At 70.9% G+C, this 57,671-nt stretch carries 35 protein-coding genes; 11 read left to right on the forward strand and 24 right to left on the reverse strand.

Annotation, left to right across the window (positions count from 1 at the left end):
• Positions 1 to 231: 231 nt before the first annotated feature.
• The 14 genes from ACFYWY_RS27850 to ACFYWY_RS27915 all read right to left on the reverse strand — a co-directional run bounded on the left by ACFYWY_RS27850 (position 232) and on the right by ACFYWY_RS27915 (position 18,306).
• Positions 232 to 1,650 carry a DUF6177 family protein gene (locus tag ACFYWY_RS27850; RefSeq protein ID WP_389190773.1) on the reverse strand — a complete coding sequence of 473 codons (1,419 nt, stop codon included), beginning with the start codon at positions 1,648 to 1,650 and terminating at the stop codon, positions 232 to 234.
• A 136-nt stretch (positions 1,651 to 1,786) separates the two neighbouring features.
• Entirely contained in the window at positions 1,787 to 5,761 is a 3,975-nt protein-coding gene (gene eccCa / locus ACFYWY_RS27855; protein ID WP_389190774.1) for a type VII secretion protein EccCa, read from the reverse strand.
• A 37-nt stretch (positions 5,762 to 5,798) separates the two neighbouring features.
• The gene (locus tag ACFYWY_RS27860; RefSeq protein WP_389190775.1) at positions 5,799 to 7,085 is read right to left on the reverse strand and encodes a MinD/ParA family protein; all 1,287 of its coding nucleotides are present in this window, start codon (positions 7,083 to 7,085) and stop codon (positions 5,799 to 5,801) included.
• 55 nt (positions 7,086 to 7,140) lie between these two features.
• Positions 7,141 to 8,496 carry a type VII secretion integral membrane protein EccD gene (gene eccD / locus ACFYWY_RS27865; RefSeq protein ID WP_389190776.1) on the reverse strand — a complete coding sequence of 452 codons (1,356 nt, stop codon included), beginning with the start codon at positions 8,494 to 8,496 and terminating at the stop codon, positions 7,141 to 7,143.
• Between the two features lie 163 nt (positions 8,497 to 8,659).
• Positions 8,660 to 8,941 (reverse strand): hypothetical protein, encoded by a 282-nt coding sequence (locus ACFYWY_RS27870; RefSeq protein WP_389190777.1) that lies wholly within the window; start codon positions 8,939 to 8,941, stop codon positions 8,660 to 8,662.
• A 171-nt stretch (positions 8,942 to 9,112) separates the two neighbouring features.
• A complete protein-coding gene (locus ACFYWY_RS27875) occupies positions 9,113 to 9,778 on the reverse strand; it encodes a GPP34 family phosphoprotein (RefSeq protein ID WP_389190778.1) in 666 nt (221 codons plus the stop codon).
• Between the two features lie 177 nt (positions 9,779 to 9,955).
• Positions 9,956 to 10,453 carry a phospholipase gene (locus ACFYWY_RS27880; protein WP_389190779.1) on the reverse strand — a complete coding sequence of 166 codons (498 nt, stop codon included), beginning with the start codon at positions 10,451 to 10,453 and terminating at the stop codon, positions 9,956 to 9,958.
• A gap of 229 nt (positions 10,454 to 10,682) precedes the next feature.
• Positions 10,683 to 10,817, reverse strand: a complete 135-nt coding sequence (locus tag ACFYWY_RS27885) for a ferredoxin (protein WP_389190780.1) — start codon at positions 10,815 to 10,817, stop codon at positions 10,683 to 10,685.
• 31 nt (positions 10,818 to 10,848) lie between these two features.
• The gene (locus ACFYWY_RS27890) at positions 10,849 to 12,357 is read right to left on the reverse strand and encodes an AMP-binding protein (protein ID WP_389190781.1); all 1,509 of its coding nucleotides are present in this window, start codon (positions 12,355 to 12,357) and stop codon (positions 10,849 to 10,851) included.
• Positions 12,354 to 12,653 (reverse strand): acyl carrier protein, encoded by a 300-nt coding sequence (locus ACFYWY_RS27895; RefSeq protein WP_389190782.1) that lies wholly within the window; start codon positions 12,651 to 12,653, stop codon positions 12,354 to 12,356. Before ACFYWY_RS27895 ends, ACFYWY_RS27890 begins: the two co-directional genes overlap by 4 nt.
• 53 nt (positions 12,654 to 12,706) lie before the next feature.
• Positions 12,707 to 13,735 (reverse strand): 3-oxoacyl-[acyl-carrier-protein] synthase III C-terminal domain-containing protein, encoded by a 1,029-nt coding sequence (locus ACFYWY_RS27900; protein ID WP_389190783.1) that lies wholly within the window; start codon positions 13,733 to 13,735, stop codon positions 12,707 to 12,709.
• Between the two features lie 33 nt (positions 13,736 to 13,768).
• Positions 13,769 to 15,073, reverse strand: coding sequence for an amidase (locus ACFYWY_RS27905; protein WP_389190784.1), 1,305 nt, complete (start codon positions 15,071 to 15,073; stop codon positions 13,769 to 13,771).
• A gap of 44 nt (positions 15,074 to 15,117) precedes the next feature.
• Positions 15,118 to 17,148 (reverse strand): MFS transporter, encoded by a 2,031-nt coding sequence (locus tag ACFYWY_RS27910; protein WP_389190785.1) that lies wholly within the window; start codon positions 17,146 to 17,148, stop codon positions 15,118 to 15,120.
• Between the two features lie 228 nt (positions 17,149 to 17,376).
• Positions 17,377 to 18,306 (reverse strand): helix-turn-helix transcriptional regulator, encoded by a 930-nt coding sequence (locus ACFYWY_RS27915; protein WP_389190786.1) that lies wholly within the window; start codon positions 18,304 to 18,306, stop codon positions 17,377 to 17,379.
• A gap of 272 nt (positions 18,307 to 18,578) precedes the next feature.
• Here ACFYWY_RS27915 and ACFYWY_RS27920 point away from each other — a divergent pair, with 272 nt between their 5' ends.
• Both ACFYWY_RS27920 and ACFYWY_RS27925 read left to right on the forward strand, forming a co-directional pair.
• Positions 18,579 to 19,307, forward strand: a complete 729-nt coding sequence (locus ACFYWY_RS27920) for a 4'-phosphopantetheinyl transferase (RefSeq protein ID WP_389190787.1) — start codon at positions 18,579 to 18,581, stop codon at positions 19,305 to 19,307.
• A 374-nt stretch (positions 19,308 to 19,681) separates the two neighbouring features.
• Positions 19,682 to 21,121, forward strand: coding sequence for a helix-turn-helix domain-containing protein (locus tag ACFYWY_RS27925; protein WP_389190788.1), 1,440 nt, complete (start codon positions 19,682 to 19,684; stop codon positions 21,119 to 21,121).
• Between the two features lie 21 nt (positions 21,122 to 21,142).
• On the opposite strand, the gene ACFYWY_RS27930 is transcribed toward ACFYWY_RS27925, so the two are convergent.
• Complete coding sequence (locus ACFYWY_RS27930; protein ID WP_389190789.1) at positions 21,143 to 22,891, reverse strand: acyl-CoA dehydrogenase family protein; 1,749 nt, start codon at positions 22,889 to 22,891, stop codon at positions 21,143 to 21,145.
• Entirely contained in the window at positions 22,888 to 23,232 is a 345-nt protein-coding gene (locus tag ACFYWY_RS27935; RefSeq protein ID WP_389190790.1) for an acyl carrier protein, read from the reverse strand. Before ACFYWY_RS27935 ends, ACFYWY_RS27930 begins: the two co-directional genes overlap by 4 nt.
• Before the next feature lie 148 nt (positions 23,233 to 23,380).
• Here ACFYWY_RS27935 and ACFYWY_RS27940 point away from each other — a divergent pair, with 148 nt between their 5' ends.
• Entirely contained in the window at positions 23,381 to 24,157 is a 777-nt protein-coding gene (locus ACFYWY_RS27940) for a thioesterase II family protein (RefSeq protein WP_389190791.1), read from the forward strand.
• Here ACFYWY_RS27940 and ACFYWY_RS27945 read toward each other — a convergent pair.
• From ACFYWY_RS27945 to ACFYWY_RS27965, 5 genes are all read right to left on the reverse strand, one after another.
• Positions 24,113 to 25,384 carry a cytochrome P450 gene (locus ACFYWY_RS27945; RefSeq protein WP_389190792.1) on the reverse strand — a complete coding sequence of 424 codons (1,272 nt, stop codon included), beginning with the start codon at positions 25,382 to 25,384 and terminating at the stop codon, positions 24,113 to 24,115. The genes ACFYWY_RS27940 and ACFYWY_RS27945 overlap by 45 nt on opposite strands.
• Positions 25,385 to 25,442: 58 nt before the next feature.
• Positions 25,443 to 26,213 carry an SDR family NAD(P)-dependent oxidoreductase gene (locus ACFYWY_RS27950; protein ID WP_389190793.1) on the reverse strand — a complete coding sequence of 257 codons (771 nt, stop codon included), beginning with the start codon at positions 26,211 to 26,213 and terminating at the stop codon, positions 25,443 to 25,445.
• A gap of 93 nt (positions 26,214 to 26,306) precedes the next feature.
• Complete coding sequence (gene gntD, locus ACFYWY_RS27955) at positions 26,307 to 27,416, reverse strand: guanitoxin biosynthesis L-enduracididine beta-hydroxylase GntD (RefSeq protein ID WP_389190794.1); 1,110 nt, start codon at positions 27,414 to 27,416, stop codon at positions 26,307 to 26,309.
• Positions 27,417 to 27,645: 229 nt separating this feature from the next.
• Positions 27,646 to 34,164 (reverse strand): amino acid adenylation domain-containing protein, encoded by a 6,519-nt coding sequence (locus ACFYWY_RS27960; protein WP_389190795.1) that lies wholly within the window; start codon positions 34,162 to 34,164, stop codon positions 27,646 to 27,648.
• Positions 34,161 to 40,655 carry an amino acid adenylation domain-containing protein gene (locus ACFYWY_RS27965; protein WP_389190796.1) on the reverse strand — a complete coding sequence of 2,165 codons (6,495 nt, stop codon included), beginning with the start codon at positions 40,653 to 40,655 and terminating at the stop codon, positions 34,161 to 34,163. The genes ACFYWY_RS27960 and ACFYWY_RS27965 overlap by 4 nt, the downstream gene beginning before the upstream one ends.
• 264 nt (positions 40,656 to 40,919) lie before the next feature.
• Here ACFYWY_RS27965 and ACFYWY_RS27970 point away from each other — a divergent pair, with 264 nt between their 5' ends.
• Entirely contained in the window at positions 40,920 to 42,572 is a 1,653-nt protein-coding gene (locus tag ACFYWY_RS27970) for an AMP-binding protein (RefSeq protein WP_389190797.1), read from the forward strand.
• Between the two features lie 105 nt (positions 42,573 to 42,677).
• On the opposite strand, the gene ACFYWY_RS27975 is transcribed toward ACFYWY_RS27970, so the two are convergent.
• Complete coding sequence (locus ACFYWY_RS27975; RefSeq protein WP_389190798.1) at positions 42,678 to 43,724, reverse strand: diiron oxygenase; 1,047 nt, start codon at positions 43,722 to 43,724, stop codon at positions 42,678 to 42,680.
• A 207-nt stretch (positions 43,725 to 43,931) separates the two neighbouring features.
• Here ACFYWY_RS27975 and ACFYWY_RS27980 point away from each other — a divergent pair, with 207 nt between their 5' ends.
• From ACFYWY_RS27980 to ACFYWY_RS28010, 7 genes are all read left to right on the forward strand, one after another.
• Positions 43,932 to 44,723 (forward strand): thioesterase II family protein, encoded by a 792-nt coding sequence (locus ACFYWY_RS27980; RefSeq protein ID WP_389190799.1) that lies wholly within the window; start codon positions 43,932 to 43,934, stop codon positions 44,721 to 44,723.
• A gap of 67 nt (positions 44,724 to 44,790) precedes the next feature.
• Positions 44,791 to 45,723, forward strand: coding sequence for a TauD/TfdA family dioxygenase (locus ACFYWY_RS27985; protein ID WP_389190800.1), 933 nt, complete (start codon positions 44,791 to 44,793; stop codon positions 45,721 to 45,723).
• 256 nt (positions 45,724 to 45,979) lie between these two features.
• Complete coding sequence (locus ACFYWY_RS27990; RefSeq protein ID WP_389190801.1) at positions 45,980 to 52,618, forward strand: amino acid adenylation domain-containing protein; 6,639 nt, start codon at positions 45,980 to 45,982, stop codon at positions 52,616 to 52,618.
• Positions 52,619 to 52,695: 77 nt separating this feature from the next.
• A complete protein-coding gene (locus ACFYWY_RS27995; RefSeq protein WP_389190802.1) occupies positions 52,696 to 52,908 on the forward strand; it encodes an MbtH family protein in 213 nt (70 codons plus the stop codon).
• Between the two features lie 30 nt (positions 52,909 to 52,938).
• Positions 52,939 to 53,310, forward strand: a complete 372-nt coding sequence (gene panD / locus ACFYWY_RS28000) for an aspartate 1-decarboxylase (protein ID WP_389190803.1) — start codon at positions 52,939 to 52,941, stop codon at positions 53,308 to 53,310.
• Positions 53,311 to 53,466: 156 nt separating this feature from the next.
• Complete coding sequence (locus ACFYWY_RS28005; protein ID WP_389190804.1) at positions 53,467 to 54,606, forward strand: glycine amidinotransferase; 1,140 nt, start codon at positions 53,467 to 53,469, stop codon at positions 54,604 to 54,606.
• 602 nt (positions 54,607 to 55,208) lie between these two features.
• The gene (locus ACFYWY_RS28010) at positions 55,209 to 55,925 is read left to right on the forward strand and encodes a CAP domain-containing protein (protein WP_389190805.1); all 717 of its coding nucleotides are present in this window, start codon (positions 55,209 to 55,211) and stop codon (positions 55,923 to 55,925) included.
• Here ACFYWY_RS28010 and ACFYWY_RS28015 read toward each other — a convergent pair.
• Both ACFYWY_RS28015 and ACFYWY_RS28020 read right to left on the reverse strand, forming a co-directional pair.
• A complete protein-coding gene (locus ACFYWY_RS28015; RefSeq protein ID WP_389190903.1) occupies positions 55,892 to 56,719 on the reverse strand; it encodes a serine hydrolase domain-containing protein in 828 nt (275 codons plus the stop codon). The genes ACFYWY_RS28010 and ACFYWY_RS28015 overlap by 34 nt on opposite strands.
• Positions 56,670 to 57,161 carry a serine hydrolase gene (locus ACFYWY_RS28020; protein ID WP_389190806.1) on the reverse strand — a complete coding sequence of 164 codons (492 nt, stop codon included), beginning with the start codon at positions 57,159 to 57,161 and terminating at the stop codon, positions 56,670 to 56,672. The genes ACFYWY_RS28015 and ACFYWY_RS28020 overlap by 50 nt, the downstream gene beginning before the upstream one ends.
• Positions 57,162 to 57,671 lie beyond the last annotated feature (510 nt).

A 57,671-nucleotide genomic window follows, 5' to 3' on the forward strand; every position in this document is an offset into this window, starting at 1 on the left:
GGGTCGACAGAACCTGCGCCCCCATGTCGAACTTCATCAGACTCCCCCCGCGGGCTGGATGACGACCGTATGCACTGACATCCCTATCAACTCCCGGGTCACAAGTGCAATCAGCAATCTCACCACCGTGACCAACTCACGACAATCTCACATCACGAGTAGTCAACAATGGGCAGCACGCGGGTACTTGACGCGGCACTCCAAGAGCGGCCGCACCCGCCCGCAGGAGCCCTACGCGCCCTTCAGATGCCGCACCAGACGCTCGAAGTCCCGCCAGCCCGACAGGTCCGAGGGGTCTCCCGGCAGCGGGTAGTACAGCGCCGGACGGGCTTTGGGACCGAGCTGGACGGGCGGCTCCGACAGCGGCGTGCGCCGGGCGCGGTCGCCGGGCATCTGCCGGACCTCCTCGGCGCCGAGCACGAAGGCCAGCGGGACGCCGGGCCCCTCGAAGCGAGGCGGCACGGCCAAATCACGTCGGGCTTTGCGCACTTGTACGAGCATCGACTGGAGACGGTGGCGGGTGGCGAGCACCTCCGCAACCCTGGGTACGGCGTCCAGCGGCGGCTCCTCGTCGGCCCCGTAGCCGAACGCCAGCGTGACATCCTCCTCCACGCCCGCCTTCGTACGGCTGACGCGGACCGTCGCCAGGCCGGGCCGGTCCGGGCTGCCGACCACCACGGCCCACGTCGGCTCAGGCGCCCTCTCGTAGGCGACGTCGGTCAGTTGGCGCAGCGACCAGGGGAGGTTGGCGGGCTCCGCGGTGCCCCACCCGGCCGGGGGCTCGCCGGTCAGCTCGCGCCATACCGACTCCAGTGCGCCGCCGAGCACCAGACGGTCGTCCGCGGGGTGGACCGTGCGGAAGGTGAGAGCCAGCTGGCGCTCACCGGTGTCGGTGACTTCCTGGTAGGAGGCGGCAACCGGCGTGCGCGGGTCGTCGGGGGTCGCGTCGGCCGCCTCGACCGTTGCGAACATCCCTTGCTGCCAGGCCAGTACGGCGCCGGTCAGGCCGTCGTAGTAGCCCTCCCGCTCGTCCTGGACGACCCAGCGCGACGGCCAGCCGCTCAGGCTGTCGCGTACGGCCGGGGAGAGCGTCGTGCCCGCCGGGCTGACGATCTGGAGGCCCAACTCCGCCTCGGCCGCGGCCCGGAACGCGTCGGAGAGCCAGGCCGTCATGGCGACCACCGGACGGTCCTGGATCACGACGGCGACCTTGTCGGTCAGGACGTCGACGGCGGGCTGCGCGGCAGCGGGCGTCGGTGCGACGCTCACGCCCTCACTCTTCACCACGGCGAGAGAAAGGGCCGCCTCCCGAGGCCAGGCGGAGCCGCCGGCCAGAGAGGTCAGCCTGGCCGCGAAGGTACCGGCGATCCGCTCGGCCTCCTCGACGCCGGTGGTGGCGCGGGCCTCCGTCCACCAGTACGGAACCGGCGGCGCCGTGGCGCCGAGCAGCCGCTCTGCCTCGCCCGCGACCTGTACGAGCAGCGGCGCCTCGACGGAGACGAGAGGCCGGCCCTCCTGGTCGCAGAGCTGTACGACGGCGCCGTCGCCCTCCGTGCCCACCAGTTTGTCGGGGCCTCCCGAGAGGAGGCCGGCGAGCACGATCCGATGGTCGGGCATGCGCGGGGTGAGGGCTATGACGTCCTTGGTCATGTGGCTCGTCCGGTCCTTCGTCGTTCATCGTCAGTCGTTCATCGTGCGCCGTGCGACTTGCGTCGTGCGTCGTGCGTCTCGCGTCTCGCGTCTCGCGTCTCGCGTGCTGCGTCCTGCCTGGCATGGATGCCGTGCGTCACTCGGAGGTGAGCACGGTCTGGATCAGGCGGTTCGACTGGCCGCGGCGGATGAGCACGCCGCGGCCCGCCGGCTGCTGGGAGGCGTACACGCCGGGGAACAGCTGGCCCTCGCTGCGGTCGCCCGCCATGAGGATCGCGGAGGCTCCCGACTCGCGCAGGCCCTGCACCAGCGGCTCGTACATCCCGCGCGACGCGCCCGCGACGCGGCGCGTCAGCACGAAGTGGAGACCGATGTCGACCGCGGAGGGGATGTACGGCAGGAACGGGGCGAGCGGCGACTGCCCCGCGGTGGTCAGCACGTCGTAGTCGTCGACGAGGACCACGATCCGCGGGCCGCTGCCCCAGCTGCCGGGCTCCAGGTCCTCGATGCGTGCGCTGTCGTCGGGCAGCCGCTTCTCCAGTTCGGTGGCGATACCCGCGGCGAGGCCCCCGCACATCTTGGCGTTGTACGCATAGCCGCCGTTGAACTCCTCGGGGATCACGCCGCGCAGACTCCGCCGCGGGTCCATGATCGCGAAGACCAGCTCGTCCTCGCCGTAGCGCTCGATGAGGCCGCCGGCGACGGTCTTCAGCAGATTCGTCTTGCCGCACTCGCTGTCACCCATGACCAGCAGGTGCTGGTCGTGCCGGAACAGGTCGAGCAGAACAGGCGCGAGCGCCGTCTGGTCCAGGCCGATCGGCACCTGCTGGGGCTCGGCGACCGGGCCCGGCAGCAGGTGGGGCTCCAGGATGTGCGGCAGCACCCGTACCGACTGGGCGACTTCGCCGCTCCAGGTGGCGCGCACCGTACGGGCCGTGCGCTCCAGGACCGCGCCCATTTCCGAGGTGTCGGCGACTGTGTCCGTACGGGGCAGCGCCACCTGTGCGAAGAGCTTGCCGTCGGTGAGGACGCGGCCCGGCTCGTCGGGCGACAGGGTCTCGGCGAGCTTGCGCTCGATGCTGGACTCGGTCGGGTCGTTCAGTCGCAGCTCGACGCGGGTACCGAAGTTCGACTGGGTGGCAATGCGGACGTCGTTCCAGCGGAGCATGCCTGCGACGACATGGATGCCGTAGCCACCGCCGCGCTTGAGAATGTCGACGACGGCGTCGTCCAGCTCCTCGAAGTCGTCGCGCAGCGCGCCGAAGCCGTCGATGACGAGCACGATCTCGGCAGAGGTCAACTGGGGCAGCCGACCCGCCGCGTGCAGGGCGCGCAGCTGGTCGACGGAGTCGATGCCGTGCTCGCGGAAGAGGTCCTCGCGGGTCGCGAGCATGTTCCGTACTTCTTCGACGGTGCGGCCCGCGCGCTCTCGGTCGGCGCGGCCCGCGATGCCGCCGACGTGCGGCAGGCCCGACAGGGCCTGCAGACCGCCGCCGACCAGGTCGAGGCCGTAGACGCCGACCTCCTGGGGAGTGTGGGTCAGCGCGAGCGAGAGGACGAGCGTGCGCAGGAGCGTCGTCTTGCCGGACTGCGGGCCGCCGATTACGGCGGCGTGGCCGCCCGCCACCGTGAGGTCCAGATACCACTCGCCCTGCCACTGCTTGGTCGGGTCGTCGAGCAGGCCGAGCGGCACCACGAGCGGGCCGCTCCGCTTGGTCAGCTGCATGCCGCGGGGGCCGACGTCCAGTGGGCCTGCGACCTGGTCCAGGGTGATCGCGTCGGGCAGCGGGGGCAGCCAGATGCGGCGCACCGGGGCGGCGGCGTTCTCCAGCTGGCCGACCATGACGCCCATCTCGGTCGGCCCGGTCTCGCGGCGCCGCACCGTCTGCTCCTGCGGGCCCGAACTGTCCGGCTCACCCAGCGTGTTGAAAGCCTCGTACTCCAGGGCGAGGGGTCCGGTGTCCTCATCTTCCGCACGCTGCACGGGACCGCGGTAGGCCCCCGAGACGTAGCTCGCCTTGAAGCGCTCGTAGTGGCTGGTGTCGACCTTGAGGTAGCCGAAGCCGGGCAGCGGCGGCAGATGGAAGGCGTCCGGGGTGTCCAGGACGGTCCGGGACTCGTCGGCGGAGAAGGTACGCAGGCCCAGCCGGTACGAGAGGTAGGTGTCCAGGCCCTTGAGCCGGCCGCCCTCGATGCGCTGGCTGGACAGCAGCAGGTGCACACCGATGGAGCGGCCGATACGGCCGATGGACAGGAACAGGTCGATGAAGTCGGGTTTGGCGGTGAGGAGTTCACCGAACTCGTCGATGACGACGAACAGGTGCGGCAGCGGCTCCAGGTCGGGCCGCTTGTCGGCGCGCAGCGCCGCGTAGTCACCGATGTCGGCGATGTTGCCCGCATCCTTGAGGACCTGTTGGCGGCGCTTGACCTCGCCGGCGAGTGAGGCGTGGACGCGCTCGACGAGGCCCGCCTGATTCTCCAGGTTGGTGATGACACCGGCGACGTGCGGCAGGTCCGCGAACGGCGCGAAGGTCGCGCCGCCCTTGTAGTCGACGAGGACCAGCGCGAGGTCCTCCGGCGGGTGCGTGGCCACCAGCGCGAGAACGAGGGTGCGCAGGAGTTCCGACTTTCCGGAACCGGTGGCGCCGACGCACAGGCCGTGCGGGCCCATGCCGAGCTCGGAGGACTCCTTCAGGTCCAGGAGCACCGGCTCGTGGGAGTCGCTGATGCCGATCGGTACGCGCAGGAAGGCGCGTTCGCCGCGCGGCGCCCACAGGCGCGACAGGTCCAGGCGCGCCACGTCGTCGATGCCGAGCAGGTCGGCGAAGTCGACGGGCCCGGACAGGGGGGCGTCGACCAGCGACTCTGCGGACAGGCGCAGCGGCGCCAGCATCCGGGCCAGGCCCTCTGCGAAGGGGATGGTGGCCTCGTCCACGGTGCCGTGAGCGGTGATCGGCTCCTGCTCGCGCAGGTCCTCGATGATCACCTGGCCGCCGTCGACGGTGATCCGGACGCCGACGTGTCCCGGCTCCTGGACCCGTTGTTCGAGCAGGTGGAGGACCGTGACGCCCATCTCGCGAAGGCCGACCGCGTCGTCGGGGCGCGGCAGGTCGACGGCGTCCTCGCCGTGTCCGTCGGTGACGACGAGCAGCCGGGACGACATGGACAGGGCGTCCTTGCCGGACAGGCCTCGGCGCACCTCGGCGGCATAGGAGGCGCGGCGGCGCAGTTCGGGGCCGATCTGCCGGGCGAGCTGGGGCGCGGAGGGGGCGATACGCCGGGCGGCGACGGGGCCGTCGAACTGCTCGGTGTCGAGCAGATGCGGCATCCACTTGGCCCACTCCCAGTCGGCGAGCCGGTCGCCGGGCACGGCGAGTGCCATCGCCACGTCGTCGGGGGCGTGCATGGCGGCGGCCTGGACGAGCAGGGCGCGCGCCACGCGCAGACAGTCCTCGCGGGGGCCGACGACGCTGATGTTGCCGACGCGGTCGAGCGGGACGGTGAGCGGGAGTTCGGTGCCGGTGCGGAAGCGGTCCATCAGCGCCGACGCCTCGTTGAGCATGAAGCGGTCGGGCGGAGTGAGGACCGAAGAGCCCTGCTCGGCGATCTTCAGATCGCGTACGGGCATCTCGCCGGTGCCGACGCGCACGCGCAGGAAATCGGCGTCGACGCGGCGGCGCTCCCAAAGGCGGGCGGGGTCGCGCACTATGTCGTACAGGGCGTGCGGTGGCGGGTTGAGGATGTCGGCGCGCTCGCGTCGCTCGCGCTCCTCGGCGGAGAGCTCCTCGCGCAGGTCCTCCAGATAGGCGAGGAATGCCTCGCGCTGGGTGCGGCGGGTGCGCTGGGCCTTGCCCCGCTGCGAGAAGACGAGCGCGACGGAGCCGATGATGGTGACGACGAGGATGAGCGCGCCGAGCGCGGCGAACTGACTGTTGCGTACGACAGTCATCATCACGACGGACGACATCACACCCGCGACGGGCAGCAACGACATCGCGATGTTGCCCGCCTTCCCCTCCGGGAGGTTGGGCGGGGCCTCGATGGTGCGCGCCCCGGAGGCGGCCGGGGGCCGGGTGGTCCTGGCCGGGCGGTGGATCAGTCGGGTACTCATCGTCGTCCGTCATTCACGGTCGGGCTCGGCATCCGGGTCAGTGGCGCTTCTGGGAGAGTTGGAAGACGTCTGCGGCGAGACGGGTGGCGGCTTTCCTGGTCGAGTGAGCGAGCAGTTCGGTACGGATCGTGCCGCCGGCTGCCAAGTGCCGGTCGTACGGCAGGATCTGGACGCTCGCGCCGGTGGACTTGAGTCTCTGGGCGGCCTCGTCGAGATCGAGTCCCGAGTGCGCCACCAGTTCGGTGAGCACGACGACCGTGCCGGCGATCACATGCCGGGGCAGCCCCTGCATCCACTGGAGCACCGAGTACGTGCTGGTGATGCCTTCCAGCGTGGCGGGGGCCGTCAGGACGCGGGCCTGGGCGGCGGAGATGGCGACCCGGGCGACCTCGGCGGGCAGCGTCTCGCAGTCGACGACCGTCACTCCGAAGTAGCGGCGCAGCGCGACCATGACCCGCTCGTACGCTCTGGTGTCCAGCATCGCGCCGATCTGGCCCTGACTGCCGGGCAGCAGCCAGGCGTTGTCGGGGAGCTGCACGAGATAGCCGGTGACGTCGAGCAGCGACATCTGCGGCTCGACGATGCCTGCGACATCGCCGGTGGTCCAGCGCAGCGTCTCGGCGCCGAGACGCAGCGGCAGCGAGCCGAGCGCCGGGTCGGCCTCGACCAGGAGGACGGGATCCTGCCGGTAGTGCGCGTACGTGGTGCCGAGCAGCGCGGCGACGGTCGACTTGCCGGAGCCGCCCCGGATGGAGGTGACGGCGATCTGCCGGCCGGTCGTCACGGGCTGCTGGAGCGCCTCTGCGGTGCGTGTGGTCTCTGCGACCTCGCGTGCGGCCGACGACGAAACGGTACTGCGCAGGACGCGCGCGGCCCGCGAGGCGAAGGACTCGCCGCGCCGCGGCTTGCGTCCGGCGCGGGCCAGGTCCTGGTCGATCACGGGCCGGGAGTCGGGGGTGCGGTGGTGGGGGTCCCTCCCGCGCCCGCCAGGGCTTGGGGTGAGGGTGCCCGGGCCCGGGGGGTATGCGGCGGCGGCCGGGGCGGGGGCCTGCTGCACATGGCCCTGGGAGCCGGTCTGTTGCGGCCGGTCACCCTGGTGGCCCGCCTGCTGTTCGTACTGCCCGTGGTGCTGGTATCCGGCCTGCGCGGGCACACCGTCCCCGGGGGCGGGCGCGCCGGGCGCCGGTGCGCCGGGGCCCGGAGTGCCCTGCTGTCCGCCGGGTCCCGGAGTGCCCTGCTGTCCGCCAGGGCCCTGAGCGCCCTGCTGGGCGCCACCCCTCAGGTCGCGCAGCACATCGCCCTGCCAGTTGTCTGCGTTCGGCATGTCTGCCCTTCTTTATTCCGTCCTGCTGCCCCGCCCGGAGCGCCTGCGCGTTGACTCAGAACTTGTTGAGCAGCTGTCCGTACACGCCGAACATCCCGATGGCGAGCGGGAAGAGCCCCACCATGCCGATGGATTCGACCAGATCGGCCGTGCGCCGCAGCCGGACCTGCACATGCTCGGGCGGCTGCACCGCCAGAACGACGAGCGGCAGGACCGCGGCCGCGCACAGCACGGCGAGTGGCCCGGCGCCCCCGTCATGCTGCATCCACAGCATGACGAGGCGTACGACGAGAAACGCCGCGGCGGCGAAGAGCGCCACGACCTCGGCGACCAGCGGGAAGGCCCGCGCCCTCGACAGGAGCACCACGGCGACGAGTGACGCCAGCGCCACGGTCCATACGGTCGGCTTCTCGGCCAGGGTGAGCAGCCAGCCGGCGAAGGCCGCCGAGAACGCGGTGACCATCGTCGCGAGGGCGAGGCCGCGGTGCGTGGCCGCGAGCGCGTTGCCCACCTGGTGACGGCTGACGGAGACACCGCCCGAGCGGCGGTCGTCGAGTGCGGTGAGCCCCGACGCCATCAGGGCGAGCCTCGGCAGCAGGCCGAGCAGCACCACGGAAAAGACGGCCATGACGGCGCCGACCCGGGCCGGATTCTCCTGGAAGGCGGCGACGGCCTCCCACACGGCGGTGATCGCGGCGGTGGCCACGGCGCCGATGAGCCCGCCGCGGCCGAGCGGCGAGAAGTAGCCGAGCAGCACCATCGTCAGGATCGACGCGCCCGCGACTGCGGCGAGGCGCACGGTCCCCGGCCAGTCGTACGCGTCGGCGGCGGTCCACGCGGTGAGGATGCCCAGCCCGCCGGAGGCGAACAAGAGGGCGGTCGCCAGACCCCGGTTGCCCTCCCCGATCTTGGCGATGAGCGCACCGGCCGCCAGGAGGACGAGCGTGACGGCCGCGAGGGCGCCGGCCAGAGCGTCGAGCGCGAACTCACGACGGGCGAGCAGCGCGGAGATCACTGCGAAGGCGACGGTCGCCACGCCCGCGCTGGCCCGGCGCGCGGCGGGACGCCAGCGCCAGGCCTGCAGGTCGAGGTCGTCGGCCACTTGGTCGGTGACGTCGTGCACCACGGGGGCGGGCGGCGCGGAGTGGGTCCGCACGAGCCGGAGCACAGCGCCGTCGGCTATCTCGGCCGACGCCAGTGTGCTGTCGTGCGGCAGCGCGGAGCCGTCGGACGTGATCAACTGCCGTGTCATCGGACGCGATGCGGCCCGGTCGTCCAGCAACTGCAGGATGTCCGGAAGCAATTGCCCGATCGGAGTGTCGGAGGGCAGGACGATGTCGGCCCGGCGTCGCTCGCCGACCAGGGTCACCCGGCTCAGTTGCGCCCGGGAAGTCGTTGCTGTGCTCACCACTTACGGGAACCTATCATCGCGGCGTTGAGAACCTCCGAGCCAGAATTGGACATGCCTGCGCTGTCGGCTTCACCCCATTCCCTTACGGGAGACTCTTCCTGCTCCGGGGAACTCTTCGAGGATCTACCGGAGTTGATGTGAACTCTCCCGGATCGGCGGATTTCTACGGTTTCGCCGACTTCGCCGGCTGCTCGTACTGCTGCTCCTGGCGCTGCTGCTGTTTCTGCTGCTCGGCCTTCTGCTTGTCCAGCGTGTGCTGAAGGAAAGACCACCCGACGCACCCCGCACACAGGACGGCCGCGATGGCGATCCCCGCGAACACCTTCCCGAGCCGCTCGTCCGCCGTGCGCCGCGCCCGCTGCGCGCCGAACAGCAGCGCGTCCCTCATCCTGCGCCGGCGTACCGCCACCGACTCCAGCAGTTGGCTGTCGTAATCCCGTGCCATTCGTCGTCCGTCGCCTCAGTCATGGTCAGTGGAACCGCCGGTGACCGGCCGTCATACGCCGGCCAAGTCGGTCGGTCAACCATGCTCAACGTGGCTTCGAGCATGCGCAAGCTGTGGCCCTGGTGTGCTCTGCGCCCGGCCCCGCGATTCCCGACGGGCCCGGCAGTCCGGTCAGCTCGTCACAGCCACTGCGGTTGCAACGGTGACCGCCACCATCGCCGCCTGCATGTTGCGGATCGCGGTCCGGACGCTCTCGCCCGCCCATTGGCCGTCCGCGATCTCCTCCATCCGCGGCGAAACCTCCTTGCGCGACCGGTCAGGGAAGGCGAGGCGGTGCAGCTTCGCGGCGTGGATCAGGGCGATCAGGCCGGCCGAGCGGTCGTCCGGGTCGGCATTGTGCAGGACCAGTGCGGCAAGCCGGGCGCGTAGCTCGCGCTCGGTCGTCCCGTCCGCCTCGGGAAAGCGGCGCACCGGGAACACGCCCAGCACCTTGCGCTCCTCCTCGCCCACCAGGCCACGTTCGCGCAGGCTGTCGATCGTGGCGCTCACGGCCTTGCCGTGGTCCTTCGTCAGCCAGTCCGTGACCTTGGGCGGCCTGCTCTTCTTCGATGCCCAGGCGTCGATCAGCTTGAGCCGGTCGTCCAGCAGCCCGACGCCGGTGGGCGTCGTGTCAGTCACTGTCACCCGCCCGCCGTCCACCGAGACGCGACCGGCCATGACGAGTTCGAGCACGATCGCACCCGCAACGGCCCAGCCGGCAGACTGCCGCTCTTTCGCAACTCCGGACTCGTCGTCCAGCGAGAGCAACATGATCTCCTCGCCCAGCGTGACCGTCATGCGCCGGTTCCCCCTTCACTCGTTGCCCGTGACCTTTCGGACGTCTGAAACGTGTCGTCAGTTCCCAAGCGCTCTACCCGAGCGTCGACCAGGGGGCCGACAACACCGAGTCCGGGCGCACCCGCGCCCGGACTCGGTGGCTCGCAGTCAGCTGTCAGAAGTCGGAGAGGGAGCGCATCAGGCGGCCGGCTCCAGCTTGTTGGCGGCTGCCTCCGCCGCCGAGAAGCCGAAGATGTCGACCGCGTGGTAGTACGTCCAGGCCGTGCCGTTGCAAGCCGTTCTGGTGGCGCCCGAGTAGTTGGCGCAGACGCGCTTGAGGTCCTCGTAGAACGCCGAGTCGATGCGGCTCTTGTTGGCGGAGAAGGTGCCGGCCGCCTTGTAGTTGCGGTAGCCGAAGTCGTGGCGGGCGCAGGCGGTTGCGAAGGGGAAGCCGAACGGGTTGTCGGGCGAGGAGCTGCAGTAGTCCGTCGACCAGTCGAAGCCGTACGCGGCCCAGGCGCCCTGGTTGTGACGGGCGGCGTTCCAGGCGTTGTAGCTGGAGGCGCTTGTCTGAGTCCAGGAGCTGAGGACCTGGGGCTTGTCCGCGGGGGCCGCCGATGCGGACGCTGCGGGGATCAGGGCGATGGGCAGGGACAGAACGGCGGCGGCGAGGGGTAAGGCGAAACGACGACGCATGCGTGACCTCCGTTGGTGGGGGCCGTGCACCCCGTGGGATCTCACGGGGCGGCTCAAGCCTGCCGTCGTGTCCCTGTCATGCAAAGACCTCAACAGGGTTGACATAGGCGGATTCCTAAAGGTTCCGGGCCGCCATGCCTTCGATTTCCCGGGAGAGCCATAGAAGTTCAAAGAAAAGGAAGTTTCAAGGAACGTCAGACCAATCCGGGGACTGCCGGTCGAGGGGGCGTCAGGAGAGCGCGGTGATGGCCCCGGAGGGGCAGATGTCCGCGGCCTGGCGGGCCGCGGCGTACTGCCCTGGGGGCGGCTCGGCGTCCGGCAGCAGGACTCGGCCGTCCGCAGCGCCTCGCCGGCGGCGGCCCACACGTACGGCGTCGTACAGGGGACCGCGCCCGTCACGCAGTCGGCTTCTCCGCGGCGGCCAGTACGGAGTTCTTGATCCGGTTTCGATCGACCTTGCCGGTGGAGGTCTTGGGCAGCGGGTCGGCCACTATCTCGATCACGCCCGGGACGGCCGCGCGTACCGTGCGCTCCGCGCAGTGCCGGCGCAGGGACAGACTGTCCGTGGAACCGGCCTCGGCAAGCCGTAGCCGAGCGTGCAGGCGGTGCCCTGCGACCGGGTCCGGGATCGCGATGACGGCGGCCTCTGCGACGGCCGGGTGGTCCAGCAGGATTTGCTCGATGCTCTGCGTGCTGATCTGGAAGCCGCGTACCTTCACCATGAAATCGGTGCGCCCGATCACGCTCAGGGCGCCGTCCTCGTGCCGGGTGACCACATCGCCGCTGCGGTAGTAGACGAGGCCGGGGACACCGTCCGGGTGCGGGCCGAACTTCCTCTCGTTCGGCGCGTTCACGTATCCCGTGGTCTGGTAGGGGGTGTTGACGAGGAGTTCGCCCTGCCCCGGGCCGGACACCTCCCGCCCGTCCGGACCGGCGAGCAGCCAGCTCACACCGGGCAGCGGTTCGCCGATCGGCAGCGGGGTGCGAATGGGCCCGTCGCGGTCCACCTCGTAAAGGAAGCTGTTGTTCGTCTCGGTACAGCCGTAGTTGTTGTACCAGCGTGCCTTGGGAAACGTCGTGGACAGTGCGGCCAGCGCACGCGCGGGCATGCTCTCGCCGGCGAAAATGATGCGCTCGGTCATCTCCAGCGGCTTTCTCTCTGCCGACGCCTCTGCAAGCAGCCGGAAGAGCATGGGCACACCTTGGACCACGGACACGGAATGGTCCACGACCAGGTCACGCAGATAGCCCGGCGAAGCACCTCGGTCCGGGTCGGCCAGGACGACGGTGCCGCCGTGCGCCAGCGTGGTCCAGACATCCAGTAGGCACAGATCGAAGTTGAGGGGTGCGTAGTTGAGGACGGAGATGCCCGGCGTGATCCCGAAGACCTCGGCCGCCCACTCCGCGAACCGGGCGACCGCTCCGTACGCCAGCGGAACGATCTTCGGGAGGCCGGTCGAGCCCGAAGTGGTGAGCATGAAGCCGACCGCATCGTCGTCGACGGCTGTCGGCGGCCGGTTCTGTCCGGCGCTCTCGGGGGCCGCGGCCGGATCCACCACCCGGTCGACGAGCGGACCGCCTTCCAGGCCGAGGACGACGCCACACCCCGCCTGCTGATACAGGGTCTTCAGCGGTGCGTCCGGCAGCTCACGAGAGGGCAGCAGGAAGCTGCGGCCGGCCATCAGACAGCCCAGCACCAGAGCCACTGCCTCCGGCGACTTTCCAACCAGCAGTCCCACCGGGCGTTCGGTGTCCGGGGCAGCCGACTCCACCTGGGCGCGCGCCCGGCCGGCCATGGCATACAGCTCGCCGTAACTGACCGCGCGATCCTCCCAGATGAGCGCGGGTGCCGCGGGCCGGGTGGCCGCGCGAGCCGCGAAGGACGCCACCAGCGAGCTGCTCACGCTTCTCCACCCCCGGCTGCGGCACGCTCGGCAGTCAGCCGGATGGTGCGCACCGAACGGAAGTTTCTGCTGGTCAGCTCCGGGTCCGGCAGGGTGAGGCCGTACTGCTTCTCCAGCCAGCTCGCGACGTGCAGCACACCGAGACTGTCGATCACGGCGGTGGCCAACAGGTCGTACTCCGCGTCGAGTTCATCCGCGTCGACGCCGGGCAGGAAACGCTCCACGACGAACCGTGCGATCTCCTCCTCCCAGATCCTCGATGTCGCCGCCGGCGCGGTCTCGGGCTCGGTGGTCATCTTGCTTCCTCTCACAGGTCCATAACGTCGCGGGTGGCGGTCATTTCATGACCTCAGACTTCGATGAGCGTGCAGAACCAGTGCATGCCCGGTGCCGCGACTCCCGCGAGTGCCACGAGATCCCCCAGCGCCAGCTCTCCGGCCTCTATGTGCTGCCACAGACAGATCAGCTGGTCGGCCGCGCCCATGTGGCTGAGTCCGCGGGCCAGCTCGGCGTTGGTGCGCTCGACCGGAAGGCCGACCGCATCGGCGGCCGCCTGGATCGCCTGCTGGTTGTCATTGAGAAAAATCAGCCGGGCAAGCTGGTCCCGGTCTCTTCCGGCACGCGCGAGGGCCTGGTCGACCACAGCCGCAAGCCGCTCGTTGATCTCCTCCACGAATCCCTGAAAGCGCTCCGGATCCCGGCCGAAGTGCCGGTAGACCGCGGCCAGCGGGTCGACGTCCAGGTTGTTCCTGCCCGCGGGCGGTTCGGGGACGGCGGAGCCGCCGTACTCGATTCGGAACAGGTCCGCGTACTCGGGGTTCGTGAAATGCGCGGAGGCGAGCCGGCGGAGGCGTGGATGTCCACGCTGCAGGACGGCCGCGACCGCTCCGTCACTGGCGACAAGGGTGTTGAAGCCCATCCGGTTGGTGTGGGCCTCGCCTGCCACATTGACCACGACCACCAGCACGGTGTTCGTATCGGGCGTAAGGGCCATCGCGCCGGCCGCATGGTCGAGGGCCAGCGACCAGGCGGCGCAGGCCTGGGTGAAGAGCACGGTGGGAGTGCCGTGCGCACCCAGCGCCCTGGCCACCGCCGCCGAGGAGTCCCAGCCCAGATACTCCGGTACGTCGGAGTTGCCGACGACGATCAGGTCCACATCGGCTATGCCGAGATCCGCGTTCTCCAGGGCCTCGCGGGCCGCGGCCGCCGCGAGATCGGTCGCGGTACCGCCGTCGGCCACCCGGTGATACGTCTCGTACCCCCAGCCGGCCACAACCTCGGGATCGGTCACGTACTCGCCGGCCGTCTCTGCGACACTGCGCGGCTCACCGAACGCCATGCCGGTTGTGACTATGCCCATCTCCGCTGACGCGCCCACCCGTTGTCCTTCCACTCTCACGGTGACTGGTTCCTATGCCGACAGCACGCGCTCCAGCTCCAGCGCCCAGCTCAACAGGCGCTCGTCGTCGCCGAAGCGGGCGACGCACTGGAGCCCGAGCGGCAGGGCGGCCGGGGGGCGTGCGGTGGGGATGGAGAGGCAGGGGAGGCCCGCACCGCTCCACGGGAGGGACATCACCGAGTCTCCGGCGCTGTCGAGGCCGAAGGGAGCCGGGCCGGTGGCCGAAGGGGTGATCCACAGGTCGACGCCGTGCCGGCCGGTCGCCGCTTCCAGGCGGTCGCGGAAGTCGTCACGCTGCTCCAGCGCCTTGGCGTAGTCGGAGTCCCCGGCGCTCTGGCCCTGGCGGACGGCCTCCGCGGTGCGCTCGTCGTAGAGCTTCTCGAAGCGAGCGAACCATTCGGCGTGGGACCGGGCCAGTTCATAGAGGTTGACGACGAACAGCTGGAAGGCGTCCTCCTCGAAGTCCTCGAACATGGGTACCCGTACGACGTCGTAGCCGGCCGTGCGCAGAGCGACCACCTGCTCGTCGAACGCGGCAAGGGCCTCGGGTTCCGCGAAGCCCAGGTAAGGGCCGTCGGGGATGCCGAGCACCGGCCGTCCGGGGACGGCCCGGGCCGGCTGCCAGTCGTCACACAGGCACGCGGCGGCCAGGGCGGCGTCGGCGACCTTGGCGGTGAGGGTGCCGAGAGTGTCGTACGTCGGGGAGGTGGGAACCACGCCGTCCAGCGGGATACGTCCGTGGCTCGGCTTGAAGCCGACCACTCCGCAGTACGCGGCGGGGCGGATCAGCGATCCGATGGTCTGGGTGCCGATGGCGAGCGGCACCATGCCCGCGGCGACGGCTGCTGCAGAACCGCTGCTCGATCCGCCGGGGGTGTGCTCGGGCCGGTGCGGGTTGCGGGTGGGACCGGGTGCGGCGACGGCGAACTCGGACGTCACCGTCTTACCGGCGATCAGCGCCCCGGCCCGAAGCAGCCGGTCCACGACCGTTGCCTGCTCGCCGCGCAGCACCTCCGGTGGCAGGGCTGAACCAGCCCTGGTGGGCAGCCCGTTGACGTGGACGATGTCCTTGAGGCCGACCGGGACGCCGTACAGCGCGGGCCGCTCGCCCGGCTCGGCACCACGCGTCGACAGCTCCCGGGCCGCGTCACGCAACCGGTCCGCCCGGCCGGGCTCGGCCACGAAGGCCTGGACGGTGCCGTCCACCCGGGCGATGCGCGCGCAGGTCCGTTCCATGTACTCCTTGGGGTCGGTCTCACCGGCCCGCAGGCTTTCGGACACGCTCGCCACAGACGTGGGCAGAACGAGATCTTCCATGGCTTCCCCCCATGTGTTTACCGGCCGGTCGGGTGCCCCGCCCGTCACTGCCGTGGTGTGTTCCCCATTGGCTTGCTCTTGGTCACGACCCCGCCGAACATGGCGACGCCCCTGATGACGATGCGCGGTACGCCCGGCCTTCCGCGCCGCGCCCCACGCCTTCCGAACAGGCCGAACAGCCCGATGCCCTTGACCTCGACCTCGACGTCGTCGGGAACGACGATCTCGGTGCCGCCCCACAGGGCGACGGCGAGGACCCGGGTCTCCCCGCTTGTGAAGCGGGCCTCGCTCAGGTCGAGCCGGCCGCCGCCGAACATCGACCAGGCGGTGAACTTGGGCGGGACGACCCACTCCCCCTCGCGCTCGAACCCGCCGAACATGCCCAGCGCGAAGCGGGAGGTGGGCCGACGGTCGACCACGAGTGCGTCCCTGCCGCCCGGTTCGGGGAGACCGCTGCTCGCGAGCTCCAGCTCGCCGCGGGTCTTGGCCCGGTAGACCTCGGCGAGCCGCTCGTCCAGCTCTGCCATCTCGATCCGGCCCGAGGCGAGGGCCTCCCGCACCCGCTCGGCCGCGCGGTCGCGCTCGTCGTCGGAGGCAAGCAGCTTCTGCTCGGAACGCCCGGAATGCTCAGAATGCTCAGTCATGGGCCCAATTCTCTCATGTCCCGATTCACCGAGGCGATCAATGTGCACCCAACTCGACTTGTCCGAAAGGCTGTTGGGGCCGCCACCCTCCGGAGAACTCTCGTCCGCGGCGGTGGGCCCGGCCCACGACAGAGGGGCCGTCGGCGTCGGCAGTTCCTGCACCTCGGCCAGCGGGCAGTCCAGGACGCCGAGCTGCCGTCGGGCGCCGTGCAGCGCGAGCGCCAGCAGGGTCATGGCCACGGCAAGGATCAGGATCGCCTTCCGTACACCCACCGCGTCGGCGAGAAAGCCCGCCCCCAACGGACCCAGCCACTGCACCACTTGGACGCAGAACCGGCTCGCCGCTGCGACCCGGCCCAGGTACGCGTCGGGGACCAGGCGGACCTGGTACGACTCGGTGACGATGTTCAGCGGCACCATGCTGGTCATGCCGATCATCAGGACCAGGCCGATCTGCCAAGGCCGGGGGACCCACACCACGGCGGCGAAGGACGCCACGAAGACCCAGGCGGAGAGGAGCAGCACCCGCCTCGCGCCCAGCCTGCGCATCAGCCACGGCCCGGTGAGGGCTCCGATGAGGCCGCCGACGAGCGCGAGCGAGGTCGCGGTGCCGACCGCCGTGGGCCCGCCGCCGCGGTGGTGCACGAGCACGATGAAGAGCAGGGTGAAGCCCTCCGCCACGGCGTTGAGCAGAGCTCCCCAGATGATCGTGAACCTGAGGTAGTCGCTGCGCCTGATCATGCGCATTCCGTCGGCCATGTCGGCGACCAGGCTGGGCCGCGGCTCGTTTCCGGTATGCCGGTCCGGGCCGAGCGGCCGTCGGATCAGCAGGGCGCCCAGGCTGACGAAGAGGAAGGAGACCGCGTCGAAGAGGAAGGGGATCCAGCGGGCCATGGAGAACAACAGGCCACCGAGGGGCGCCCCGACGAGCTGGGCGATCATGTCGCGGCCCATGCCCTGCGCCGTCGCGGCGGCGACCTGCTCCTTGGGGACGATCCGGCGCAGCGCCGACATCGACACTCCGCTGCCCAGACCGGCCGCGAGCCCGCTGACGAGCGCCATCGCGGCGAGCGCGACGATCGAGGGATCACCCTGGTACACCAACAGCGCGACGACGCCCAGCGACAGCGCCTGGACCAGCGGGGCGAGGACCATGATGACGCGGCGGGACACCCGGTCCGCCAGCGCTCCGCCGACCGCGAGGGTGGCGAGCGTGCCGATCATGTGGGAGGCGGTGATGCCGCCGGCCTGCGCCACCGATCCGGTGGTGTAGATGACGAGGAGGGGGAAGGCGAGCGTCGACACACTGGTGCCCAGCGTGGACAGGCCGTTCCCGGACCACCAGCACATGTAGTCGCGGTTGCGCCACAGCGAGGGGGGCTGTGCCGGAGTCCTCTCGGCCTCCTCGGGACGCGACTGCGCCGTGGTCATTCGCCCCCCATCCATTCATCACCGGGCTGATCCGGGCCTGTGCCGCGGATCCCGGTATGGATGCTGGTCGATGCGTCCCCGGCCGGGCCAGGCAGTGCACCGGCAACTCATGGCGAGAAGTTGCCGCTCGCCCCGGGCGCTACGTGAGTGAACGGCCCCGGACTCACCCCGGGCGGGACACGAGTGAACCGGTCCCGCCCAGGTCGTACGCCCCGATGTTCCCCGCAGTCAGATCCAGCCCCGCTTGCCGGCCCGGTACCCCGCCTCGAAGCGGCTGTCCGCGCCGAGCCTGGCGGAGAGGTCCGCGACGATCCTGCGTACCGTACGCAGCGAGACGCCCAGGCGCCTTCGTACGACGTCGTCGGTCAGGCCGCGCGACAGCAGCCGCAGCAACTCCTGTTCCTGCGGACTGAGTCCGTGCTCGTTCGACTGGGTGTCCGTGCCGAGCGGGACCGCGCTCTCCCAGACGCCCTCGAAGAGAGCCGCCAGCGCCACGAGCGCGCCGGGCGCGGCTATCTGCATGACGCTCCGCCAGGGGTCGGCCGGGTCGACGGGCAGCAGCGCCACCGACCGGTCGACCACGACCATGTGGACGGGCAGCGAAGGCACCGTCCTGACCTGGCCGCCGAGTTCGTCCCGCCACGAAGCCTGGCGTGATGTCCTGGTGTCGCTGCGGATGCTGTCCGTGTAGATCGTACGTGTCGAGATGCCGCGGCTGCGAACCTGCCGCTCCAGTGACCATGCGGTCTCCAGCCAGCTCGCGGACTGGGTGCCGCCCGGGACGAAGGCCAGCCACTCGACCTCGGCTGTGCCCGCGAGTTCACGCAGCCGGTCGACCACGTCCTCGCGGCCGACCACGTATTCGGCGCCGGGGCCCCCGGCCCCCGGATGGAGGTCGCTGTACTGGTCGAGCAGGTCCAGGACGGCGGTCCGGTCCTCCTCGAACTCCTTCAGCCGGCTCTCGATCCCGGAGATCTGCTGGAGCAGCAGGGCCTTGAGCCCGAGGTGCGGATCCACCAGCTGCCCGAGTCCGTCGCCGAACGGGCGCAGCAGATCAAGTTTTTCCAGCCGTTCCAGGGCCGCGCGGATGTCCCCCTCCGGCAGCCCGAGTTGTTCCACCAGGTCGTCGACACGTTGGTGGTTGCCCGTGATCAGCATCTTGTAGACAGTGTCAGTATGGCTGTCGAATCCCAATCGCTGCAGCATCGAGTTCTGCCCCCGTGCTCCCCGTGCTCCCCGTAAGTTTCGGCGCGCCGCGTTGACATTTGGTCAGATCTGTACAGACGGGCACCGCCGACGCACACTACTTGACCGGAGCGGGCGGCGGTAGGACTTACCATGCCGTCCGAGCCCTCGGGGAGCGTTCGGTTCCGCCGACCGGGAGACACGATGACACACGGAACGGGCCGCCCACGGCGAGGTGTTCGGGCGTGATCGACGATCTCGTGCCCGACGGGGTCCGCGCCCAGGATGCGTTCGGCGACGTGAGCCCGGAATCGAGCGTCCCGCTCTTCCCCGCCGAACAGGCGGTGGTAGCCGGGGCGTTCGAGGAACGACGCAAAGAGTTCACAACGGTGCGCGGTTGCGCCCGCGGGGCGCTGGCTCGTCTCGGGGTGGCCCCGGCGCCGCTGGTGCCAGGTCCGCTGGGCGCACCCAGCTGGCCGGCGGGGATCGTCGGCAGCATGACCCACTGCCAGGGCTATCGCGCGGCCGCCGTCGCGTACGCCGCGGACTTCGCCGCTCTCGGCATCGACGCGGAGCCCCAGGAGCCCCTTCCCGGCATCGTCGCGGCCCGGATCGTCACAGACACCGAGTCCGGCTGGCTCCGGCAGGACTTCCCGGCGGCTGCCGGACTGCCGCTCGACCGTTTGCTCTTCTGCGCCAAAGAAGCTTCCTACAAGGCGTTTTCACCCTGGACGGAAACCCGCTTCGGCTTCCGGGACTTCATCGTTCGACTGCGCTCCGACGGCACGTTCCGTGTCGTTCCCCCGGGTTCCGGAATGCCCCTTTCGGGTACCCGAGTGGCGGGCATCTCGGGCCATTGGGTTGCGCGTTCCGGGTTTCTGCTGACCATAGTGGCGGTTTCGGCCGGCCGCTCACCAGAAGCTCGCCTTGCCCGCCACCAGAACCACAGGCCTCGACCCCCGGTATTCAGCTGAAATTGGGCGATCCGCACCGGCGCGTTCCACGAACGACCAGCTCCCGCCGACGAGTCGAGGCTGGTGGGACCGGGAGTGGCTGGCATCAAGCGGCCAACCGGCACTTCCTGCCAATGCCACAACTCTGCACCCGGATACGTTTTCGAGTAGCGTCCATTCAGAAAGCGTAGGACCACTCGACCATTCGGAGAACGTAGGCAAACTCGACCAACTGGCGCGTCATGGGGCCACGGGCGCCCTACCGCACCGATGCACCTCCGCCGACTTCTCAGCGCCGTGCCGCCGACCAAGGGGCACGGCGTCCGCCGATTCTCGCACACGGCGCGGGGGTGCGCTTGAGCAGCACACTTTTCATCCCGGGGGAAAACATCAACATGCACATTCGGAATGAGCTCTTCCCTTTCGACAGAACCGATATCCATCAACTGCGCGACTTTCTGCTCAATCAGCGCAGAATCTCCGGCTGGACGCAGGAGGAGCTGTCCGAGCGCTCCGGCGTCAGCGTCCGCACGATCCGCAATCTGGAGACCGGCTCCAACACCAACCCGCGCCGGACCTCAGTGGGCCTGCTCCTCACCGCGTTCGGCGCCACAGCAGCCTCGCTCTCCGAGGCGGCTTCCTGGGACAGCGACGTCTGGCCGATGCTGCCCGAGCAGCACTCGGACCCGCATCGGTCGAACCCGTCGACGCTTCCGCCGTGGCGCGGCCCGCGACCGCTGTCCGATCCGCTGGTGGGCCGACAGGCCGATATGCGGCACATCCTGGCCGCCGCCCAGCGCAGCCGGCTCATCGTCCTGACCGGACCCGGCGGCGTGGGCAAGACCCGTCTCGCCCTCGCGGCGGCAGCCCGGCTGCGCCCGCTGTTCCGTGACGGTGTGGCCGTCGCCGAGCTGCACGACTGCCCGCCCGAGCACCTCGAACCTGTACGGGCAGGCAGGGAGTTGGGGCGCCTCGTCCAGGAACTGACCGCAGAGGACGCCCTTACTCACGGCGGCGGGCAGACCGGGCGGCGGCTGCTGGTCCTGGACAGTGCCGAGCATGTCGTGCAGCAAACGGCCCGTACCGCACGGCAGTTGCTCGACGAGCATCCGGGGCTCCATCTGCTGGTCACCTCGCGCCGTGCCCTGGCCGTCGGTGCGGCCGAGACCTGGGAGGTCGAGCCGCTGCGGGTCGACTGCCAGGAGGGCCGGGACGTGACCGTGCCGAGCGCGGTGGAACTCTTCCTGCGCCGGGTGCAGGCAAGTCTGCCGACTCTCGACCTGGGCAACCGCCTGGCGCTGGTCAGCAAGTTATGCCGGCTCCTCGACGGCGTGCCGCTGGCCATCGAGATCGCGGCACAGCGACTCAGATCGTTGCCGCTCACCTCTCTCCTCCACGACGCAACTCTCTTCCATCTGCTCGACCAGGTCGACGTGGGCGACCTGTCCCGGCACCGCACCCTGTCGGGCAGCGTGCGGTGGAGCTACGAACTGCTCCCTGTGCCGCATCGTGAACTGCTGCACGAACTCGCCGCGCTGCCGGACACCTTCTCGCTGGACGACGCACTGACGGTTCAGCGGGGCGGCCGCGCAGGGGCGGCGCAGGTCGCTCATCTGCTGGCGGAGCTCGCGGATGCGTCGCTGGTCCAGATCAAGCGGGAACAGCAGTACAAGTACCGTGTCCCCGCGCTGGTACGGCACTGGGTGGCGCAGGTGGAGCGGCCCACAGCCGCCGCAGCCGCCGGAGCCGCCGCAACCGCCTGGCCCGACCGGTCACCGGAGCAGGACTGCTACTGGCCCGCACTCGCGGGCAGTGCCTGGCGTCCCGCCATCTGACGGGACGCCGCGGCACCGGACTCAGCTCCCCGCTGCGCCGGCTGCCGCCTTGACGGCCCGGAGCGAGAAGTACTCCGGGCCGTCAAGGCTCGACAGCATCAGCTCCTCCAGCCACGGAAGGCTGCTCTCCTCCAGCTCGGCGGCATGCCCCAGTCGCTGCAGCAGCCTCTGTAGTACGAGCACCAGCCAGCCGGTGCCGCCGGCCGAGGCGCGCTCCTGCGCGAAGGAGTACAGCCAGGTGTAGAGGCAGGAGGCGGCCGCGTGGTGGACGCAGTGCTCGGCGGCCAGGTCCTGCCCCTCGGTCGTCGCCGCGTCGAGCGAGTCGGCGGCGATCCGCGTGTAGAAGGCCCTCCGGAGCGCGGACAGCTCTCCGAGGACCTTGGTGAGCGCGGCGGCCTCCGGCGCCGGCAGTTCACGCTCCGCGATCCGGCAGGCCTCGGCCGCGGCCGGGGCCCAGCCCCGGGTGATCTCGTCCTCGGTGGCGTTGGTCAGCCGCAGCGCCCTTCCCGAGGGGTGCCAGACCGGGGCCTCCTCCGACCAGTCGAAGAGCTGCCGCAGAACATCGTCGCCGCCGGGTGCCGGACGGTCGGCCACCCGGGCCACGGCGGGCAGCTGCGAGGCGATGCTGTGGAGGTTGACGTGCGTGGTTCCCTCGAAGATGCTCGCGATCGCGTGGTCCCGCTGGAGCTTTTGGAAGGCTCCTGAGGCCACGCCCTCGCGCAGATAGCTGCGGGCCCCCAGGACCCGGGCGGCCTCCTGCACGGCCTCCTCGCCGAGCGTCGGCACGAGGTACTTGACCACGGAGGACCACAGGCTGAGCCGGGACGGCGCGACCGAGAGCGAGCGCGCCACCGGCAGCGCCGTGCACTCGGCGATCAGCAGGTCGAGGTATGCCTGCACCAAGTGCCTCCGGATGACGGGGATCCGGTAGATCTCCTGCCCGTACAGCACCCGCTCCTGCGCATGGCGCAGAGCGATCCGCAGCACCGAGTCCATGGTGCCGATGGACAGCCCGCCGATCGCCGTGCGCGTGATCTGCAGCACCTGAAGGATCTCGACCAGGCCCGCGCCGCGGCGGCCGAGCAGCGCGCCGGCGGGCACCCTGGTCTCCCGGAAGGTGATCCCGCTGAGGTCGTGGCCCCGCAGACCCACGGTCCGTACGAAGGGGTGGTTGTCCCAACTCCCCTCGTCCAGCTGCTCCTTGTCGAGCAGCAGCAGCGACGAGCCGGCGCCCTCCACGGCCGCGTAGACGGTGACGAAGCGGCCCCGGGTGGCGTTGCCGACCGGCCACTTCTCGCCGGTGAGGACGAATCCTTCACCGTCCGGCACGGCCGACGTCTCGTTGGTCCCCAGATCGCTGCCGTGGTCCGGCTCGGACACCGCGAAGCACGCGAGATCCCCGTCGAGGATGCCCCGCGCGACCTTCGCGCGCTGCTCCTCGTCGCCCCACAGCCACACCGGGTTGACGCCGAGAATCGCCGAGCCGAACATCACCGCGACGGTCAGATTGCGGCGGGACAGCGAACGGGTCAGCAGGAAGAGCTGCTCCAGGTTCCGCAGTCGGCCGCCGAACTCCTCCGGCACCAGGTACTGCGCGAACCCCCACGACTTGATGAGGTCCACCGCGCCCGGCGGCAGGGCGCCGTTCTCCTCGTGCGCGACGGTCTCGGCGTAGCTGAACGGGCCGGTCTCCGCGGCCGGGTCGCCGAGCGCCCGCTCCAGGTCCGCGGCCAGTGCGTAGGCCGGACGGTCGAATGCGTTGCCGGTCATGCCGCGGGACCGTCGACGCCGTAGCGGGCGAAGACGGCGGCGACGTCGTCGTCGGCGGGCAGCTCCGCCCTGCCCTCGGCCAGTTCGGTGCTGACCAGCTCGATCACATCGCTGACGCGTTCCAGCTTCATGGCCTCCTCGGGGTTCAGCGACCGAAGGCCGTACAGCTCCTCCAGGTTGTAGCCGAGTTCCGCGAGCACGAGGGAGTGGAAGCCGAGATCGCCGACGAGGCGGTGGTCCGGCTCGACCTGGTCGAGCTTGCGAGGTGCGATCAGCTGGACCAAACCGCTCACCACGGGAGAGACGGCTTCAGTGCCGATGGCGGCAGGAGTGTGAGTCATGCCGCCGACGCTAGGGCGAGCCGCGCACCGGGCCCAGGCAACCGGCCCGGCAAGCACACGGCAACTCGGCTGCTACCCGGTGTGCTTCCGCTCAAGTTGCCGCCGCGCTGCCTGGCCGGGGCCGGTGACAGCGGTGAGGCTGGCCGCCATGAGCGCAACCGATGCCTTCACTTCAGAAATCGACTGGGTCAGCGCCCGGTTCACCGTCGGGCACCCCCGGATCAGGCTGATCTGCCTGCCGCACGCCGGAGGGGGCGCCGGAGCCTTCGGCGCCTGGCGGCCGTACGTACCCGAGGGAGTCGAGCTGGCGCCGGTGGAACTGCCCGGCCGCGGCTCCCGGATCGGCGAGCCCGTGCCGGACGCGCTGGAACCGCTGGTCGAGGCTCTTCTCACCGGCCTGCGCTCGGAGTTGACCATGCCGTACGCGCTGTTCGGCCACAGCTTCGGTGCGGTCCTCGCGTACGAGTTGACGCGCCGGACCGAGCAGTACGGGCTGCGGCCACCGAGCGCCCTGCTGGCCTCGGGGTCACGCGCGCCGCATCTGCCGCTCGGCCGGACGGCAGTCGCGGGCGGCGACGACGAGGAGCTGATCGCCTGGCTGGGGCGCAGCGGCGGACTGCCGCCCGAGCTCCTGGACTTCCCGGACTTCCTGCGGGACCTCCTGCGTCCGGTGCGCAGCGACATGGCCCTCGCGGAGGCCTACCGCATCCCGCGGCCGGTCAAGGTGCGCTGTCCGCTCTTCGCCTTCGCAGGCGCGCAGGACGAGGTGGCCACCGAGGCGCAGGTCGCGCCGTGGGCGCAGTACACATCGGCCGCGCACCGGCTGCGGGTGCTGCCCGGTGGCCACGGCTTCCCGCAGACGCATCCGGAAGAGACGCTGTCAGCCGTGCTCGGCTCGCTGGCGGAGATCGGCGCGGCCGGCTGACCGTTCCGCGGTGAGGGCGACCGGCAGGGCTGACAGACCGCTCAGGAAGTTGGAGTACACATACTGCTGTGGGCCCGCCTGCTCGGCCACGGCGACCAGATCGCTCAGGCTCTCCACGAGAGCGGTCAGCTCGGCGCGGGCCAGGAACGCGCCGAGGCAGAAGTGCGGACCGTGCGCGAACGACACGTGCTTGTTGGGGCTGCGGGACAGGTCGAATTCGTCCGGCCGGTCGAAGACCCGCTCGTCGCGATTGGCGGAGGCCAGCCAGGTGGTGACGATGTCGCCCGCCTCGACGAACTGGTCACCGAGGAAGACGTCCTGGGTCGCGGTCCGCCCGCTGTGCAGGGCGGGGGTCGTCCAGCGCAGCACCTCCTCGACCGCCGAAGCCGTGCTCACCCGGCCGGACTTGAGGGCCTCCCACTGGTCGGGCCGCTCCATCAGCGCCCGCAATCCGCCGATCATGGCGAAGCGAGTCGTCTCGTGACCGCCCATGATGATGCTGTAGCAGTTGAAGACGATCTCCTCGTGCGTCAGCGGCCGGCCGTCGATCTCCTTGGACACCAGGAGGCTGACCACGTCGTCGTACGGCTTCTCGCGGCGCGAGGCGGCCAGCTCCGAGAAGTAGAGCAGCAGGCCGTTCCGTGACGACCAGGTTGCCTCCTCGGTGGGGACGCCGTCCGCCGAGGACAGCGCGGACGAGGTGAGGTCGATGATGTGCTGCCGGTCGGAGACCGGCACGCCGAGCAGGTCGCAGATCGCGGCGAGCGGGATGTGCTCGGCGACGTCGGCGGCGAAGTCCACCGTGCCCCGCTCCACCGCCTCCTCCACCAGCCGCCGGGTGCCGCGCCGCACACTCTCGATCACGACGTCGAGGGACCGCGGCGAGAACGGCTTCAGCAGGGCACTGCGCAGCGCCTTGTGCGGCCGGCCGTCGGTGACGGCCAGCATCCGGCCGGCCGCCGAGTCGCCGCCCGCCAGCAGGGTGTCGAGCACATTTCCCTGCTCCGAGGTGAAGGTCTCGTTGTCGCTGAGCACCGAGACGACGTCGGCGTAGCCGGTCACCACCCAGAACCCGGGGCCGCGTGCGGTCTCGGGCTGCCAGTGCACCGGTGCTTCGGTGCGCAGGCGGCGCCACAGCGGCCCGAGGTCGTGGTTGGCGTGCAGCAGCGGATCGGCGAGGTCCACGTCGTCGAGCGGGCCCGGGGCAAGCACAGGGCGGGTGTCCATGGTCGGCTTCCTCGAACTCGTCAGGTGTGGCAGTGGGGTTGGCGGGAGTGCGTCGCGCTCAGCGCACCGGCTCGGTGGGGCCGGGGAAGAACGCGGTGGTGGCGCCGGCCGTCTCCGCGCCGTCCACCACGAACTGCTGGCCCGAGACGAACGACGCCTGCGGGGAGGCCAGGAAGTGGAAGACGTCCGCGATCTCCTCGGGCAGGGCGTGCCGCCGGGCCGGGATGCGTTCGTTGACCTCGTCGAGCATGGCGTCGGTGTACTCGGCGCGCTGCATGGGTGTCAGTACGGCGCCGGGCGCGACGCACGCGGTCCTGATCAGCGGACTCAGCTCGACGGCGAAGGTCTGGCAGAGCGAGGCCACGCCCGCCTTGCTGGCGTTGTAGTCCGCGTAGAGCGGGTAGCCGCGGGAGCCGTTGACTGACGCCGTCGCGAGCAGCACGCCCTCGCCCTGGCGCAGCATGTGTGGAGTGGCGTGCCGCCACAGGGCGAGGACGCCCATCAGGTTGACGTCCAGGGTGCGCCGGGCGTCGGCCTCTGTGAGGTCGAGGATGCCGTGCCGGACGCTGATGCCGGCGTTGGCGATGACGACGTCGATGCGGCCGCGCTCGGCGTGCACCTGGTCGACGGCGTCGCGGACGGCCGACCAGTCGGCGACGTCCAGCTTGGCCCAGCGGATCCGGCCGCCGCCCTCGCGGGGGCCGTCCACCGTGTCCGGCGCGGGTGGCTGCACGTCGAGGTTGACCACGTAGTCGCCACAGCGGGCGAACCGCTCGGCGGTGGCGAGCCCGATGCCGCTGGACGCGCCGGACACGATGACTGTGCGCATGGGTTACTGCTGCCTTTCCTCGGGGCGCTGGGGGGGGCGCTGCGGGGACGAACGGAGTCGAATGCTGATGAACGCAGACGAACAGGAACGGGCTCAGACGATGACGCGGTGACTGTCGAGGGCGTAACCGCTGAAGTTTCGGCGCAGATTGCGGCTCACGGTGAGCTTCTTGAGCCAGCGGTCGGTCCCGTCGTACCGGGCGGTGAACGGCCGACGGCCGTGCACCGCCCGGTAGTTGTCCACGAGCAGCAGCGAGCCGGGGCCCACCGCGATGTCCTGCTGTACGCGCTGCAGCTCGGCCATGAGCCGGTCGAGTGCCCCCTCGGCCTCGGCGTCGCCGGGGAGGACGTCCATGAAGGGCCGGTCGATGCGCAGATACGGGTTGAGCCGGTCGCCGAACAGGACGGCGGTCGGCGCGGGCCTGCGCTGCATCTCGTACAGCTTCACCAGCGCGGGGTGGCCGGGGGCCTGCGTCTCCAGCTGCCGTATGTGCTCGGTGTCCGGCATGATGTTGAAGCGGTCCTCTGCGAGCACCGCGCGGTCGTCGTCGCTCAGCCGGATGTCGCGGACGGACGCGACGATGGTCGGCACCCGGTCGGGGTTGCGCAGCCCGAGCAGCAGCAGGTAGTCGCAGCGGTTGGGGTGGAAGCCGTCCTCGGTGTGGAACTCCAGCAGGCTCTCACTCCCGTAGCCGCTCTGCCGCTCCTCGTCGCCGCGGATCGGCAGGATGTTCTGGATGATGCGGCCCTCCTGGAGGGTCACCCAGCCGAACGGGTCGCCCAGCACCATCCCGCACAGCGCCAGCCACAGCTCCTGGTCCCTGGCCGCCTTGCTCTGGATGGCCTCGCGCCAGTGCTCCGGCGTGGGGCCGAGCAGCGCGTCGTCCACCGGGAAGCCGTGCACCAGGCACGCGGCGGCCCGCTCGGTACGGCGGTAGGAGAGGAGTAAGTTGCGCAGCCCCGCGGGCAGCAGCTCCTCGGCCGCCTGGGCCCGGTCGTAGAAGCCCGGCAGGTCGGGCGCCCCGTGGGCGTCCCCGAGCTGCGACGCGGCGGCCCGCAGCTCGGCGATCTCCCCGGCGTCGAGGTGGTATTCGAGGGGGGCGTCGAGACTGCCGGAATTCCGGTCGGACGAGATCTGGTCGGATGAGATCTGGTCGGTCGCGTCGGGGCGGGGCGCGTCAACAGTCGGGAAATACGTTGTCATGTCGGTAGTCCTCACCAGTTCGTGACCGCTCGGGTCGTCCGTCGTCCGGTCCTGTGCGGTCCGCGCTGTGCTGCCGGCCGCGTGGTGGTGCCGCACTGGACCGGCCGAGCAGGGTCCCGGCCGTACTGGTCCAGTGGTCGTGCGATGGTCGTGCGGTGTCGGTGGTCGTGCGCTGTCGGTGGTCGTGCGGTGTCGGTGGTCGTGCGCTGTCGGTGCGGTGGTCCAGGAGCTAGGCCGGCTCCTGCCAGTCCGCGGCGAACTCGTCGAGCTCGTCCTGGTCCAAGGTGATCAACGGCTCCTCGGGACCGGCCGCGTCGGCGTCCGGGTCCGGGTCGAGTTCCTTCACCGCGGCGGCGAGCGCCGCCACGGTCTTGTGGGTGAACACGTCGCGCGGGGCGATGTCCAGACCGTCCGCGCGCGCCAGAGTGACGAACTTGATCGAGACGATCGAGTCGCCGCCCAGGTCGAAGAAGCTGTCGTCGATGCCGACCCGGTCCGCTTCGAGGGCCTTCGCGAACAGCGCGCACAACTGCTCCTCACGCGCGTTACGCGGTGCCCGGCTGCCGCCGGTACCGGAGAAGTCCGGTGCGGGCAGGGCGGCCCGGTCGAGCTTGCCGCTCGGCGTCACGGGCAGCCGGTCGAGTACGACGACGGCCGCGGGCACCATGTACTCGGGCAGGGCGGCGGCGGCCCGGTCGCGCAGCGCCGCCGGGTCAGGCCGGGCGCCCGCCGCCGGGGCCACGTACCCCACCAGCCGCCGCCGGCCTGGCCGGTCCTCCCGGACGACCACGGCCGTCTGCGCGACCGAGGGGTCATCAGCCAGCACCGCCTCGATCTCGCCCGGCTCGATCCGGAAGCCGCGCACCTTGACCTGCTGGTCGGCCCGGCCCAGGTACTCGAGGGTCCCGTGCGGCGTGCGGCGCGCCACGTCGCCCGAGCGGTACATCCGCGCGCCCGCCGGGCCGAACGGGTCGGCCACGAAGCGTTCCGCGGTGAGCCCCGCCCGGCGGAGGTAGCCGCGGGCGAGGCCGTCGCCGGCCAGGTACAGCTCGCCGGGCACCCCTGCCGGTACCGGCCGCAGCGCGCCGTCCAGCAGATACACGCGGGCGCCCACGACCGGATCGCCCATCGGCGGACTGACCCGGCCCGACAGCGGACGGCTCATCGTCGCCATGACGGTCGCCTCGGTCGGGCCGTAGGCGTTGACCATGCGACGCCCGACCGACCAGCGTTCGACCAGATCGGGCGGGCACGCCTCCGCGCCCACGACGAGGGTGACGTCGGCCGGCAGACCGCCTTCGGGCATCACGGCGAGCGAGGAAGGCGGAAGCAGCAGCGCGGTCACGCCGTGCCGCGCCACCGTCGCCGCCAGGGCAGGCCCCGGCAGCAGTTCGTCAGCGGTCGCGGTGACCGCGCTCGCCCCGGTCAGCAGGGCGGTGGCCAGTTCCCACACCGAGGCGTCGAAACTCGGCGAGGCGAACAGCAGCACCCGCTCGTCCGCGCGGAGGGCGAGCCCGTCGCGCTGCTGAGCGATCAGGGCCGCGATGCCGAGGTGGGGCACCAGCACGCCCTTGGGACGGCCGGTCGACCCGGAGGTGTAGATCAGGTACGCGGCGGACTCGGGCCGCAGCGGCGCCACCCGGTCGTCGTCGGTCAGGTCCGCGTCGGACAGGCCCGCGGTCAACCCCGCGACCTCGCCGAGGAGTTGGGCCCCGTCACTGACGGCCGGCCCGGGCCCGTCCAGGCACAGCGTCTCCCCGGCACCGGCCTCGACCATCAGTTCCGCCGCCCCACCGGTGGTGAGGACGAGGTCGGGCCGCGCGTCGCCGATGACATAGCGGAGCCGGTCCATCGGGTACCCGATGTCCAGCGGCAGATAGGCGGCGCCGGTCTTGAGGACGGCCAGGACAGCGAGTACGGACCGGGCCGACTTCGGCATCGCGACCGCGACGAAGCTCTCCGGGCCGATGCCCAGGGCCACCAGCGCCCGGGCGAGCCGGTTGGCCTGCGCGTTGAGGTCGCCGTAACGGACCGCCAGCGGGCCCTCGTACACCGCGACGGCGTCGGGCCGTGCCCGTACCTGCTCCTCGAAGAGCACGGGGAAGGTCGTCCGCGGCAGCTCACGGGCCCTGCCGTCGGCGGCTTCGAGCAGCTGCGCGCGCTCCCCGGGCGTGAGCAGGTCGATCCGGCCGAGGGGCGCCGCCGGGTCGTGGACGAAGCAGTCGAGGACCTTGCGCACCCGGGCAAGCAGCGCGCCGGACGCCTCGGCGGTGAAGAGGTCGGCGCGGTAGCTGAGTTCGAGACTCAGCCGCTCACCGGGCACCACGACCAGGCTGAACGGGTAGTGGGAGGCGCCGGGCGCGGGCTCGTCGTCGACGGAGATCCGCAGTCCCGGGACCTGCTCCTGGACGGCGTCCCCGTCGACGGGGGTGTTCTCGAACCCCACGACGGTGTCGAAGAGTTCACCCAGCCCCACGGTCCGCTGTACCTCGGTGAGACCCACGTGGTGGTACGGGCGCAGCCCGGCCTGCTCGGACTGCAGGTCGGTCAGGACGCGGCGAAGCGGCTGCGCCGGGTCGAGCCGTACCCGGACCGCGACGGTGTTCATGAGCAGGCCGACGATCTCCTCTGCGCCCGGCAGCTCCGGCGGACGCCCGGCGGTCGTCGCGCCGAAGACGATGTCGTCGCGGCCCAGCAGCTGGCCCAGCGCCACCGCCCAGGCGCCCTGGACCAGGGTGTTGAGCGTCAGGCCCGCGCCGCGTGCCGCGGCGGAGAGCGCCGCGGTCTCTTCGGCGTCGAGGATCTTCGTGACCAGGTCCGGCACGGTCGCGGCGGCTGCGTCGGCTTCCGGCGCGACCAGCGTCGGTTCATCGAGGCCGGTCAGCGCCTCGCCCCACGCCTTCGCCGCCCGCTCCTCGTCCTGGCTGCCGAGCCAGCCGAGGAAGTCGGCGAACGGCGCCGGCGGACGGCCGCCGTCCGCGCCGCCTCGGGCGTAGAGGGTGAACAGGTCGCGGAAGACCAACGGCAGCGACCAGCCGTCCAGCAGCATGTGATGGTGCGTCACAAGCAGCAGATGGTCGTCGGGTGCGAGGCGGACCAGGGCGACCCGCAGCAGCGGCGGCTTCGCGAGGTCGAAGCGCCGGACACGGTCCTCGTCCATCAACTCCGCGAGGCGTACCCGGCGTTCGTCCTCGTCCAGTTCGGAGAGGTCGATCTCCTGCCACGGCACGCGCACGTCCTGCACGACCTGGACCGAACGGCCCGAGCTCAGCAGCGCGAAGGAGGCGCGGAGCGCGGTGTGGCGTGCGAGGAGTCCGTCGAAGGCCTTGCGCAGCACGGCGGGTGAGAGCGTTCCCGACAGCCGCAGGGGCCGCTGGGTGGTGTAGACGTCGACGCCGTCGGCGGAGAGCATCGCGTGGAAGTGCATGCCCTGTTGCAGCGGTGTCAGCGGCAGCACGTCCGCGACCCGGTGTCCGTCTGCGGCGGCGAGTTCCGCCCGCTCGGCGTCGCTGAGGGAGATCAGCGGCCCCGCGACGGGCGAGACAGCTCCGCCCGGACCCTGCGGGCCGTTGTCCAGCGGGTCGATGTCCTGGGCCACCACGGCCAGTCGGGCGATGGTCTTGTGGACGAAGATGTCCTTGGCGGTCAGTGCCAGCCCGGCCCGATGGGCCCGGGCGGCCAACTGCATGGAGACGATCGAGTCGCCGCCCAGGTCGAAGAAGCTGTCGTCGACGCCGACCTGCTCCCGCCCCAGGACCTCGGCGAACACCTCGTGCAGCATCCGCTCCCGCTCCGAGCCGGGGGCCCGGTAGACCCCCGCGGCGCGGAACGAGGGAGCCGGCAGCGCCCGCCGGTCCACCTTGCCGTTCGGGGTGAGCGCGAAGGCGTCCACCGCCATCACCAGCGCCGGCACCATGTACTCCGGCAGCACCCGGGCCACGCTCTCCCGCAGGGCCTCCGGATCCACCTGAGCGCCGGCGGAGGGACGTACATAGCCCACGATGCGCTGCACGCCCGCACCGTCGGCGGAGACCGCCACCACCGCCTGGCCCACCGAGGGGTCCGCCGCCAGGGCGGCCTCGATCTCGCCCAGTTCGATACGGAATCCCCGTACCTTCACCTGGAAGTCCGAGCGCCCGCAGTACTCCACGACACCGTCCGGGCGGCGGCGACCCAGATCACCCGTGCGGTACATCCGGGCGCCCGCCGGACCGAACACATCGGCCACGAACCGTTCCGCCGTGAGCCCGGGGCGCCCCAGGTATCCGCGAGCGACCCCGTCACCCGCGATGTACAGCTCCCCCACCACCCCGGCCGGCACCGGCCGCAGGAAACCGTCGAGCACATACACCCGGGTGTTGTCGGCGGGAGTGCCGATCGCGGGCCCGGCGGAACCGTCGCCGTGGCAGAGCATCGCGTCGATCGTGCACTCGGCGGGGCCGTAGAGGTTGTACACCGACAGGCCGGGTATGCCCCGCAGTTCGGTCCACAGGTCGTCGCCGACCTCCTCGCCGCCGAGTGCGAGGGTGCCCACCCGGTGCCGCTCCCCCGCCGCGTCGAACATGCCTGCCGCCAGCATCTGCCGGGCGACGGACGGCGTGGTGTCGAGGACGTCGACCGCCGCGCCCAGCGCGTACTCCACGAGTGCCAGAGAGTCCTTGCGGACGGTGTCGTCGACCATGTGCAGTTCGTGCCCGGCCACCATCCACAGCAGCTGGCTCCAGGAGGCGTCGAAGCCGAGCGAGTTGGTGAGTGCGGCGCGCAGCGGCCTGCCGCCCGCCTTCGCCCGCTCCGGATCGAAGAAGTTCTCCCGGTGGCTGTGGAACATGTTGGCGAGGTTGCGATGCTCGACGGCGACGCCCTTGGGACGGCCGGTGGAGCCCGAGGTGTAGATCACGTAGGCCAAGTGGCCCGGAAGCAGCGCGCCCAGACGGTCGTCGTCGTCAAGGTCCGTCGCCTCCTCGGGCAGTACGGCCTCGTCGAGCAGCAGCGCCGGCACCCCCTCGGGCATGGCGTGCGCGGTCGCGGCGGCGGCCAGGACGAGGGCCGGTCCCGCCTCCGCGCAGATCGCAGCGATCCGCTCCGCGGGATGCCCGGTGTCGATCGGCAGGTATCCGGCGCCCGACTTGAGGACCGCCAGGATCGCCGTCACCGCGTCGGTGGTACGGGGCAGGGCGACGCCGACGAGACGGCCGGGGCCCGCGCCGTGGGCGGCGAGCAGCCGGGCGAGCCGGTTGGCGTCGGCGTTGAGCCGCTCGAAGGTCAGACTTCTCGCGCCGTCGACGACGGCGACCGCGTCCGGTGTCGCGCGGACCTGCGCCTCGAACAACTCGGGCAGGGTCCGGGACGGGTGCTGGGCACTGGGGCCGCTCGACGCCCGCAGGATGTCGCGTTGCTGAGCCGGGGATCGCAACGGCAGCTGTCCCGACGGCAGTTCGGGCCGGGCGGCGATGTCTTCCAGCAGGACGCCCAGCCGCTGAAGGACTTCGGATGCCGCCTCGCCGGTATAGACGTCCTCGCGGTAGTTGAGTTCGAGGCGGAGCCGTTCGCCGGGGTAGACGGCGAGGCTCAGCGGGTAATGGGTGCCCTCGGGCGTGTCCTCTACGGCGTCCCTCAGCAGGCTGATGTCCAGTCCGGCGACCGAGGACTGCTGGACGGCCTGCTCGACGGGAAAGTTCTCGAAGGCGAGTGTGGTGTCGAAGAGTTCGCTGACGCCCACGGCACGGTGGACGTCCGCGAGACCGAGGTACTGGTGGCCGATCAGGGCCGTCTGCTCGTGCTGGATGCGTGCCAGCAGGTCCGCCACCGGCTCGGCCGGGTCGACCCGGACCCGGGCGGGCACGGTGTTGATCATCAGGCCGACCATGCGGTCGCTGCCCGGGAGCTCCGGCGGGCGGCCCGCGACGGTGTTGCCGAAGACGACGTCGTGCCGTCCGGTCAGCACCGTCAGCAGCAGCGCCCACGCGCCCTGGACGATGGTGTTGGTGGTGAGCTCGCGGGCACGGGCGGCGGCGGTGATCCGCGCCGTGGCGGTCTCGGGCAGCTCCATGACGACGCGCTGCTGGCCGCGGTCGGACGCGCCGGTGCCCGCTCCGTTCGCCACCAGCGTCGCGCCGTCGACCCCCGACAGCGCGGCCCGCCAGGCCCGTTCGGCCTCGCCGCGGTCCTGGTCCGAGAGCCAGCCGAGATATTCCGTGAACGGCGCGGCCGGTTCCAGGTGCTCTGTCGTGCCGCCGTCCCGGTAGATCCGGAACAGGTCGCTGAGGACCAGCGGCAGCGACCAGCCGTCCAGCAGGATGTGGTGGTTGGTGAGCACCAGGACGTGCCGGTCGGGTGCGAGCCGCACCAGCGTGAACCGCAGCAGCGGCGGCTTCGCCATGTCGAAGCGCCGGGAGCGGTCCTCGGTCAGCAGCCGGGCAAGGCGCACCCGGCGCTCGTCCGGGCCGAAGCCGGACAGGTCGATCTCCTCCCACGGCGCTTCGACCGCCCGGGCGACGGCCTGGACGGCCTCGCCCGAGCGGCGCCGCAGGAACCCGGCTCGCAGACTCGCCTGGCGGGCCAGCAGGGCGTCGCAGGAGCCGCGCAGCACCTCGGTCTCGAGGTCCCCGACGAGCTCGAGGGGCGTCTGTACGTTGTAGAAGTCGACGTCGTCGCCATCGACGCCGCCGCCGTCGAAGAGGGCGTGGAAGAGGATGCCCTGCTGCAGCGGCGAGAGCGGCAGGACCGCTTCCAGGGATGTCTGTTTCACAGCGATATCTCCCACTGGGCTTCGAGCTCGTCGAGTTCTTCCGCGTCGATCCGCACCAGGCTCCCGGTGCGAGGGGTGTTCGCTTCCGGGTCGATGTCCTGGGCCACCAGGGCGAGTCGGGCGATGGTCTTGTGGACGAAGATGTCCTTGGCGCTGAGCACGAGGCCGGCCCGATGGGCCCGGGCCGCCAGCCGCATGGAGACGATCGAGTCGCCGCCCAGGTCGAAGAAGCTGTCGTCGACGCCGATCTGCTCCCGCCCCAGGACCTCGGCGAACACCTCGTGCAGTACCCGCTCGCGCTCCGAACCGGGGGCCCGGTAGGCCTCCGTGGCACGGAAGAAGGGGGCCGGCAGCGCCCGTCGGTCGACTTTCCCGTTGGGGGTCAGCGCGAAGGCGTCCACCACGATCACCTGCGCGGGCACCATGTACTCCGGCAGTTCCCTGGCCACCCGGTCCCGCAGGGCTTCCGGATCCACGCGGCCTCCGGCTGACGGGCGTACGTAGCCCACGATCCGCTGCGCGCCCGCGTCATCGGCGGGCACCGTCACCACTGCCTGGTCCACCGAGGCGTCCGCCGCCAGCACCGCCTCGATCTCCCCGAGCTCGATACGGAATCCCCGTACCTTCACCTGGAAGTCCGACCGTCCGCTGTACTCCACGACACCGTCCGGGCGGCGGCGACCCAGGTCACCGGTGCGGTACATGCGGGCGCCCGGAGCACCGGACACGTCGGCCACGAACCGTTCCCCGGTCAGGCCCGGGCGGCCCAGGTAACCGCGGGTGACCCCGTCACCCGCGATGTACAGCTCCCCCACCACCCCGGCCGGGACCGGCCGCAGGAAACCGTCGAGCACGTACACCCGCAGGTTGGCCAGGGGGGTCCCGACCGGCACGGCGCCGGCGTTCTCGCCCGGGTGTGCACGGCCGGTGGTGGTGTAGACGGACACCTCGGTGGGCCCGTACTGGTTGTGCAGTTCCGCGCCGACGATGTCGTGGAAGCGGTCGGCCAGGGCCCCGGTCAGCTGCTCGCCGCCGACGAACACCCGCTTGAGGCTGTCGCACAGGTCGCTGCCCGGCTCCCGCAGGAACACCTCCAGGGTCGACGGCACGAACTGGGCGACCGTGACCCGCTCGTCGCGGATCAGCGCGGGCAGATAGCCGGGGGCGTCCTCGCCGTCGGGCCGCGCGACGATCACGGCGGCGCCGTGCAGCAGTGGCCAGAAGATCTCCCACACCGACGGGTCGAAGCTGAGGGAAGTGCGCTGCAGCACCCGGTCGCCGGGGGCGAGCGGATGCCGCTCCTGCATACCGGCCAGGTAGTTGGCGATACCGGCATGGGTGACGACGATGCCCTTCGGCCGCCCCGTCGAGCCCGAGGTGTACACCACGTACGCGGGGTGCTCGGGCAGCAGCCGCGTCGGCGTCGGTTCGACGGCCTCGGCCGCCGGGGCCGGCGACGCCAGGAACCCGTCGTCGATGACGAACACCGGCCGGGCCTCGTCGAGCATGTGCCGCACCCGCTCCGCCGGGTAGGCCGGGTCGAGGGGCAGATAGGCGGCGCCGGCCTTGTGGATCGCGTGCAGGGCGACGACGAGCTCGACGGAGCGGCGCAGCGAGACGGCGACTACCTTCCCGGGGCCCGCGCCCTTGGCGGTGAGCACGGCGGCCAGGCGGGCGGCGCGGGCGTCCAGTTCCGCGTAGCTGATCTGCTCGCCTTCGCAGACCACCGCGACGGCGTCCGGGCTGCGCCGTACCTGCTCCGCGAAGAGGGCGGGCAGGGTGGTGGGCGGGTAGCGGCGCGCGGTGTCGTTGACGTCGCGCACCAGGGTCTGCCGCTCGGCTTCGGTGAGCAGCGGCATCCGGCCGACCGGAAGGTCCGGTCGGGCGGCGAAGGTTTCGAGGGCGAGCCGGAGGCGGACGGTGCAGCCCTCGGCCTCGTCCTCGCCGAGCAGGTCGCCGCGGTAGGTCAGTTCGAGGCGCAGCCGCTCACCCGGCACCGCGGTGAGGCTGAGTGGGTAGTGCGTGGCGCCGGTGGGGTCGGACTCCTCGACGGTGATGTGCAGGCCGTTCGCCTGGCGGCCGATCTCCGCGCGGTCGATCGGTGCGTTCCCGAAGACGACGGCGGTGTCGAAGATTTCGGTGTGCCCGGTCAGACGGTGCAGTTCCGACAGGCTGAGGTGGTGGTGGTCGGCGAGCGCCACCTGCTCGTCCTGCACCCGGGCCAGCAGCTCGGCCAGCGGCTCGTGGGGCGTGACGCGGACCCGGACCGGAACGGTGTTCATGAGCAGTCCGACGATTTCGTCCACTCCCGCGAGCCGGGGCGGGCGGCCGGAGACCGTACTGCCGAAGACGACGTCGCGCCGGCCGGTGAGCGTGCCGAGCATCAGCGCCCAGGCGCCCTGGACGACGGTGTTGAGGGTGAGGCCGCGGGCGCGGGCGGTCCGCTCCAGCGAGGCGGTCAGCTCCGCGGACAGCTCCGTGACCAGCAGCCGGGGCAGCGCACCGTCGGTGCCGGGGCGCGCGGGCGCCACCAGGGTCGGGCCGTCCAGGCCCTTGAGCGCCTTGCCCCAGGCCTGCTCGGCCTCGGCCCGGTCACGGCCCGCGGCCCAGGCGAGATAGGAGCGGAACGGAACGGGGGCGGGCAGCGCGACGTCGTCGCCGCGGTGGTACAGCGCGAGCAGATCGCGCAGCAGCAGCGGCACCGACCAGCCGTCGAACAGGATGTGATGGCTCGACAGGACGATGAGGTGCCGCTCGTCCTCGAGGCGTACCAGGGTGAAGCGCAGCAGCGGCGGCGCTGCCATGTCGAAGCGGGTCCGCTTGTCCTGCGCGAGCAGTTCCGCGAGGCGCGCGCTCTGCTCATCGGGCGCAAGGCCCCGCAGGTCGCGTTCGTGTACGGGGACCTCGGCGTGCCTGGCGACGAGCTGGAGGGGTTCGCCCGCGTCGCTCTGGACGAAGGCGGCCCGGAGCGCGGAGTGCCTGCGGACCAGAGCCTGGCATGCCTCGCGCATCACGTCGGCCAAGAGGGGGCCGGAGAGACCGAAGACCTTCTGCACGTTGTAGGCGTCGGCCCCGGCCCCGTCGGCGAACTGGGCGTGGAAGAGCATCCCCTGCTGGAGGGGGGCGAGGGGCAGCACATCCTCCAGGCCGTCCGAGCCGTCCGGTCCCCGGTGCTCCCAGGCCTGCTCGAGCCTCGCCCATTCCGCCGCCGGGAGGGACACCAGCTCCACTGCGATGTCGTCCGGTTCTTCGGCGTCCGGTTCGGCGGGCAGCTCGTCGGCGTACGCGCACAGCGCGGCCACCGTCTTGTGGGCGAACACCGCCTGGGGGGTCAGCGGGACGCCGGCCCGGGCGGCCCGGGAGGCGAACTGGATCGCGACGATCGAATCGCCGCCCAGGTCGAAGAAGTTGTCGTCGATGCCCACGCCGGTCGCACCGAGGAGCTCCCCGAACAGCTCACAGAGCTTCGTCTCCCGCTCGTCGCGGGGGGCGCGGCTCTCGGCCGACCCGGTGTACACCGGGGCGGGCAGCGCACTCTGGTCGAGCTTGCCGCTCGGCATCAGCGGCAGCTCGGGCAGGACCACCACGGCGGCCGGGACCATGTACTCCGGCAGCCGCCGCGCGACCAGGGCACGCAGCGCGCCGGCGTCCGGCAGGCCGGCATCGGACCCGTCGGCTGCGGCGCCGTCGGCGTCGGGCCGGTCAGCTGCGGCGTCGGGCCCAACCCCCGCGGCAGGGACGACGTACGCGACCAACTGCCTTACGCCCGGCCGGTCCTCGCGGACGATCACGGCGACCCGGCCGACGCCGGGGGCCTGCGCGAGGACGCTCTCGATCTCGCCCGGCTCGATCCTGAAGCCCCGCACCTTGACCTGGCGGTCGGCGCGACCCAGGTAGATCAGCTCGCCGTCCTCGGTCCACCGGGCGACGTCGCCCGCCCGGTACATCCGCGCGCCGGGCGCGCCGTAGGGGTCGGCGACGAACCGTTCCGCGGTGAGCCCGGGACGGCCGAGGTAGCCGCGGGCGAGCCCGTCGCCGCTCAGGTACACCTCGCCCTCGACACCTGGCGGCACCGGCCGCAGCGCGTCGTCGAGCAGTCGGACGCGAGTGCCGAGGACCGGGCGCCCCATGGCCGGGACGACCCGGCCGGACAGCGGCTCGCTCATGGTGGCGATGACCGTCGACTCAGTGGGGCCGTAGGCGTTGATCATGCGCCTGCCCGGAGACCAGCGCGCGACCAGATCCGGCGAGCAGGCCTCGGCGCCGACGACCAGGGTGACGCCCTCGGGCAGTCCTCCCGGCGGCATGGCCCCGAGCGCGGAGGGCGCGAGCAGCAGACAGTTGACGCCGAGCTCGTCTACGAGGTCCGCCAGCTGCGGGCCGGGGGTGAGCCGTTCGGCCGGTGCGACGACCGCGGTGGCGCCGGTGAGCAGGGCGGTGCACAACTCCCATACCGACGCGTCGAAGCTCGGCGACGCGAACTGCAGCACGCTGGTGTCCGGCGTCACTCGAAGAGCGGCGGTCTGCTGACGTACCAGAGCGGCCAGGCCCGAGTGCGGGACGACGACGCCCTTGGGGCGGCCGGTCGAGCCGGAGGTGTAGATGACATACGCCGGGTGCCCGGGCAGCAGTGGCGCCCGCCGGTCGCGGTCGTCGAGGTCGGTGCCGGGCAGCCCCGCCGCGGGGAAGCCGGCGGAGCCGTCCGCGTCGTCCAGGTACAGCCGCGGCACTCCCGCGGCCAGCGTCCCGTCGTCGGCCGCGCGCGTCGTCAGCAGGATCAGCGGCGCGGCGTCGTCGAGCATGGCGGTGACCCGCGCCCGCGGGTAGTCGAGGTCGACCGGGAGATAGGCCGCACCCGACTTCATCACCGCGAGCACGGCCGTCAGCGCGGCGGTACCGCGCGGCAGGGCGACGGCCACCAGGCGCTCGGGTTCGGCGCCCCGCTCGACCAGGGCCCTGGCCAGGCGGTTGGCGCGGGCGTTGAGCTCCGCGTAGTCGACCGAGCCGTCGACCGAGCCGTCGGCCGAGTCGTCGGCGGAGCGCACCGCGCAGGCGTGCGGTGTCCGGCGGACCTGCTCCTCGAAGAGCTCCGGGAAGGTTTGCGCAGCGATTGGCCGCGTCGGTCCGGGGGCCTGGCCTGCGGCGAGCACCTCGGTGCGTTCCGCGGCCGTCAGGACATCCAGCCGGGCGATCGGCAGGTCGGAGGGGGCGGCCAGGAACCTGGTGAGGAAATCAGTGAACCGGCTCTGGTGCGCGGCCAGGTCGTCGGCGGTGTAGCGGTCGGGGTTGGCCTCGAACTCGACCCGCAGTCCCCGACCGTGCGGGAGGGGATGGCAGGTGATGTTGAGATCGGACACCGGTCCGCCCGACAGCGCCGTCTGGACCGCGTCGTGTCCGGCGAACCCGGCCTCTGCGCCGGACGGCATGATGTTGACGAGCACGCCGAACAGCTGCTCGTTCGCGCCGAGGAGTCGCAGGTCGCGCCGGAGCTCGTCGTACGGGTGGCGCTGGTGCGTGAGGAGTTCGCCGAGCCGCTGCGCGACATGCCGGACCAGCTGTGTGCGGCCCGCCGCCGGATCGACGGTGAGCCGCAGCGGGAGCGTGTTGGACAGCATGCCGGGCACGTTGTGGGACTGCGCGCCGAGCCGTGCGGTGACCGGGACACCGATGGTCAGGTCGCCGGCCCCTGTCATGCCGTGCAGGTAGGCGGCGACCGCCGCCAGCATCGCGACCGTCCACGGGGTGCGGGCGTCCCGCCCCGCGGTGCGCAGCGCCTGCGCCTCGGTCTCCGCGAGCTCCGTGGTCGCGGCGATCGCTATCCCCGCTGCGCCCGTCGGCACCCCCGGCGCCAGGCTGACGGTCTCGGACCGGTCGGCGAAGGCCTGGGTCCAATAGGCCTTGTCCGCGGTGTACTCCTCCGACGCCCGGTAGGCCGCCTCGTCCTCCAGCAGCGCCTGGAGCCGGCCCAGCGGCTCGCCCGTCGGCTCTGCCCCCGCGGCGAGCGCCTCGTAGACCGCGACGATCCTGCGGGTGTGCAGCACCGAGCCGAAGCCGTCGGACAGGATGTGGTGGCTTCGCTGGTACCAGAGGTAGTGGTCGACGCCGACGCGCATGAGCACGTGCGCGGACAGCGCGTCCGTCAGCAGATCGAGCGCGGTCGCGCGGTCGCGCTCCATCAACTCCCGGGCCACGGCCAAGGGGTCGTCCTCGCCGCTGAAGTCGACCTCACGCCACGTCGAGCAGCCCGGCGCGACCGGCCGCTGGCAGGGGCCGTCCGGCCGCTCCACCAGTTCGACGTCGAAGCTTCCGCTCTCGCCCTCGGCCTGCCGGATCGCGCGCGCCAGCAGTTCCCCGTCCACCGGCCCCCAGATCTCCCTGACGACCACGGTGTTGTACGCCGGGTTGCCGGGGTCGAGTCGCTGGGCGAAGAACACTCCTCGCTGGGCAGCCGTCAGCGGAAGCAGGCCATTCTCGGCGTCGCGTGAAGTCATCGGGTTCGTAACCGCTCTCTCGTGCATTCCGACGGACCAGAAGCTCGAATCTCGGTCGATGCTGCATCGCCCGCGCAGCCGGTCACCAGGCAACCGACCGGCAATCGGCGTTGCTGGTCGAATGCCGCCCGGACCGGGGCGAGTTACCGGCCGCTTGCCTGGTGGCCGCGGGGGCGGCGCGGCGATGATGCGCAGCATCCGGGCACGACACCGCGCCCCCGGGCGGACCGGACGTGCCGTGAAATCCTGGAGAGGACAAGGACGTTGGGAATCCCGGACCGGGGCCTGCTCGAGTGGCTGGATGAGGCGTCCACCGAGCGTGGCCTGTACTACGCGAACCGCGACGACGGCTGGGACTTCTGGTCCTACCGCGACCTGGGCGAACTGGTGCTGAAGACCGCCGCCGCGCTGCGGGCGAACGGCGTCGGGCAGGGCGACGTGGTGGGCCTGGTGCTGCGCTCGAGTCCGGGCTTCGTCGCCGGGTTCTTCGGCGCACTGGCCGCCGGCGCGACACCGTGCTCCATCGCCCCGCCGTTCGCCTTCCAGCGGGCGGACGAGTACGAGAAGCATGCGGGCCAGCTGTTCGAGACCGCCCGGCCCCGGTACATCATCTGCGACGACGAGTCGCTGGAGCGGATCCGCAAGGTCACCGCCGGGCTGGGGCTCACCGAGCCCGGGGTCTTCGACGAACTCGTCGCGGGCGTCGAGCCGTTGGAGCGGCCGATGCCCCTGCCGGAGATCGCGCTGCTGCAGTTCACCTCGGGGTCCAGCGGCTTCTCGCGCGGGGTGCAGATATCCGCCGACGCCCTGCGGACCAACCTCACCGGGATGCGCCGCTGGATCGACTGGTCGCCGGAGTACCCCGGCATCAGCTGGCTGCCGGTCCACCACGACATGGGCCTCGTCGGCTATCTGCTCAACGTCGTCGTCACCGGCTGCGACGGGTGGATGATGCAGCCGGACGACTTCATCCGCTCACCGCTGAGGTATCTGCGCTGCGTCAGCGAGCACGGCGCCGCCATGACGGGCATGCCCAACTTCGGCCTGGCGTACATCCTGCGCCGGGTCAAGCCGGCCCAGCTGGAGGGGCTGCGCTTCGACTCGATGCGGGCCGTGATCATCGGTGCGGAGCGGGTCGATCCGCAGGTTCTCGAGGAGTTCCACGCGCTGCTGGGACCGCACGGTCTCGACCGCGGCGCCCTGCTGCCCGCGTACGGCGGTGCGGAGGCGACCCTCGCGGTGACCGGACTGCCCCTCGGCGAAGGCTGGTCGACGCAGACGCCCGACGCCGGCGACGCCGCGTCCCTCGCCGGAACGGCGGTGGTCGGCTGCGGCCGTCCGCTGGAGGGCAGGACGGTGACGATCGTGTCGGAGGACGGCGAGGTGCTTCCGGAGGGGCAGGTCGGCGAGATCATCGTCACCGGGGTGTCGATCGCGAGCGGATACGTCGGCGACGCCGGCTCCGCCTCGGGTACCAGCCTCGGTGATACGGGACTGACGACCGGCGACGCGGGCTTCCTGCGCGACGGGCAGCTGTTCGTGATCGGCCGGCTCGGCGACGGGCTCAAGGTGAGCGGGAAGATGGTCTTCGCCGAGAGCCTGGAGACCTTGCTGCACCAACGGGGCATTCCCGAGCGCCGCGTCGCCGTCCTGCTCGGCGTCCGTGACGGCGTGCCGACGGGGGTGGCCGTCTTCGGGGGCGCGCAGCCCGGCTGGCGCGACCTCGCCCACGAGGTTCTGGCCGAATGGCTGGGCGACGCGGAACTCCTGGCAGTCGACGTGGCCCGGGGCGGCATCGCTGTCACATCCAGCGGCAAGCCCCGCCGCAGGGTCATCTGGAAGGCGCTGTGCGCCGGAGAGTTCTCGGCGACGACGCAGCCGTTGACCCCGACGACTCAGCCGCAGACCGCGGCCTGACCCGGCGGTACCGAACGTAGCTGCCCGGCGCGGAATCCGCGCCGGGCAGCTGCGTGTGGCGGACGAGGCCGGCTCTCGGCGAACCGGCTCTCAGCGAACCGGCTCTCAGCGGATCTGCATTGCCTCCGGCCGCACCAGATTCTCCGCGAGCAGCAGCGCCTTCACCCTGTCCGAGAGCATGTCCAGCTGCCGAAGCACATGGATGACCTGCTGGAACAGCATCTGCCGGTACGTGGCCATCATCGGGTTGGTACGCGCGAAGTGCAGCCCCTTGGCGACGTCGAGGTCCATCCGCTCCCAGACCTCGCGCAGCATGAACCGGCGGGACATCAGCTGTATTGCCTCCAGCAGGAAGTCCTCGCGCTCACGCAGCTCGGCCGAGGTGACCTGTTGGTACATGCCGGTCAGCGCGGTGACCCCGAAGGCGATGTGCCGGGCCTCGTCGCTCGCGACCATCTTGGTGATCTGCCGGATCACCGGATCGCCGAAGCCGCTGCTCGCGAGCCGGAGCGCGGTGATCGCCAGGCCCTCCACGACCACCTGCATGCCGAGGTAGACGATGTCCCACCTGGACTCCGACAGCAGGTCGTGCAGCAGTGTCTGCAGCCCGGGGTTGATCGGGTAGACGGTGCCCAGCTTCTCGTCGACGTAGCGCGCGAAGGCCTCGACGTGCCGCGCCTCGTCGGCGACCTGTGAGGCGGCGTAGGTCTTGGCGTCGATGTCGGGCACGGTCTCGACCAGCCGGGCCGTGGTCACCAGCGCGCCCTGCTCGCCGTGGAGGAACTGGCTGCACATCCACGCCTGGTACTCCCAGCGGAACTGGGTGAGCAGTTCACGCGGCACCGGGCTGCCCTCGCCGACGACGAAGGACGCGAGCTTCGCGCCGTTCTCCTCCGTCAGCTCGGCCCCGAACTGGACGTCGTGGTCCCAGTCGATGTCGGTGGTGGCGTTCCACTGCGAGACCTTGTTCTTCTCGTAGAGGCTCCACACACGGCTGTCGCGATTCCCGTAGTTCCAGTTCAGGCAGGCCCGGAAGATCGCATCGACCTCCATCAGGTCGGCCGTGACTGCATCCAGGGTGAAGAACGTCGTGTCGGACGCCTCGCCGGGAACAGCGGTCATGTGGGACGCCTCGTCGGGAACAGTGGTCATTGGATTACGGTCCACCCCTCGGGCCCGGAACAGGACTATTGGCCATGAGTCTGGGCGCACTGCGGAACCGCTCTCCAGGCACTGGCGGGGCAACTTGGCGGCAGACCGGTTGCCGGTCCCCGTGCCTGGTCCCGCCCCGGCCGCCGGACCACGATGAGCGGCACAGGCTACCGCCCCGGATGAACGCCGGCCGACGGAAGGAGCGGGATGCGAACCCATGCCGCCGCACAGTTCACCTCCTCCGAGAGCGCCCCGACGCGCGATCCGGACCGTCCGTGGATCGTCGGCCGGGTGCACGCGGCCCGCCCCCGGCTGCGGCTGTTCTGCCTGCCGCAGGCGGGCGGCAGCGCGGGCTCGTTCGCGCCCTGGCGCCTCACGGTGCCGCCGCCCGGCGTCGAACTCGCGACGGTGGAACTGCCCGGCCGCGGGGTGCGCAGCGCGGAGCCCGTGCCGGACACCCTCGAAGAACTGGCCGAAGCCGTGATCGACGGCATTTCGGACGAGTTCGACCTGCCGTACGCGATCTTCGGCCACAGCTTCGGGGCGCTGCTCGGGTACGAAATCGCCGTCCGTATCGGCAAGCGCGGACTGACCCCGCCCCGTGCGCTGATGGTGTCCGCGTCACGAGCGCCGCACACCCCGGTGCAGAGCCGGATCTCGGACCGGGACGACGCCGGTCTGCTCGCCTGGCTGGACGGGTTCGGCGGCTTCCCTCCCGAACTCGCCCGCTATCCGGCGTACTTGCGGTATGCGCTGCGTACGGTCCGCCGCGACCTCGCCCTCACCGAGGACTACCTGGGCGCCGGACCGGTGGCGGTCGACTGCCCGCTGCACGTCTTCGGCGGCGCCGAGGACCCGCTCGTGAGCGGGGCACAGCTGGAGCGCTGGCGCGACTGCGCCACGGCCGACTTCTCGGTCCGGCTGCTGCCCGGCGGGCACGACTACCTCTTCACCAGTGCGCCGGCCCTGCTCGGCGCCCTCGCGACGGCGCTTCGCTGACCGGCGGCCGTTCCGCGGCTTCGGGGACCCCGGTACCGGGCCCCTTTTCCCCAGGGAGTTGAGAGAGTTGAACGATCTGACCGGCATCACCGTGATCGAGGCCGACGGCGAGGACCTGGAGTCCTTCACACGCAAGCACGCCCGGGCGATCGACGAGGGCGTCGCCGCGAACGGCGCGGTGCTGATCAGAGGAGCCGGCGCCGACGGCGCCGGGGACTTCCAACGGGCCCTGGACGCGCTGGGGTTCGAACCGCTGGAGTACACGGAGCGCTCCACGCCGCGCAGCGAGGTGGGCGGCGGGGTCTTCACGTCCACCGAGTACCCGGCGCGCGAGGTGATCCCGCAGCACTGCGAGTCCTCGTACGCCGGTGCGTGGCCCGGACGGCTGGCGTTCTTTTCCGTCATCCCGGCGGAGACTGGCGGCGCGACCCCGATCACCGACGTCACCAAGGTGCTGGAGGACATCCCCGCCGACGTGCTCGAGGCCGTGGAGACGCGGGGCCTGCGGTACGTACGGAATTACGGCAGCGGTGTCGGACTCGACTGGCGCGACGCCTTCCAGACCGACAGCCGCGAGCAGGTGGACCGGTTCTGCGCGGCAGGCGGCCTGGACCGGGAGTGGCTGGAGGACGACTGCCTGCGTACGGTCCGCCGGGCCCCGGCGATCGCGGTGCACCCCCGCACCGGACGGCGACTGTGGTTCAACCACCTGGTGCTGTTCCACCAGTCCTCGCTGCCCGGCGACCTGCGTACCGACCTGGTGGACCTGCTCGGCGAGGACGGACTGCCCAACGACGTGCTGTTCGGCGACGGAACGCCGATCCCGGACGGCACGGTCGCCGCGGTCCGCTCGGCGTTCGAGCGCCGCTCGCAGCGCTTCGACTGGCTGCGGCACGACCTGCTGGTGATCGACAACATGCGCTGGTCACACGGCCGGGAAGCGTTCACCGGGGAGCGCCGGGTGCTGGTCTCCATGTCGGATCTGATCAGCAGGACCTGATCTGCCAGGCCTCATCGTCCGGAGCCGGTCAGCCGGGCTTCATCAGCCGGGCCGCATCGTCCGGAGCCGATCTGCGCACCGGCAACCTGCCCGGTCCACGGCCGGTGCCGGGCAGGGAAGCTGCCGGTCGACTGCCTGGCCCGCACCTCGGCCGTGGGGAAGCATCGCAGCATCGGCCAAGTCGGCCTCCCCCGTTCCGCCGACCCGCCGTCCGCCACTGTCCGCGCCGCCGACCGCCTACGGGGAAGACCTCACAGTGAACGAAGTGACAGAGTCGCCGATCGAGTCCGCGCTGCCCCTCACGCCGCTGCAGGAGGGCATGCTCTTCCACGCGCTGTACGACTCAGAGGCAGTGGACGTCTACAACATTCAGGCCGCCTTCGAGCTGCTTGGGGACGTCTCGGCAGAGCGGCTGCGCGCGGCCTGCGCGGCCACGCTCGCGCGTCATCCCGTCCTTCGGGCCGGCTTCCGCCAGCGCAAGAACGGGAAGCCTGTGCAGCTGGTCCGACGCACGGTCCAGACGCCGTGGACGCAGCTCGACCTGTCCGCGGAACCCGATTCCGTGAGCCGGGAACGGCTGCTGGCCTTCCTCGCACAGGACCGGCTGCGCCGCTTCGACATGGCGGCTCCGCCGCTGATGCGGTTCGCACTGATCCGTCTGGCGGAGCACCGGCACGCACTTGTCCTGACGTACCATCACATTCTTTTGGACGGCTGGTCGTTGCCGCTGGTCCTGCGGGACCTGTTCGCGCTGTACCGGCAGGAGGCCGACGGGGACGGCGGCGGTGCGGACCACGCCGGCGGACTCGGCCCCGCCACCCCCTTCTCCGACTTCCTTCGGTGGCTCTCCCGGCAGGACCGCCCCGCCGCGGAACAGGCCTGGCGTGACGCGCTCCAGGGCCTGGAAGAGCCGACGCTCGTCGCCCCCGGCGCGCCGTCGGCGGACGCCGGGGCGATGCCCGGGCTGCGCTCCGTGACACTTCCGGAGCACACGACCGAGGCTCTGGCGGCGACCGCCCGGAAGCACGGACTCACCCTCAACACGGTGGTGCAGGGCGTCTGGTCGCTGCTGCTCTCCCTGCTGACCGGACGTGACGACGTGGTCTTCGGCCAGACCGTGCACGGCCGCCCGCCGCAGCTGCCCGGCGCCGAGTCCGTGGTGGGCCTGCTCATGAACGCGATCCCGGTCCGGGTGCGGATCGCTCCTGCGGAGTCGATGGCCGACCTGTTCGCCCGGATCCAGGACGAGCAGTCGGCGCTGGATCCGCACCAGTACCTCGGGCTGGCCGAGGTGCAGCGCCTGGCCGGGCTCGGCGCTCTCTTCGACACCTCGACAGGTTTCGGCAACGCGCCCTTCGACTGGGCATCCGTACGGGAGAGCGTGCCCGGACTGCAGGTGGCCCCGCTGGAGGAGGACGAGGAGGCGGCCGGACAGCAGGAGATCACCGGCTCCACCCACTACCCGCTGAGCCTTGTCGCCGTCCCCGGCCCCCGGCTGCGGCTCGAACTCAACTACCGCACCGAGCTGTTCGACAGCGAGCGGATGGAACTGATCAGTTCCCGGCTGCGGTTGCTGCTCGACACCTTCGCCGAAGCCCCGACGACCCCCGTCGCCGACATCCCGCTGCTGACCGGCGAGGAGCGGGAGCTGGTGCTGGGCGCGTGGGGCGGCCGCCCCGCAACGGAGCCGCACCCGACACGCGGTCACCGGCCTGCGACGCTCACGCAGCGGTTCGAGTCGCAGGCACGCGACACACCGGACGCGCCGGCCGTGGCCGACGCGGAGCGGTCGCTCAGCTACCGCCAACTCGACGACGGGGCCAACCGGTTTGCCCGGCTGCTGCTGAGCCGCGGTGTGAAGCCCGGTGACCTCGTCGCCGTGGCGCTGCCGCGCTCCACGGACCTGATCGTGGCACTGCTGGGCGCCATGAAGGCGGGGGCCGGGTATGTGCCGGTCGACTCCGGGTATCCCGCGGAACGCATCTCGTTCATGCTCGACGACGCCGCTCCGTCGGTCGTCGTCTGCGCCGACGCCACCCATCCGGCGCTCACCGGGCATCCGTCGGTGATCCCGATCGGCGACCCCGCCGTGCAGGCCGAACTGGCGCTGCTGCCGGGACACGGTGTCGACGACGCAGAGCGCGGCGCGCCGGTACGGCCCGCGGACGCCGCCTACGTCATCTACACCTCAGGGTCGACCGGGCGCCCCAAGGGCGTCGCGGTGGAGCACCGTACGGTCGACAGCTACCTCGCCTTCGCCCGCGCGGCCTACCCCGGCCTCGCCGAACAGGCGCTGGTGCACTCGCCGCCCTCCTTCGACCTCACCGTCACCGGCATCTTCGGCCCGCTGACCTCGGGCGGCCTGGTGCGCATCGTCGACCTGGACGACTTCGACGCCCCGGCCGGGCCCGCGGGCGGCGCGCCCGCGTTCGTCAAGGCCACGCCCAGCCACCTGCCGGTGCTGGCCGCGTCCCAGGAGTGGTACTCGCCGACCGGTGAACTGGTCCTGGGCGGCGAACAGCTGACCGGCGAGGCGCTGGCGGAGTGGCGCGCCCGCCATCCGGGCGTGACGGTCGTGAACGAGTACGGCCCCACGGAGGCGACCGTGGGCTGCATGGAATACCGCCTCGAGCCCGGGGACCCCCTGCCGCAGGGCGCGGTGCCGATCGGCCGCCCCGTCCCCGACGCCCGGGTCTATGTCCTGGACGGTTTCCTGCGTCCGGTCCCGGCGGGCGTCCCCGGCGAGCTGTACATCGGCGGTGACGTGCTCGCCCGCGGCTACGTCAACCGCCCGGCTCTCTCCGCGGCCCGCTTCGTCGCCGACCCCTTCGGCGCGCCCGGCGCCCGGATGTACCGCACCGGGGACATCGCCTGGTGGCGGCCCGACGGCGTCATGATCTACGGCGGCCGGGCCGACGACCAGGTCAAGGTCCGCGGCTTCCGGATAGAGCTGGGCGAGGTCGAGACCGTGATCGCGGCCGATCCCGCCGTCGCACAGGTCGCAGCGGTGGTACGGGAGGACCGGCGCGGGGCGCCGCGGCTGGTGGCGTACGTCGTGGCGGCGGCCGGCAACCACGCCGGACTCGCCACGCTGGCGGACCGGGTCGGGGAGCGGCTGCCCGAGTACATGGTCCCCTCGGCGTTCGTCACGCTCCCCGCACTTCCGCTCACTCCGAACGGCAAGCTCGACCGGGCGGCGCTGCCCGAGCCGGGCTCGGCGGGAGAGTCGGCACAGCAGCAGGGGACGCCGGGTCCACGGCAGCGCCGGGAGCCGGAGGAGAGCGTCGCGGCAGTCCTCGCCGGGCTGTTCGCACAGGTCCTCGGACTGGACAGCACCGAAGCCGAAGACGACTTCTTCACCCTCGGCGGAGACTCCATCACCGCCATCCAACTCGTCGCCCGCGCACGCAAAGCAGGCCTACGCCTCACCCCCAAGCACGTCTTCACCCACCGCACCGCCGGCACCCTGGCCGCATTCCTGCGGCAGCAGAGCGAGCCGGACACGACCGCGGACAAGCCGACCGCGGCCGCGGACAAGCCGAACAGGAAGACCGACAAGCCGGATACGGCCGCCGACGACACCGCGGCAACTCTCGCCGGGCTGTTCGCACAGGTCCTCGGGCTGGACAGCACCAAGGCCGAAGACGACTTCTTCACCCTCGGCGGAGACTCCATCACCGCCATCCAACTCGTCGCCCGCGCACGCAAAGCAGGCCTGCGCATCACGCCGAAACACATCTTCACCCACCGCACCGCCACCGCCCTCGCCGCATTCCTGCGAGCCATCTCGGCGGACGATCCGGCGGCCGGTGCGGAAGCCGGTGCGAAGGCCGAAGCCGGTGCGGCAGCGGCGCACACGGCAGGCCGGTCCGGCGCGGGCGCCGAGGCGGCAGCCACGATTCCCGCCACGCCGATCTCGCACTGGCTGCGGGAGCTCGGCGGGACGATCGACGCATTCCACCAGTCGACGCTGCTCCGGGTGCCGCCCGGGCTGGGCACCGACCGGCTGGCCGTCGCGGTGCGGGCTGTTGTGGAGCGGCACCAGGCACTGCGCGGACGTCTGCGGGCGGACGGGTCCCTCGCCCTGGATCCGGTGAACCCGGCGGCGCCGCGAGGCGGGGTGCGGCGGGTCGACGTCTCGGGCCTCGCCCCCGACGCCCTCCGCCCGCGGATCGCCGCATGCGCCCGGGAGGACGCGGACGCGCTCGCCCCGCGCGACGGCGTGATGCTGCGGGTCACCTGGTTCGACGCCGGCGAGAGCCGGCAGGGGCGGTTGCTCGTCACCGTCCACCACCTGGCCGTCGACGCGGTCTCGTGGCACATCCTGCTGACCGACCTGTACGACGCCTGGCAGGGCGCGGAGGCGGGCGCCGTCCCGCGGCTGGATCCCGTACCGCTCCCGCTGCGGGACTGGAGCCGCAGGCTGCAGTCCGCGGCGAAGGCACCCGCCGTGCTGGACGAACTCACTTTCTGGCACCGGACCCTGGGCGCGAGCAGTATCGCGCTCACCGACGCCCGCCTCTCGCCGTCCCACGACATCTACGCGACGTCCGGGGAACTCAGCCTCACGCTCCCCGCGGAGCTGACCGCGCCGCTGCTCACGACCGTGCCGGCTGCCTTCGGCACCCACACGAACGAGGTCCTGCTCACCGGCCTGGCACTCGCCGTCGCCGCCTGGCGGCGCGGCAAGGAACTCGGCGACAGCACTGCCGTGCTGGTCGACGTGGAGGGACACGGTCGCGAGGAGATCGCGGAGGACGTCGACCTGTCGGGTACCGTCGGCTGGCTCACCTCGCTGTATCCGGTCCGGGTCGACGCCGGGATCGGCGACTGGGCTCCGGACGGCGATCCGGCGGACGCGCGCCTCGGCGAGGCCCTGCGCCGGGTCACCGCCCAGCTCGGGAAGGTCCCCCAGCGCGGTATCGGTTTCGGACTGCTGCGCCATCTGAACCGGGACACGGCCGCCGAGCTCTCGGCCTACCCGGACCCGCAGATCGGGTTCAACTACCTGGGCAGGCACGGCGGTTCCGGGGAGTCGGACTGGGACGTGGCGCCCGAGTCGGACGCGCTGCCGGTCGGGGCCGACCCGCGGATGCCGATGGCACACGTCATCGAGCTGAACGCGGCGGTCGACGACGGCCCGGCAGGCCCTCGGCTGGTCGCCCACTGGTTGTGGGCCCGTCTGCTCCTGTCCGAGGATGAGGTGAGCGGCCTGGCCCAGCTCTGGTTCGCGGCACTGCGCGCGCTGGTGGCGCACGGGACGAGACCGGAGGCGCTCGTCCAGCGATCGGCGGCCGCCCTCTCGAAGGAGGCCTGGGAGCCGGATGCGGAGGAACTCGCCCGACTCGGCTCCCGCATAGGCATGCCCGTCGCACAGGCGCTGCCGATGACGCCGTTGCAGGAGGGCCTGCTCTTCCACGCCCGGTACGACAGCCGGGACCTCGACGTCTACAACGTGCAGATTGCCCTGGAGGTGCAGGGCAGGGTCGACGTCGAGCGGTTCCGGGACGCCTGCGACGCCCTGCTGCGACGCCACCCGATGCTGCGCGCGGGCTTCCTGCAGCTGCGGTCGGGGGAGCCGGTGCAGGTCGTCCCCGAGCGGGCCCGGATGCCCTGGCACTCCCACGACCTGACCGGCCTCGACCCGCGGGAGCGGTCCGAGCGGCTGGACGCGGTGCTCGACGCCGATCGGCTGCGGCGCTTCGACCCGGCCCGGCCGCCGCTGATGCGCTGCACCCACATCGCACTGGCCGATGACCGGCAGCAGCTGGTGCTGAGCATGCACCACCTGCTCGTGGACGGCTGGACCACCTCGCTGCTGCTGCGCGACCTGCTCGCGCTCTACGACCAGGGCGGTGACGAGAGCGGCCTTCCGGCACCCGCCCACTACCCCGACTACCTGCGGTGGCTGGCCACGCAGGACCGTGAAGAGGCCCGTACCGCCTGGCTCGACGCGCTGGCGGGTCTCAAGGAGCCGACGCTGCTCTGCCCGGACGAGGACACCGCGCGGATACGTGACCTCCCGGAGCGCATCACCGTCGAACTCTCCGAGCCGGACACATCCGCACTGCGCGAAGCGTCTCGCCGCCACGGTGTCACGCTCAACACGCTGGTCCAGGTCGCGTGGGCGCTCTGCCTGCAGCGGCGGACCGGGCGGCGGGACATCACCTTCGGCGCCACGGTCTCGGGCAGGGTGGCCGAACTGCCGGGCGTCGAGGAGATGGTGGGGCTGTTCATCAACACCGTTCCGGTGCGGGTGCGGCTCGACCCGGCCGAGCCGGTGGCCGAACTGCTCGACCGCCTGCAGGGCGAGCAGGCCGAACTCCTCCCGTACCACTACCTCGCCCTCACCGATATCCAGCGGGCGGCAGGACTGGGCACGCTGTTCGACAGCTGCGTCGTCTTCGAGAACTTCCCGAACGCCGAGACCCTGCCCGGCGCTCCGGACGACGGCCTGCGACTGGTGGAGGTGGCCGGCCGCGACGCCTACCACTATCCGCTGAAGCTGATGGTCGCACCCGGTCGGCAGCTCCTTCTGGAGGTCAGCTACCGCCCCGACCTGTTCGACGCCGAGTTCGGGCAGCAGGTGGCCGCCCAACTGCAGTCGCTGCTCGCCGAGTTGCCCCGAGCGCTGGCGGCCCCGACGGAGCGGCTCCTGACCCCCGTAACGCCGCCGGCCGCAAGGCCCGGGCAGCAGCTGATGTGCGAGCTGATCGCGGAGGTGCTGGGACGCGACTTCGTCAGCGCGGACGACGACGTGTTCGACCTCGGCTGCGACTCGCTGACGGCGCTGCGTCTGGCGGGCCGGATCGAGACGGCGCTGGGGCGGGCCGTCGACGTCGAGGCCGTCTTCCGCTGCCGTACCGCGCGCGCCCTCGGCAACGCGCTCAGCTGAGGACAACCCGGGGACCCGACACCGTACGACCCGACGGCCGGCAGAGCGCCGGTCCCGAGACAAGAAGGACTGAAGCCATGACAAACCCCTTCGACAACGAGGACGGCACCTTCCATGTGCTCGTCAACGAGGAACGCCAGCACTGCCTGTGGCCCGCGTTCGTCGTGGTTCCGACGGGCTGGGACATCGTCGTGGCCGAGACCGGCCGGCAGAACTGCCTCGACTACATCGAGACGAACTGGACGGACATGCGTCCCGCGAGCCTCGCCGACGCAACCGACGCGGCATAACACCACCTCGACCAGAAAGGCGCACGTGCCATGCAACGGATCATGCTCAAATCGAAGATTCACCGCGCCACCGTCACCCAGGCCGACCTGCACTACGTCGGCTCGGTGACGATCGACCCCGACCTCATGGAGGCGTCGGACCTGCTGGTGGGCGAGCAGGTGCACATCGTGGACGTGAACAACGGTTCGCGGCTTGAGACGTACGTCATCGAGGGCGAACGCGGATCGGGAACCATCTGCATCAACGGCGCCGCCGCCCGCCTGGTGGCTCCGGGCGACATCGTCATCATCATCGGCTACATGTCGGTCGACGATCAGGAGGCCCGCACGCTGGAGCCCCGCGTCGTCTTCGTCGACGAACGGAACCGGATCGTGAAGGTGGGCACGGATCCGGCGTCCTGAACCGCAGGTCAAGCGTCACGCTCGTACGCATGGCGGGCCGAGCGGCGTTCCCGCGCGCCCAGGCGCAGGCGGCCCGAAACCTCACGAGTACGAGAACGTCGCTCGATCTGCGCGGCACCCAACCAACGCATCCTGCACAGATAGGTGACCGTACACATGCAGAGCAATTCCCCGGTCGTCAATTCATGGAATGAGTGGGACCCGCTCCAGGAGATGGTGGTCGGCTCCGCCGACAACGCCTGCTTCGAGCCGACCGAGCCCGGCAGCCGGCCCTCGATACGCAACGCCCCCGGCACACCCTTCCCGACCGGCCCGAAGTCCAAGGAGGCCATTGACCTGACCAACGAGGAACTCGCGGGTCTCGCGGCCCTGCTGGAGTCCCAGGGGGTCACCGTGCGCCGCCCCGAGACGCACGACTTCTCGGCACCGGTCGTCACCCCCGACTTCGAGGTCGAGAACCAGTACTGCGCGGTCTGCCCGCGCGACGTGATGATCACCATGGGCAACGAGATCATCGAGGCCACCATGTCGCGCCGGGCCCGGTACTTCGAGTACCAGCCCTACCGCAAGCTGGTGTACGAGTACTGGAACGCCGACCCGCGCGTCGAGTGGACGACCGCGCCCAAGCCGTCGATGGCCGACGGCATGTACCGCGAGGAGTTCTGGGACTGGCCGCTGGAGAAGCGGCACGCGGAGATGCACTCCTTCGAGTTCTGCATCAACCAGGACGAGGTGATCTTCGACGCCGCCGACATGAGCCGGTTCGGGCGGGACATCCTGGTCCAGGAGTCGATGACCACCAACCGGGCGGGCATCCACTGGCTCAAGCGGCGTCTGGAGCCGCGCGGCTTCCGAGTCCACCCGGTGCACTTCCCGCTGGACTTCTTCCCCTCGCACATCGACTGCACCTTCGTGCCGCTGCGCCCCGGCCTGATCCTCACCAACCCGGAGCGACCGCTGCGTGAGGGCGAGGAGAAGATGTTCCTCGACAACGACTGGGAACTGATCGAGGTCCCTCAGCCCGTCCTGGGCAATGACGAGATGCCGCTGTACTGCCAGTCGTCCAAGTGGCTTTCGATGAACGTACTCAGCATCTCACCGACCAAGGTCATCTGCGAGGAGCAGGAGAAGCCCCTCCAGGACCTTCTCGACAAGCTGGGATTCGAAGTCTTCCCCATCCCGTTCCGCAATGTTTTCGAGTACGGCGGCTCGCTGCACTGCGCCACGTGGGACGTGCGCCGCGAGGGCACCAAGGAGGACTACTTCCCCAACCTCCAGTATCAGCCGCTGCTCTGACTGGGCGTCGATGGCGGATGGCTGAAGCGTCGCCACGGTGCTGGTCCGACGAGACACCGGACCAGCACCATCACGCTTCCCTTTGCGCGGTTAAGCCGTATTTGACCGAATGCAGGCGGATCGTCGCGTATGCCGATGAGGTCCGTACCGGGCGGCGCGGTGATCCCGGAGACGCCCAGGTCGGCATGGTTGCCCCGCCGCCCAGTGACATCGGCCACATGGACATTTCGCACTCAGGTCGCTGAATAGTAGGTGGCACCCTGGCGACATAGTGAGATTTGTCCGTCTTGGTGCAGACATGACCCGCGCAGGGTTTGGCACCATTCGGCCCGCTCGGCCCTTTCGCCCGTTCATCGAGCGAGCAGGGGCTTCTGACGGAGCAACAGAATCCTCGTGATCTCCAGGAGCCGGCCCAGCACGCCTGCGCGCCCGTTTCAAGGGCCGTCCTCTCCTACGAAGCTAGCTAGTACTGACGCTCATTGCCCTTCCCTGACAGCGGTTCTAAGAATGGCGGCCGCAAGGCGTCTCCGCAGCTCAGGCGCAGGATCTGCGCAGAGCCGGTCCACCCGGGGGCGCTCCGCGATCAATGAGCGAGGTCACGCATGAGCAAGCATCGTAGGAAGACGTACTACCGGCAGATAACCGTGGCTGCCGTCGCCGTGGCAGCCGTGGGTGTGCCCTCTGCCGCCATGGCCTGCATGGATCCTCAGGAGGACGCGGCCCGTCAGTCCTACGGCCACTGGAAGAGTGCGAACTCCGAGCAGCGGTGGACGGACGCCCCAAGGGGCCAGAAGCCGACTGCGGGAGCGTGGCAGACGCCCACCGCACCTCCGAGCGCACCGAAGACCACCGCGCCTCCGAGCGCACCGAAGACCACCACGGCTCCGAGCGGACCGAAGACCACTGCGCCCCCAAGCGCACCGGCGGCCGCCGCCCCGGCGACCGGGGCTGCTGCCGAGGTGCTGAAGCTCGTCAACAGCGAGCGCAGCAAAGCCGGTTGCTCTGCGCTGACCATCAACGCGAAGCTGACAAAGGCCGCTCAGGACCACAGCAAGGACATGGCAGCCCATCGGAACATGTCCCACACGGGCTCCGACGGGTCCTCTCCGGGCGACCGGATCACGCGTGCCGGCTACAGCTGGAGCACCTACGGCGAGAACGTCGCCTACGGCTACGCCACACCCCAGAGCGTCATGGCGGGCTGGATGGGCAGCCCCGGTCACAAGCGCAACATCCTCAACTGTGCGTTCAAGGAGATCGGCATCGGCCTCGCGCAGCCAGGCAATTACTGGACGCAGGACTTCGGAACGGCCCGATAGACGACTGAAAGGCCCCGACCGTCACCGGTCGGGGCCTTCGTCGTCGGCGGTGAGTACTCCTGGCCCTCGCTCAAGGCCTTGTCCGGAGCCATATGGTTGGCGATCGACACCAAGAGCGTGGTACTGAAATTCTTGGCGTCGTCGGTTCCGATCCCCTGTGTCGCGACCGTCGCGATGGCGAGCTTCTTGGACGGCAGATAGGCGACCGTTCCCTGATAGCCGGCAAATGATGGATTCTGCAGGAGCCAGGTGTTCTGCACGATCACCCCAAGGGCGTAGGAGGCCGTCGGCGACACCTTGGAGACGGGCGTGATCTGTTCCCTGTGCGACTCGGGCGTCAGCAACTTCCCCTCACCCAGGGCGGCCACCGACTTCCCCAGATCTTCCAGCGTCGCGGTCATGACCGCTCCCGGCGCCAGCGTCCATGACGGATCCCAGTAGGTGGAGTCCTCGAATACGCCCCGTTCGTTGTCGAAGGCATGGAGCACCGGGGAAGGAATCTCGGCTGTGGACGGGATTTCGGTCCGGGTCAGGCCGAGGGGCTTCAGGATTTCATTCCGCATCACTTCCGCCAGGGGTTTCTTCTCCACTTTCGAGATGATGTCACCCAGGATCACCCAATTGGCGTGCGAGTAGACGAATCCGGTTCCCGGGGCTTTCTCGAGGGGCTTGGAGACGGAGATCTTCACCAGTTCCGCCGCCGTCCAGTGCCGGAACGGATTCTTGTAGAGCTCGGCCAGGAACTTACGGTCCCGCACGTAGTCCGAGTATCCAGAGGTGGTGGAGGCCAGCATCTTCAAGCGTGATCTCGTTCGCGTGCGGAAGGTGGGGGCGCCACCGGGAAATCTTGTCGTCCAGCCTGACCTTGCCCTCGTCGACAAGCCTGAGAATTTCGGTCGTCAAGTAGGGAATCGCAATCGAGCCGATCCGGAAATGCATGTCCGTCGAAACAGGGACGCCGGTCATCGACTCTCCTGAAGCGACTGTCGAAATCCTTTCCCCGTCGACCCATACCCCAGCCATCGCTGCATTGATTTTGTACTTCTTCAGCGAGTCTTCGACCAGCTTCCTGGTGAAGTCTGCGGTGTCGGCCGGAATACACGTGCCGCCTTGAGAGATCTGTCCGGACGGACATCCCTTCGCCGCGCTCTCGGCCTCCGTGAAGGCGCATCCCGCCAGCGAAGGGCCCAAAAGCAGTTGCAGGCACATGAAGGTGACTGTCTTGGGTCTACGCACGGTGGAGCCTCCATGCAGTCGAAGACTGTGATCCCCCATGTCGCAATTGCGGGCCTCGTTCCGCATGCTAACCGTCGGCGTCAGCCGCCGCGCTTCAGACTGCGCGGGAGCATGTCGTGGCCGGCCGGCCTCAAGGCCCTTCAGAAGGTTGTTGACAGCAGGCACTTGCCGCTGCGATCTTGTGATCGCCGCGTCACCCGAATGATCAGTCGCCCTCGTGCGGCCCTATTCATGGCGTTCGGACCGAGTGGTCTTTGTGCCATTCCTTGTGCATGTTGCTGGACCTTGAGAGCGGGGGCTCACGATGTATCGCAGAAGGCAAGCTCGAAAGACCTCGTCGTGACCCTTGTGGTCATAGGCGCCAACCCGGCGGTGGCGCGAGCGGCCGCGACGCTGCCCGGGGACCTGATCCACGTGCAGCTGCCCGGTGCCCCAGCCCTCGACCAGTACACCCCGTACGACCAGGACAGCCAGAACGGCCGCGACAGCCAGGACGGCCAGGACACCCCC

Source organism: Streptomyces sp. NPDC002870 (assembly GCF_042888505.1).
Classification (GTDB): domain Bacteria; phylum Actinomycetota; class Actinomycetes; order Streptomycetales; family Streptomycetaceae; genus Streptomyces.

Bases quoted from the DNA above. Each gene is read 5' to 3' on its own strand.
- ACFYWY_RS27870 (WP_389190777.1), bottom strand. From the start codon at position 8,941: ATGGCACGGGATTACGACAGCCAACTGCTGGAGTCGGTGGCGGTACGC.
- ACFYWY_RS27935 (WP_389190790.1), bottom strand. From the start codon at position 23,232: ATGACTCACACTCCTGCCGCCATCGGCACTGAAGCCGTCTCTCCCGTG.
- ACFYWY_RS27850 (WP_389190773.1), bottom strand. From the start codon at position 1,650: ATGACCAAGGACGTCATAGCCCTCACCCCGCGCATGCCCGACCATCGG.
- ACFYWY_RS27925 (WP_389190788.1), top strand. From the start codon at position 19,682: ATGCACATTCGGAATGAGCTCTTCCCTTTCGACAGAACCGATATCCAT.
- ACFYWY_RS27950 (WP_389190793.1), bottom strand. From the start codon at position 26,213: ATGCGCACAGTCATCGTGTCCGGCGCGTCCAGCGGCATCGGGCTCGCC.
- ACFYWY_RS27975 (WP_389190798.1), bottom strand. From the start codon at position 43,724: ATGACCACTGTTCCCGACGAGGCGTCCCACATGACCGCTGTTCCCGGC.
- ACFYWY_RS27965 (WP_389190796.1), bottom strand. From the start codon at position 40,655: ATGACTTCACGCGACGCCGAGAATGGCCTGCTTCCGCTGACGGCTGCC.
- ACFYWY_RS27860 (WP_389190775.1), bottom strand. From the start codon at position 7,085: ATGCCGAACGCAGACAACTGGCAGGGCGATGTGCTGCGCGACCTGAGG.
- panD (WP_389190803.1), top strand. From the start codon at position 52,939: ATGCAACGGATCATGCTCAAATCGAAGATTCACCGCGCCACCGTCACC.
- ACFYWY_RS27945 (WP_389190792.1), bottom strand. From the start codon at position 25,384: ATGGACACCCGCCCTGTGCTTGCCCCGGGCCCGCTCGACGACGTGGAC.
- ACFYWY_RS27930 (WP_389190789.1), bottom strand. From the start codon at position 22,891: ATGACCGGCAACGCATTCGACCGTCCGGCCTACGCACTGGCCGCGGAC.
- gntD (WP_389190794.1), bottom strand. From the start codon at position 27,416: ATGACAACGTATTTCCCGACTGTTGACGCGCCCCGCCCCGACGCGACC.
- ACFYWY_RS27895 (WP_389190782.1), bottom strand. From the start codon at position 12,653: ATGACCACCGAGCCCGAGACCGCGCCGGCGGCGACATCGAGGATCTGG.
- eccCa (WP_389190774.1), bottom strand. From the start codon at position 5,761: ATGAGTACCCGACTGATCCACCGCCCGGCCAGGACCACCCGGCCCCCG.
- ACFYWY_RS27880 (WP_389190779.1), bottom strand. From the start codon at position 10,453: ATGCGTCGTCGTTTCGCCTTACCCCTCGCCGCCGCCGTTCTGTCCCTG.
- ACFYWY_RS28010 (WP_389190805.1), top strand. From the start codon at position 55,209: ATGAGCAAGCATCGTAGGAAGACGTACTACCGGCAGATAACCGTGGCT.
- ACFYWY_RS27995 (WP_389190802.1), top strand. From the start codon at position 52,696: ATGACAAACCCCTTCGACAACGAGGACGGCACCTTCCATGTGCTCGTC.
- ACFYWY_RS28005 (WP_389190804.1), top strand. From the start codon at position 53,467: ATGCAGAGCAATTCCCCGGTCGTCAATTCATGGAATGAGTGGGACCCG.
- ACFYWY_RS27910 (WP_389190785.1), bottom strand. From the start codon at position 17,148: ATGACCACGGCGCAGTCGCGTCCCGAGGAGGCCGAGAGGACTCCGGCA.
- ACFYWY_RS27915 (WP_389190786.1), bottom strand. From the start codon at position 18,306: ATGCTGATCACGGGCAACCACCAACGTGTCGACGACCTGGTGGAACAA.
- ACFYWY_RS28015 (WP_389190903.1), bottom strand. From the start codon at position 56,719: ATGCTGGCCTCCACCACCTCTGGATACTCGGACTACGTGCGGGACCGT.
- ACFYWY_RS27940 (WP_389190791.1), top strand. From the start codon at position 23,381: ATGAGCGCAACCGATGCCTTCACTTCAGAAATCGACTGGGTCAGCGCC.
- ACFYWY_RS27875 (WP_389190778.1), bottom strand. From the start codon at position 9,778: ATGACGGTCACGCTGGGCGAGGAGATCATGTTGCTCTCGCTGGACGAC.
- ACFYWY_RS27980 (WP_389190799.1), top strand. From the start codon at position 43,932: ATGCGAACCCATGCCGCCGCACAGTTCACCTCCTCCGAGAGCGCCCCG.
- ACFYWY_RS27905 (WP_389190784.1), bottom strand. From the start codon at position 15,073: ATGGAAGATCTCGTTCTGCCCACGTCTGTGGCGAGCGTGTCCGAAAGC.